Source organism: Mycobacterium sp., from assembly GCF_004298145.1.
Classification (GTDB): domain Bacteria; phylum Actinomycetota; class Actinomycetes; order Mycobacteriales; family Mycobacteriaceae; genus Mycobacterium.
On sequence record NZ_SCRH01000046.1, the window covers coordinates 55939 to 112977 of the forward strand.

Sequence of the window (57039 nt, forward strand, 5' to 3'; positions counted from 1 at the left end):
TCCCAGCGGCGTGATCCTGCTGCGGGCCGACGCATAATGAGCACCGCACAGCCGCGACCGAGGCTCGTCATCGTGGACGGCGTGCCGATGTCGGCGGTTGTCGCCGAACCCGAGAACCCCGACGATCCCAAAGCCGTCATCGTGGCCATCCACGGCGGAGGCACCACCGCCGTCTATTTCGATTGCCCGGGCCACCCGTCGTCCTCACTGTTACGCACCGGCGCCGCAGCGGGATTCACCGTCATCGCGCTCGACCGGCCGGGCTATGGCAGTTCGGCTCCCTATCCGGAGGCGATGGCCGAGCCCGAGCAGCGAGTCAATCTCGCGTACGGGGCGGTGGATCGCATCCTCGGGCAGAAGCCACGCGGTGCCGGGCTGTTTCTGATGGGCCATTCGGGCGGCTGTGAACTCGTCATGCGGATGGCGGCCGACGAGCGCGGCGCGGATCTGCTGGGCATCGAATTGGCGGGGACCGGCCGGCACTATCACCCGGCGGCCCGCGACATCCTGAAGGCGGCGACGCGCGAGCATCGTCCCACCGGATTGCGTGAGCTGTTGTGGCAACCGGAAAGCCTGTATCCGCCCGAGGTTCTCAACGGCGCGACGGTCTCCCCGACCGCCCCGTCCTACGAGGACCAGATGGTGTCGAACTGGGCGCGTCAAGATTTCCCGGCGCTTGCCCCTGCCGTGCGGGTGCCGGTGCAGTTCAGCATCGCCGAACACGAAAAGGTCTGGCAGAACGACACTTCGGCGATGGGTGAGATCGCGGCGCTGTTCTCCGGAACCCCGCGGTTCACCGTTCATCGACAGCCCGACGCGGGACATAACATCAGCCTCGGTCACACGGCGCCCGCCTACCACGCCAAGGTTCTGTCGTTCGCGGACGATTGTGTGGGCGCCCGCTCGCAGTCGCCCGACTCGTCGAACGTGACGGCACAGTCACTTTCGGACCCGAACGTGACCGTGGTGTCACGCTCGCCGGCTGACGACACCGATTTGGAGGCCGGTTGATGCGCGTCGGATTCATCGGGTTGGGCAGTCAGGGCGGGCCCATGGCCCGGCGGATCGTCGAGGGTGGCTACCCCACCACGCTGTGGGCCCGCAGGCCCGCGGCCCTCGAGGCGTTCGCCGACACCCCGGCGAAGATCGCCGGTTCGCCGGCCGAACTCGCCGCGGCCAGTGACCTGGTCTGCCTCTGCGTCGTCGGCGACGCCGACATCGACGAACTCACCGGCGGCGAAAACGGACTGCTGTCGGCGATGAAGCCCGGCGGCGTCATCGCGGTGCACAGCACGGTGCACCCCGACACGTGCCGAGAACTCGCGAAGCGGGCTGGGGCCGTCGGTGTTTCGATCGTCGATGCGCCGGTGAGCGGGGGCGGCGGCGCGGCGGCGGAAGGCCGCCTGCTGGTGATGGTCGGCGGCGACACCGACGCCGTCGAACGCTGCCGCCCTGTCTTCGAAACGTATGCCGATCCGGTGGTTCATCTCGGCGAGCTCGGCACCGGGCAGACCACCAAGCTGCTCAACAACTTGCTGTTCACCGCCAACCTCGCCACGGCGGCCACTGCCCTGTCACTGGCGGATGCGCTCGGCATCACCCCGGAGCGTCTCACCGAGGTCGTGTCACGCAGCAGTGGAAATAGCTTTGCGCTCAATGCCCTTGGCGGTATCGGCGGGCTGGATCGGCTTGCCGGTGTCGCCGGGGGGCTGCTGCAGAAGGACGTCCGGCTGGTAGTCGACCTCGCCGACCAGGCCGGGGCCGACGGCGGCGCCGTGCTCGAGGCGGCCGACGCGGCACTGGCCCTCATGGGCAATCCTCGATGAGGCTCAGGTGAGGGTCGGGTTCGTCGGCGCGGGGCGGATGGGCCGCCCCATGGTGAGTCGTCTGGTCGCGGACGGTCACGACGTCCAAGTCTTGGGCCGCACCGCCGAAAAGGCCCGCGAACTCAAGAAACTGGGCGCGCGGGTCGTCGACGAAGCGGCGGACGCCAGCACGCACGCCGACGCGGTGGTGCTCTGTGTGTTCACCGACGAGCAGGTGCGCCAGGTATGCCTGGACGACGGTTTGCTGACGAGCATGTCGTCGGGTTCGGTGCTGGTGGTGCACACCACCGCGAGTCCGAACACCATCGAGGCCATCGCCGCGCGCGCCCGCCACGTCGACGTCGTCGACGCCGCGGTCAGCGGGGGCCCGCACGACATCGCGGCCGGCCGGCTCACGCTGTTCGTGGGCGGTGCCGAGGCGGCGGTTGACCGGGTGCGGCCGCTGCTGGGCTGCTACGCCGATCCGGTCCTGTACGTCGGGCCCACCGGTGCCGGCCAGAAGGTGAAGCTGGTCAACAATGCCCTCTTCGCGGGACAGATCGGACTGCTCGCGGAGGCAATCCGGCTGGGCGAGCGGCTCGGCGTGCCCGAATCGACGTTGCTGAGCGCACTCGGACACGGCAGCGCGGCCAGCCGCGTGCTGAACCTCGTCGCGGCAGGCGGGTCCGTCGCGTCGTTCATCGAGGTCGCCGGCGACTTCGTCGGCAAAGACGTGGCCGTCGTCCGCGATATCGCCGCGGAACTGGGCAGCGGCCTGGGCGCGCTGGGCGACGTCATCAAGACCTTCGAGTCTGAGCCGGCTGTCGCGAAGTTGGTTTGAAATGCCAGCGTTTTGGTCTTTCCGGTTCGTCACGAAGGTATTACCGTTAGCGTTACAGTCAGGGACTCCGCTGTAAAGGTTTCAGCCCAACCTCGCCGCTGAGGAGGATTCAGTGACAAAACCGAAAGTCGTCTTCGATCCGTACTCCGAGGACTACTTCAACAACCCGTTCGACATCTACCGGCAGATGCGCGAGGAAGCACCGCTGTATTACGACGAAAAAGAGGATTTCTACGCGCTGACCCGCCATGACGACGTCTCGGCCGCGTTCAAGGACTTCGAGACGTATTCCTCGGCGCGCGGTTGCGACCTGGCCATGGTGCGCCGGGGCATTGCCCCCGAGCAGAAGTCGATCATCTTCATGGATCCGCCGGAGCACCGCCACATGCGCAGCCTGCTCAACAAGGCGTTCACACCCCGGGCGATTCAATCGCAGCGCGAGACCGTCATCGAGGTGATCGACAAGTACCTGGGCGCCGTCGACTCCGACAACTTCGACGTCGTACAGGACTTCTCCGGGCCGTTCCCGGTGGAAGTCATCACCCGGATGGCCGGGGTCCCGGAGGAATACCGCCAGCAGGTCCGCCACTGGATCGACACCAGCCTGCATCACGAACCCGGGCAGATCGAGGTCAGCGAAGCCGGCATGCAGGCCAACATCGACACGGCGATGTATTACTTCGGACTGGTCCAGGAGCGGCGCGCGGAGCCGCAGGACGACATGATCAGCAGGCTGATCGCGGCCGAAATCCCGGGCGAAGACGGTCAACTGCGCAAGCTCGACGACATCGAAATCTGCGGGTTCGCCACCCTTTTGGGCGGGGCGGGCGCCGAGACCGTCACCAAGCTGATGGGCAACGCGGCGGTGATCTTCGCCCGTCATCCCGACCAGTGGCAGAAGCTGCAGGACGATCGCGACAAGATCCCCGGGGCGGTGGAAGAGCTGCTGCGCTACGAGGGACCGGTGCAGTACAACGTCCGCTACACCCTCAAGGAGGCACACGTCACGGGTGGCGTGATTCCCGCAGGCAAACCGGTGTTCCTGTGCGGCGCCGCAGCGAACCGCGACCCGGAGGCCTTCACCGACGCCGACACCTTCGACATCGAGCGTGACCAGACCGAGGCACAACACCTCGGTCTCGGGTACGGGATTCACAGCTGCCTCGGTGCCGCACTGGCCCGCATGGAAAGCAGGATCGCGCTGGAGAGGTTGCTCGACTTCATGCCGCGCTACGAGGTGGACTGGGCCGGATGCACACGGGTGAACATGCAAAACGTCGCGGGCTGGAAGAACGTGCCCGTCAAGGTGCTGCGATGAGGGTCGAAGTCGACCTTGGGCTGTGCGAGGCAAACGGGATATGCATGGGAATCAACGCGGAGGTCTTCGATCTCGGCGAAGATGACGTGCTGAGGATTCTCAAGCCGGAAATCACGCCGGAGACCGAGAAGGATGTACGCGAAGCCGTTCGCCAATGCCCCCGTCAGGCGCTGTCGATCAAGGAATAGCGATCAGCTGCTCGCCGAAGGTATTTAGAACCCAGCGATAATGACCGCATTGCAGTCGGCCGCCGCCTGGCGCAGTTTCGCCGCCTTTTGATAGCCCTCGGACTCATACCACGCCCGCGCAGCATCCACCGACTCGAATTCCAGCACGACGGTCTGGTCGCCGTGCCAGGCGCCTTCCATGACTTTGGGTGCCGTGTCCACCGCGAGAACGGTGGCGCCGCTCATCGCTGATCCGGCGGCCTGGGCATAGGCCTTCATGCCCTCCGGGTCTTTGATGGCTTCGGTGAGGATGACATATCCTTTAGCCACTGAAGAATCTCCCTACTCGCCTGAGTGTTTGGTTACTTCTCGCTGATCGCTTGCTCGGGACAGCATTTGATGGCCTCTTGCACAGCGGCCTCCAATTCCGTTGGGACATCGGTGTCTATCGCCACCGAATAACCATCCTCGGTCAGGCTGAACACCTCCGGGCACAGCATCGTACATACGCCGTGACCGCAGCACCGCTCGTCGTCGACCCAGACCTTCATGGCAGCGTGAACTCCAGGTGCAATTCGGTCAGGCCACGCAGGATGTACGTCGGAACGTATTGGTAGCGGCGGTCATTCGCCGGACCGTGCATGTTCTCGTCGATCCTGATGTCGGTCGTGCGGTCGAGCAGCCGCTCGATCGCGACCCGGGTTTCGGCTCGTGCCAGCGGCGCGCCCGGGCAGCTGTGGATGCCCCGCCCGAACGAGATGTGCTGGCGGGCGTTCTTGCGGCCCGGATCAAAGGTGCTGGGGTCCTCGAACCGGCGCGGATCACGGTTGGCCGCCGCCTGCACAATCATCACGGTGGTGCCCGCCGGCAGGTCGACACCGCCGACATTGACGGGCACCCGGTTCATCCGGAAGTCGCCCTTCACCGGACTCTCGTGCCGCAGCGACTCCTCGATGAAGTTGGGAATCAGGCTGCGGTCCTTGCGCAACTGCGCCTGGATGTCGGGGCGCTCCCCCAGGGTCTGCAGCGCGGCACCGAGCAGCCGCACGGTGGTCTCCTGGCCCGCCGAGAAGACGTTGCTGGCGACCCGCGCCACGTCTTCGGCCTCAGGCATGGAGCCGTCGGGGTAGGTGGCGGTGGCCAAACCGGTCAGTACGTCGTCGCGGGGCTCACGGCGACGGTCGGCCACGTAGTCGGAGAAAAGACCGTAGAGGAATTCCAGCGGGCTGTGGGCCAGCGATTCCTTGCCGGTGCCCCCGATGCCACCACCCGAGTGCTCGCGGATGCCTTTGACGAACTTGTCGCGATCTTCCATCGGCACGCCCAGCAGGTCGGCGATCACCAGCAGCGTGAACGGCCCGGCGAAGCCCTTGATCCATTCGCCGTGGCCGGGCGCCAGGAAGTCGTCGAGCGCCTGGTCGGCGAGCGCCCACATGGCGTCCTCGTTCTCCTTGAGGCGCTTCGGGGTGATCAGCCGCATCAGCAGGGAGCGGTGGTTGGTGTGCGTCGGCGGGTCGAGCGTGGGCAGCTGGTCACTGAACGGCAGCTCGTCGCGATACTGCTCGATCAACCCGGTGACATCGTCACCCTCGAGCGGCACCGGAAAGCCGGGGAACGGGCCGGTCACCGAGATGCAGGACGACCACGTCTCCGCGTCGTTGAGCACCGCGCATGCCTCGTCCCACCCGGTGATCATGGTGACGTCGTGGTGGCTTTCCCGCGTGACGGGGCACCGCTGGCGCAGCGCCTCGTAGTAGGGGTACGGGTCGGCGATGAGCTCGCTGCCGCGGAAGAAGTCCAACTCGGAGAATTCGTTCGCCATCTCCTGCTCCTTGAATCTCGGCTAGTGAGAACGTGCCTCTCGCAGATGAGTATTACATTTCCATAGGGCGTGGTCGTCGTCAACGCGGGGTCCCGCCCCGAACGCCGAAACGGGCGGCAAATCGACCGGACGGCATTCGCCGTGCGGCGCGCCTCCGGCCACGCCGGTCAGCTGGCGGGCACCAGATCGGCAGCGACCGACGGCCACGCCAAAAGCCCGCTCCGGAATGTCTCGACGTGGCCCACGGGGATGTGCGGGGCCCCACCGACATTCGAGGCGGCCGCCAGGGCCTGGGCCTTGAACGTCCGCGCGGCCATGCTCAGCTGGTGTTGCACCAGGCCGACGCTGTCATCGAGTTCGGAGGGCCAGTTCTCCCCCCAAAGCGTGACCTCGGTGACGCCGTGATCGAGGGCCTGCAGCACGCCCTGGCGCACCCGCGGATCGCAGCCGAACAGATCGGCCGCGGCCGCCAGCGCCTGCGGACGGGGGCGCGGTTGCGCCGACGTCAGGGCGTCCTCGAGGTCGAGCACTTGGGCGCCGACGATCTGCAGGGGCCGGTCATCGGGGTGGTCCGCGACAAGCACGGTGACGTCCCACCCCGCCATCGACCGGTCGAAGATCCAGCCGCCGGCGAATCTCACCACGTCGATGACGGTGGCGGCGACGACGTCGAGTCGGTATCTCATGTCGTCCCGGGTCTCTTCGGGGGCGCGAAGTCCCGCGCCAGTGTCTCGGCGTACTGCTTGAACACCGCGGGTAGCGGTATCGAAGGATCGAGCAACCATGTGGTTTCCATTCCGTGGACGAAGGCGAGGATTTCTACTGCCTTGACGGCGGGGTCTATGTCTTCGCGGTACCGGCCGTCGGCCTGACCGCGCCGGATCAGATCGGCGACGATGTCGGTCGCGGCGCGATGCCTGGCCAGCATGCGGTCGTGCAGCGGAGCCTCGGGAAGGATGCTCTCGACCAGCAGGACCGTGAACGTGCCCACCAGTTCGGGGGCCCGGTGAAATCGGTCGGCAACCTGGGTGATCTGGTCGATAAGGTCGCCGGTCCGGTCGGCATGGGTGTCGTCATCGAGGTCGCGGGCATCGAGCACGGCGTGCAGCAGCTGGTCCTTCGATTCGAAGTGATGCAGCAGCCCCGCGGGCGTGACCCCGGCTTCACCGGCGATCTGGGCGAGCGTCGTGCTGCGCCAGCCATTGCGGGTGAGGAGTCGTTGGGCGACTTCGAGGATCCGCTGCTTGCGGTCCTCACCCTTGGCGAGAAGCGTGTCGTAACGCCGTGCGACGGCCACCGGACTCCTTTGGTGCGATTGGCGGGCTGAACCAACCTAGTGAACACACAGTAGGTTAGTTTGACCGGTGTGACAAGGGTCACCCGGCGGTGGTTTTTTCCAGGGGCAGCGCTGCTAGCCGACGAGCTCGACCAGCGTCGCGTTGGCGGTGCCGCCGCCCTCGCACATGGTCTGCAACCCGTAACGAATCCCGTTGTCGCGCATGTGATGCACCATGCGGGTCATCAGCACGGCGCCCGAGGCGCCCAGCGGGTGTCCCAGCGCGATGGCGCCGCCCAGCGGATTCATCCGAGCGGGGTGCGCCCCGGTCTCCGCCAGCCACGCCAACGGCACCGGCGCGAAGGCCTCGTTGACCTCGAACACCCCCACGTCGGAAAGCGGGACGCCCGCCTTGTTCAGCACCTTCTCGGTGGCCGGGATGGGGCCGGTGAGCATGAGCACCGGATCGGCCCCGGTGACAGCGCCCGCCAGGTACCGCACGATCGGGGTCAGGCCCAGCTCGACCGCCATCTCGGCGGTGGTCACCAGTAACGCGGCGGCACCGTCGGAGATCTGCGAGGAATTACCGGCATGGATCACGCCGTCCTCGGCGAAGGCCGGCTTGAGCGCGGCCAGCTTTTCCACGCTGCTTCCGCGCCGCACGCCCTCGTCGGCGGCCACGACGCTGTTCTCGGCTCCGTCGACGAACACCGGCACGATCTGGTCGATGAATGCGCCGCCGTCCTGGGCCGCGGCGGCCCGCTCGTGGGACTCGACGCTGTATTCGTCGAGCCGGGTGCGGGAGAGGCCCCACTTCTTGGCGATCATCTCCGCCGACAGGCCCTGGTTGAAGGAGAAATCACCATAGCGCGCAAGCACTTTCGGGCCATACGGCATGCCGGAGGCGCGCGCCGAACCGAGTGGAACGCGACTCATGACCTCGACACCGCCGGCCACGACGACATCCTGCTGACCTGACATCACCGCCTGCACGGCGAAGTCCAGCGCCTGCTGACTGGAACCGCAGGCGCGGTTGACGGTGGTCCCGGGGATGCTTTCCGGCCAACCGGCGGCCAACACCGCGTAGCGGCCGATGTTGCTGGACTGGTCGCCCACCTGGGAGACACAGCCCCACACCACGTCGTCGACGATCTCGGGGCTGATACCGGTGCGTTCCACGAGCTCGTTGAGGACGACCGCGGACAGGTCGGCGGCATGCATGCCGGAAAGCGCGCCGTTGCGCTTCCCCACTGCGGTGCGCACGGCCTCGACGATGACTGTTTCACGCATATCTCTACTCCGATTCTTACGCCCAACTGTCCCATCATCACCGAGCGCGTACTGAAAGCGAAAAAATCGCCGTGAATTCGCCGTGACTACACGTTCGGCGTTGGGCCTAGTAGCTCCTCGGCAGCTTCAGGACGTTGGCTCCCAGGAAGTTCAGGATCATCTCCTGGCTGACCGGCGCGATCTTCATCAGCCGGGCCTCACGGAAGTAGCGCGTGATGTGGTACTCCTCCGCATAACCCATGCCGCCGTGGGTTTGCAACGCCCGATCCGCGGCGGTGAAGCCCGCGTCGGCACACAGGTACTTCGCGGTATTCGCTTCGCGCCCACAGGGTTTGCCGTTGTCGTACAGCCACGTGGCCTTGCGCAGCATCAGCTCGGCGGCGTCGAGGCGGGCCAGCGAGTCGGCGAGCGGGAACTGCAGGCCCTGGTTCATGCCGATGGGCCGGCCGAAGACCTCACGCTCGTTGCCGTACTTCACCGCCTTGTCCAGCGCCACCCGGCCGATGCCGAGCGCCTCGGCGGCGATCAGCATCCGTTCGGGGTTCAGGCCGTCGAGGATGTACTGGAATCCCCTGCCCTCCTCGCCAACTCGGTCCTCGACCGGCACCTCGAGGTTGTCGATGAACAGTTCGTTGGAGCTGACGGCGTTGCGGCCCATCTTGCGGATCGGGCGGATGTCGACCCGGCTACGGTCGAGATCGGTGAGGAACAGCGTCATCCCGTCGGTCTTCTTGGTGACCTCGTCATAGCTTTGCGTCCGGGTCAGCAACAGGATCTTGTCGGATTCCATCGCTTTGGAGATCCACACCTTGCGACCGTTGACGATGTAGCGATCGCCGTCGCGCTTGGCGAAGGTACTGATGCGTGAAGTATCAAGCCCGGCACCGGGTTCGGTCACCCCGAAGCAGACATGCACCTCGCCGGTCGCGACCGGGGGCAAGGTGCGGGCCTTGAGGTCATCGGAGCCATGCACCACAACGGGTTGCATGCCGAAGATGGACAAGTGAATTGCGCTGGCGGCGTTCATGGCGCCGCCGGATTTGGCGACCTCCTCGAGGAGAATCGTCGCTTCGGTGATTCCGAGGCCATGGCCACCGTATTCGGTGGGGATGGTCATACCCAACCAACCGCCATCGGCGATGGCGCGGTAGAACTCGGTCGGGAATTCGTGGGCCTGGTCTTTTTCCATCCAGTACTGGTCGTCGAAATTCCGCGCCAACTCCGCGACCGACCGACGGATCAGTTCCTGGTCGTCGGTCAGCTCAAAGTTCATTCCAGCGCCGGGCACTGCTCATTCTCCTTCGATCGAAATGCACCGGCGCACATGCATTCCGGCGTCGGATTTTTCAGTCCTTATTGCCGGTAAGCGCTTTGGCGTTGGCCGCGAAATCCGCGAAGGACGAGCCGCCACGGCTGTCCTTTTCGTGGCCCTGTGCCTTGATGGACACGTCGTGCCCCTCGGCCGCTTTGCGCAGCGCACCGACGGTCGCCTGTTCGCGCGAAATGTGCGTGAATGGGTCGAACGAGTACCAGCGCATGGCGTTCTCGTAGGTCATCTTGTTAATTTCGTCGTCGGGAACGTTGTTGATCGACAAGACATCCCAGAGCTCTTCGGGCGCACCCGGCCACATCGAGTCGCTGTGCGGATAGTCGGCTTCCCAGCAGATGTTGTCGATGCCGATCATGTTGCGCAGCGCCACGCCGACCTTGTCGCTGATGAAGCAGGTCAGGAAGTGGTCGCGGAACACCTCGCTGGGCAGCTTGCCCTTGAAGTCCTGGTGCGTCCAGGCGGAGTGCATCTCGAAGGTCCGGTCCGCGCGCTCCAGGAAGTAGGGAATCCAGCCGGTCCCGCCCTCGGACAGGGCGACCTTGAGGTCCGGGTACTGCTTGATCGGCTTGGACCACAACAGGTCCGCGGCGGCCTGCACGATGTTCATCGGTTGCAGCGTGATCATCACGTCCATCGGCGCATCCGGTGCGGTGATGGCCAGCCGGCCCGACGATCCGATGTGCACGTTCATCACGGTGTCGGTGTCGCACAACGCCTTCCACAGCGGGGTCCAATAGTCGTCGTGGAAACTGGGGTAGCCCATCGCGGCCGGGTTCTCGGTGAAGGTCAGCGCGTGCACACCCTTCTTGGACACCCGGTGCACCTCGGCGGCGCACGCCTCGGCATCCCAGATCACCGGTATCGCCATCGGGATGAACCGCGCCGGGTAGGCGCCGCACCATTCGTCGATGTGCCAGTCGTTGTAGGCCTGCACCAGCGCGATCGAGAAGTCGTTGTCGTCGGTGGCGAACAGGCGCCCCGCAAAGCCGGGGAACGACGGGAAGCAGATCGAGGCCAGGATTCCGCCGGCGTTCATGTCTTTGACGCGTTCGTCGACGTTGTAGCAGCCCGGCCGGATCTCGTCGAGCCCCGTCGGCTCGATGCCGTACTCCTCCTTCGGCCGTCCGGCCACCGCGTTGAGCGCCACGTTGGGGATGACGGTGTCGCGGAACTTCCACATGTCGGAACCGTCGGAGTTGTGCACCAGCCGGGGCGCGTCGTCCTGATATTTCTTCGACAGATGCTTCTTGAACATGTCGGGTGGCTCGACGGTGTGGTCGTCGACGCTGATCAGGATCATGTCTTCTTTGTTCATGGCCGCCCTTCCGTCGGTTCCACCGAATCGATCACAGCCTCGGCGAATCGCTGTCCCGTGCCAAGATCACTAAAATGAAAACTATCTTCTCGTCAAGCGAGAATCAACATCCAGCGGTTGCCGAGACGGGCTGCACCTCCCTGACCAGCGGTCGGACGCACGGGCGAATCGCCCTGCGTCCGGACGACGATGCGGCGAGGTAGATCCCGGCGGGGTAGATGGGCACGGTGCCGCTCCCGCGTCCTCGGTGAAATACCGCCCTCCCGAGGGCCGGGGGAGCCAGGCTGGGTGCGGTTTCGCGCCCGAGTCACGCGCCGGCATTGACCAGTCGCGCGTTTCGTGCCAGTCTGTTAGTTGCAAATGAGAATACGATTCTCTTTCACCGAGAGGACACTGCCGATGCGGTTGCAGCCGCTCCCCGCCGACCAGTGGGACGAGGCTACCCAGCAGGCGCTCTCGGCCATGCGTGAAGCGGACACCAACAACGCGCTTTCCACGCTGGCTCACCACCCGGCGCTGGCCAAGGCGTTTCTCCGATTCAATGTCCACCTGTTGATGTCGTCCACGCTGCCGGCCCGCATCCGCGAACTGGCCATCCTGCGGGTGGCGCATCGCCGCGAGTGCGCGTACGAGTGGTCGCACCACGTCCGCATGGCCAAGGACGAAGGGATCACCGACGACCAGATCGCGGCGGTCCGGCGATTCGGCGATGGCAGCGCCGACAACTTCGACGCCTTCGATCGAGCGGTGCTCACCGGGGTCGACGAACTCGACGGGAATTCGGAGTTGTCCGACCAGACCTGGGCGGTGCTGGGCGAGCGTCTCAACGACCAGCAACGCATGGATTTCGTCTTCACGGTCGGCTGCTACGCGCTGCTGGCCATGGCCTTCAACACTTTCGGCATACAGCTCGAGCACGCCGCCGACGGCGGCTAAGCCCAATCAAGAGAGGTAAGAACGTTGGCCCACTTCCCCAAGCCAGCCGCTGGTAGCTGGACAGAAAACTATCCCGAATTAGGCACCGGGCCAGTCGATTACAGCGATTCGACCGACCAGTCATTCTTCGAAGCCGAGCGCGAGGCGGTCTTCAGGCGCATGTGGCTCAACGTCGGCAGAGTCGACCGGCTGCCACGCACCGGCAGCTACTTCACCAGGGAACTGCCCTCGGCGGGTCCCGGCACGTCGGTGATCATCGTCAAGACCAAGGACGGGTCCGTCAAGGCCTACCACAACGTCTGCCGGCACCGCGGAAACAAGCTGGTGTGGAACGACTTTCCGAACGAGGAGACCTCCGGCACCTGCCGGCAGTTCACCTGCAAGTACCACGCCTGGCGCTACAGCCTCGACGGCGAGCTGACCTTCATCCAGCAGGAGGACGAGTTCTTCGACGTCGATAAGAGCGACTACGGCCTGGTGTCGGTGCGCTGCGAGGTGTGGGAAGGCTTCGTCTTCATCAACTTCGACGACCACGCGAAGCCGCTCGCCGACTACCTCGGGCCGCTGGCCAAGGGCGTCGAGGGCTACCCGTTCGACGCGATGACGGAGACCTATTCCTACCGGGCCGAGGTCGGCAGCAACTGGAAGCTGTTCATCGACGCGTTCATCGAGTTCTACCACGCGCCGATACTGCATCAGGGGCAATACACCAAGGAAGAAGCCGCCAAGATCCAAAAATTCGGCTATGAGGCGCTGCACTACGAGATGGCCAGCCCGCACAGCCTGCAGTCGACCTGGGGTGGCCAGTCGCCTCCGGAGGACATGTCGATGGTCAAGCCGATCGACCGGGTGCTGCGCAGCGGGCTGTTCGGCCCGTGGGACAAGCCGGAGATCATCGAAGGGCTCGAGCTGCCCCCGGGCGTCAACCCGAAGAGGGTGCCGCAGTGGGGAATCGACTCATTCCACTTCTACCCGAACTTCATGCTGCTGATCTGGGAGCCCGGCTGGTACCTCACGTATCACTACTGGCCGACCGCCGTCGACAAGCACATCTTCGAGTGCACGCTGTATTTCGTCCCGCCGCGCAACGCGCGGGAGCGGTTGGCCCAGGAGCTGGCCGCTGTCACGTTCAAGGAATACTCGCTGCAAGACGCCAACACGCTGGAGGCGACCCAGACCATGATCGGCACCCGGGCCGTCAAAGAGTTCCTGCTGTGCGATCAGGAGGTCCTGATCCGCCACTTGCACAAGGTGACCAAAGACTACGTAAAGGAGTATGCCAACAATGGCGCTTCCCACTGAATTCGTTGACCTGGAGCCCTATTTGGAGTGGGACCTCGCGACCGAACCCGAGCGATACGCCAAGCGGCTGGCCTCGACGATGCCCGAGTTGCAGGCGTTCTATGACGTGGCGTTTCCCCGTCTGAACGACGTGATCGCCTACTGTGACAAATACCCACTGGACGATCTGCCAGAGGACGCGAGGACTCTCATGCACATCATGCAGTCGTTGGTCATGGTGTCGTTTCCGATCGAAGCATGGAAGCAGCCCCGGGTTCCCGATAGCGGGGCAGCCTGGGTGGAACTGACCAGAGAACCGGTGATCTGACAGGTGCAGACGCTCAAGGCCGCCGGACTGCTCGACGTCGACGCTGGTGAGATCGTTCGGCCCGGCATCCTGAAGATCGAGGGAGACCGGATCGTCGGTGTCGGCGGCGAGCCAGAAGGCGAGCTCATCGATCTCGGCGAGGCGATCCTGCTGCCCGGGTTGATGGACATGGAGGTCAACCTGCTCATGGGCGGTCGCGGGGAGAAGCCCGGCCTGTCCCAGGTGCAGGACGACCCGCCGACGCGAATGTTGCGGGCGGTCGGCAACGCGCGCCGCACGCTGCGCGCCGGGTTCACCACGGTGCGCAACCTCGGCCTGTTCGTCAAGACCGGCGGATACCTGCTGGATGTCGCGCTGGGCAAGGCGATTGACGCGGGCTGGATCGACGGTCCACGGGTGGTGCCGGCCGGGCACGCCATCACCCCGACCGGTGGGCACCTGGATCCGACGATGTTCGCGGCGTTCGCACCGCACGTGTTGGATCTGACCATCGAGGAAGGTATCGCGAATGGGATCGACGAGATCCGGAAAGCGGTGCGCTACCAGATCAAGCACGGCGCCGAGCTGATCAAAGTCTGCTGTTCGGGCGGGGTGATGTCATTGACGGGACCTCCTGGCGCACAGCACTACTCGGACGAGGAGCTGTGCGCGATCGTCGACGAGGCGCACCGGCGCGGGATGCGCGTCGCCGCCCACACCCACGGCGCGGAAGCGGTCAGGCACGCCGTCGCCGCCGGTATCGATTGCATCGAGCACGGGTTCCTGATCGACGACGAGGCGATCGCCACCATGGTCGAGAACGGCACATTCCTGGTGAGCACTCGGCGGCTGGCCGAGGGGATGGATGTTTCGCACGCGCCGCCCGAGCTGCAGGCCAAGGCCGCCGAGATGTTCCCGAAGTCACGCACGTCGATCTTGGCCGCGCACAAGGCCGGTGTGAAGATCGCCCTCGGCACCGACGCCCCGGCGATCCCCCACGGGCGCAACGCCGACGAGCTCGTCACACTGGTCGAATGGGGCCTACCACCACTGGCCGTGCTGCGGGCGGCCACCGTCACCGCGGCCGAGCTCATCAACTCGGACGACCGCGGCCGGCTGGCTCAAGGCCAGCTCGCCGATATCATCGCGGTGCCGGGAAACCCGTTGGAAGACATCACGGTTACCCAGCACGTCAGCTTCGTCATGAAAGGCGGCAAAGTCTATGTCGACAAATCAGCCAACGAGAACTGACGACCTGGTCGAGATCCAGCAGTTGCTGGGCCGCTACGCGGTGACCATCACCCAGCAAGACATCGAGGGTCTCGTCGCCGTCTTCACACCGGACGGGACCTACAGCGCGTTCGGCGAAACCTACAGCCTGAACCGGTTCCCGGAATTGGTGGCCGCCGCCCCAAAGGGCTTGTTTCTCACCGGGACCGCGGTGGTCGACCTTGACGGCGATGCGGCCAGCGGGACCCAACCGCTGTGCTTCATCGACCACTCCAGCCACGACATGCGGATCGGTTACTACCGCGACACCTATGTGCGAACCGCCGACGGGTGGCGGCTCAAGACCCGCGCCATGACGTTCATCCGCCGCAGCGGCGTGCACGATTCCGGGCGCCCGCACGCCATCGGGCGTCCCGCCGGGGACTCGGCGGCGCAGGCAGCGACCTAAGGAGCCGACCAATCGACAGTGCGGTGAATGTCGAGCAGTTCCGAGCCGACCTGCGCGCGTGGCTCGACGACAACGACCTGACTCCCGGGCCCGACCAGTCGCTGCAGGGCCATATGCAGCAGTTCGCCCGGGTCAGCCGCGCGCTCTACGACGCCGATTGGATGCGCTACGGCTGGGCGAAAGAGGTCGGCGGGTTGGGTGGTCCCGCGGTGCTGCGGGCGGTCGTCGGCGAAGAAGTGGTGGGCCGTCGCCTGGCCGAACCCGGCCCGTACTCGATGCTCGAGGTGCTCGCACCCACCATGATCGATTACGCCCCCGCGGGGCTGGCCGCGGAAATGGTGCCGCGGCTGCTGAGCGGCGAAGAGCAATGGTGTCAGGGCTTTTCCGAGCCTGGATCCGGCAGCGACCTGGCTTCGCTGACCACTCGCGCGACGCAGCAAGGCGACAACTGGATCGTCAACGGGCAAAAGGTGTGGACCAGCTTCGCGCAGTTCTCGACGCGGTGCGTCCTGCTCACCCGCACCGCGCCCGGCCACGACGGGATCACCGCCTTCTTCGTCGACCTCGACACCCCGGGCATCACCATCCGGCCGCTGCGCACGATGCACGGCGTCGACGAATTCTGCGAGGTGTACTACGACGACGTGGTGATTCCGGCGAGCCGGATGCTCGGCCAACCCGGAGACGGCTGGCAACTCGCCATGGACCTGCTGCCCTATGAGCGTTCCTCCTGCTTCTGGCAGCGAATCGCCTACCTGTACTCCCGGTTCGACGATCTGATCGCTGAGGCATCCGAACTCGGTACACCCGACGAATCCGCGCTTGGCGGAGCCTATCTGGCCCTGCATACCTTGCGCTGCCGGTCCCGCAGCACTCAGCACCGGATGGGCGACGGAGCCCGCCTGGGCCCTGACACCTCCATCGACAAGGTGCTGCTGGCCGCCGCCGAGCAGCGGCTCTACGACACCGTCCGCGACCTGTTGCCGGCGCGGCTCGAACTCGAAGACACACCGTGGCGTTCGGAATACCTGTACTCACGCGCGGCGACGATCTATGGCGGTACCGCCGAGATTCAGCGCAATATCATTGCCCGCCGGCTGCTCGACCTCGGGAAGGAGTGAACCGTGACCCCTTCGCCGGAGACCGAGTCAGATACCGAGTCGCTGCGCCTGCTGGCCGACTCGTTGCGGACGACGATGAGCGCCGCGTCGGGAGCCAAGCTCGATGCCGCGCTGACCGATCTGGGCTGGCGCGATATGCTCGACGAAATGCCAGGAATCACAATACCTTTGGTGTTCAAGCTGCTCGGCGAAACCGGTGCGCACGCACCAGTGCTCAACGATGTGGTGGCGCGCGCGGCGGGGGATGCGCCCGGAGGCGCGTTGCCGCTGCCGTTCGCCGGCGGAACCTGGGTGCTGTGGGACCGCCGCGACCAGCCCGGCTCGGCGATCGACGAACTTCTTCCCATACACACTGTGCCGCAAGGCGATCCATTGCCGTCGGCCGCACTGCATGCGGGATGGCGGGCCCTGGGCTGGTGGCTGGTCGGCACCAGCCGCGCCATGCTGTCGCTGGCCCGTCAGCACGCCGTGGATCGCGTTCAATTCGGTCGGCACATCAGCTCGTTCCAGGCGATCCGACACCGACTGGCCGAGACACTGGTGGCCATCGAGGGCGCCGAGGCGACGCTGCAGGCCGCCACCGAGTGCGACGATCCCGAGGGACTGGCCTCCCTACTCGCGAAGGCCGCGGCCGGCCAGGCGGCGCTGACCGCCGCACGCCACTGCCAGCAGGTACTCGGCGGTATCGGATTCACCGCTGAACATCCGCTGCACCACCACATCAAGCGGTCGCTCATCCTCGACGGACTGCTCGGCAGCACACGAGAACTCACGCGCAAGGCCGGAAGCGCGCTGGTGTCAACGGGATCCGCGCCACGACTTGCCCAGCTGTAACAAGCTTTTTCCCAGCGCCGACCGTCCCAGGAGGCTCGTCGCCCCAGGAGCCACACGGGATGCCACCCGCCGACCATGACACACTTCCCCAATGCGATAGCTCATGTGCTCGCTGTTTCGAGGGGTATTTGGCGGTTGGTGCCCGCGGGCACACGACCGCGCAACCGTCCAGATGCTTGCCCCTTGGCCAAAGCTCGGGTCAAACTGGGCGCGGACAACAACCCGGCGCCGGCCGTCGGCCCGAGGAGGATGCGACGCAATGAGTCACCCCGACGCACCGCGAAACGAGGTCGGCGTCGCCGCGGTGCTCCTGGGCCTGGTCGGACTCCTCACGTGCTGGCTGATGCTGGGGGTGGTGTTCGGTATCGCGGCGGTGGTGACGGGCGATATCGCCCGGCGACGAGTGGCCCGCGGGGAGGCGGACAATCCCCGAACCGCGATGGCCGCAATCGCTTTAGGGGCGATCGCGATACTCGCGGGTCTGGTCGCTATCAGCTTCTACGCCCGGCTCGGCGCCCAGAACCGCTGATGCGCGGATCAATTCCGCGGTAGCCCCAGGACGCGTTCGGCGATGATGTTGCGCTGAATCTCCGACGTGCCGCCGGCGATGGTCGCGGCGAAGGTGCGCGTATACCGGTCGAACCAGCTGCCGTAGTGGCTGTCCAGATTGAGCGGGGCGAACGGGGCGGTAACTCCCCGCAACGCCAGGCCGTCGCCGTCCTTGGCGTTGAGGACGTCCTCGCAGGCGCGTTGCATCGCCTCCGAGCCCAGCAATTTGAGCACCGACTGAGCCGGCACGTCCTCCTCACCACGCGCAGCTTTGGCCAGCGTCGCCGACCCCAGCAGCCGCATCGCGTAAAAATCCATCACCAGCGTCGCGTAGCGATCCCGCTGCAGGGACCCCGAGGGGCTGGACTCGACGGTCAGCGCGTGCAGCATGTCCGCGTAATCCAGCCACAGCATCGCGCGTTCGTGCCCGAGCGAACCGGTCGCTACGCGCCAGCCTGCGTTGAGCTCCCCCACCAAGTTCTCGGCCGGCACCCGCGCGTCGGTGAGGAAGACCTCGTTGAAGTCGACGTCTTCGATGTCGCCCACCGAGGCGAACGGACGGCGGACCACCCCGGGGGTATCGGTCGGAATCAGTAAAGCGCTGATGCCCTTGTGCTTTGGCGCGTCCGGATCGGTGCGCACGAATGTCAACAGCACATCGGCGTGATGGGCGCCCGATGTCCACACCTTTTGCCCGTTGACGACGAAGTGGTCACCGTCGAGCACCGCGCGGGTCTTCAGCGACGCCAGATCCGAGCCCGCGCCGGGTTCGCTCATACCCAGCGACGCGGTCATCTCCGCGCGCAGGATCGGCACCGCCCACCGCTGCTTCTGTTCGGGCGTTCCGAACGACAGCAATGACGCCGCGATGATGCCCACACCCTGAGGATTGAAACTCTGGTAGATCCGCCGTCGCGACAACTCTTCCTGGTACACGTATTGCTGCAGCAGCGTCGCGTTGCGCCCGCCGAATTCCGGCGGGTTGCCCGGCAGTAGCCACCCGCTGTCGAACAGCAGGCGCTGCCACTGACGGGCCCACTCGGGGATATCCGAACTCGACTGCGGCCGCTCGAACGCCGCAGCCTCGGCGGGCAGATGTGCATCGAGGAAAGCAACGAATTCGGCCCGGAACGCCTCCACGTCGGCGTCAAACGTCAGCTGCACGGCACTTCCCGAAAATGGTCCTGAGCAGACTCGCGCCGTCGGTAGATTACGCTTTCCGCCGACGGTGGGGTTCACTCTTGCGATTACGCTTCCCTACACACGCCTGAGAGAATAGTATTCTCGTGGCAAGAAAGTTACAATCTCCGACACGTGATCCGTGAGGGGGTCGAGCGCAGCGATGTCACGGCGTTCTCCGGTACAGTCCAACCATGTTCTCCCCGCGCGGCAATCACCTGAGTCGGCCGTGACCAGTCCCAGCGAAGAGCCGGCCTGGAAGCAGCGTGCCGTCGAGCGGTCCATCAAGACGGCGAAATTGCGGGCGGCACAACGTGTCCAGCGCTTCCTCGATGCGGCGCAGGCCATCATCATCGAAAAGGGCAGCACCGACTTTACGGTGCAGGAGGTCGTGGACCGCTCCCGCCAGTCGCTGCGCAGCTTCTACCTGCAATTCGACGGCAAGCATGAGCTTTTGCTGGCGCTCTTCGAAGATGCGCTGAGTCGATCCGCCGACCAGATTCGTGCCGCCACGGAAAGCCACACCGATCCGCTGGAGCGGCTGCAGGTCTCCGTTCAACTGTTGTACGAGGCCTCGCGGCCGGACCCGATGGCCAAGCGGCCGCTGTTCACCGACTTTGCTCCTCGACTACTGGTGACGCATCCAGCCGAGGTCAAGATTGCGCACGCTCCGTTGTTGGCGTTGCTGACGGAGTTGATGGACGCGGCCCACGATGCCGGCAAGCTGCGCACCACCATCAACCCCAAGCGCGTGGCCGCCATGACCATGCAGACGGTGATGTTCATCGCGCAATCCAGCGGCGGACCCGACGACGCGACGACCCACCCCATCAGCGCCGAAGAGGTGTGGGACTTCTGCTCACACGGCTTCGTCGCCACGTAGCACGCCCCGAGCGCGGCGTCACGGCCGCGATCTTCCTCACATTCGAGCTGAGCAGATAACGCACGCCGATTGCCGGTGAGAATGAGATTCTCTAATATCTAGAACCACAAATAGCCAAAACGGATTCGTCATTGACACCCGTGATGGCCGAATGACAGAGTTCAAAAGCGGCAAGACCCGCGATCCGGGGACGCGATTGTTCTCCGCAGGCTTGCCGATCAGATCAAGTCAGGAGTTGAGGTAGCCATGACCGGACGTGTTGAGGGCAAAGTCGCCTTGGTCACCGGAGCGGCGCGCGGTCAGGGCCGCAGCCATGCGGTGCGGTTGGCACAGGAGGGTGCCGACATCATCGCCATCGACATCTGCAAGCCCATCCGCGAGGGTGTGGTGGACACCGCGATCCCGGCATCGACTCCCGAGGACCTGGCCGAGACGGCCGATCTGGTCAAGGGACACAACCGCAGGATCTTCACGGCCGAAGTCGATGTGCGCGACTACGACGCACTCAAGGCGGCGGTGGACAGCGGCGTCGAACAATTCGGCCGGCTCGACATCATCGTCGCCAACGCCGGAATCGGCAACGGCGGCGAGACTTTGGACAAGACCAGCGAAGAAGACTGGACCGAGATGATCGACATCAACCTGGCCGGGGTGTGGAAAACCGTGAAAGCCGGTGTGCCCCATCTTCTGGCCGGCGGTCGCGGCGGATCCATCATCCTGACCAGCTCGGTCGGTGGGCTCAAGGCCTACCCTCACACCGGCCACTACGTCGCGGCCAAGCACGGTGTCGTCGGGCTGATGCGTGCCTTCGGAGTTGAATTGGGGCAGCACATGATTCGCGTCAACTCCGTGCACCCCACTCACGTCAAAACCCCCATGCTGCACAACGAAGGCACCTTCAAGATGTTCCGCCCGGATCTGGAGAACCCGGGCCCCGACGACATGGCGCCGATCTGTCAGCTGTTCCACACGCTGCCGATCCCCTGGGTTGAGCCGATCGACATCAGCAACGCGGTGCTGTTCTTCGCCTCGGACGAAGCCCGCTACATCACCGGTGTGACCCTGCCGGTCGATGCGGGTAGCTGCCTGAAATAGAGTTCCGTCCTATGGACGGATTCCTGTCGAGCTTCGACGGCCGCGGGGCCGTGGTCACCGGCGGCGCCAGCGGCATCGGCTTGGCCACCGCCACCGAATTCGCCCGCCGGGGTGCCCGCCTGGTGCTCTCCGACGTCGATCAGCCCGCCCTCGATCGGGCGGTAAATCGGCTGCGCGGCGAGGGCTTCGACGCGCATGGCGTGGTGTGCGATGTGCGGAACCTCGACGAGATGGTTCACCTCGCCGATGAGGCCTTCCGGTTGCTCGGCAGCGTCGACGTCGTTTTCAGCAATGCCGGCATCGTTGTCGCCGGCCCGATCGGCCAGATGAACCACGACGACTGGCGCTGGGTGATCGACATCGATTTATGGGGCTCGATCCATGCCGTCGAGGCATTCGTGCCCAGGTTGCTCGAACAGGGGACGGGCGGGCACGTCGCCTTCACCGCGTCCTTCGCCGGGTTGGTGCCCAACGCCGGCCTCGGGACGTACGGCGTTGCCAAATACGGTGTCGTCGGGCTGGCCGAAACGCTGGCGCGTGAGCTCAAAGGCAACGGCATTGGCGTATCGGTGTTGTGCCCGATGGTCGTGGAAACCAAGCTGGTTTCCAACTCGGAACGCATTCGCGGCGCGGACTACGGGCTGTCAGCGAGCCCCGAGGGGGCCTTCGGAACCCTGCCCACCCAGGACGAGAGCGTCAGCGCCGACGATGTCGCGCGGTTGACGGCCGACGCGATTCTGGCCAACCGGTTGTACGTCCTGCCGCATGCGGCCGCGCGGGCGTCCATCCGCCGCAGGTTCGAGCGCATTGACCAGACCTTCGACGAACAAGCCGCCGAGGGCTGGACACACTAGCTACTGTGCAGGGCCCAGCCGGTAGTCGCCGGTCTGCGGGTCGTGATACCACCCGCTGGAGGCCTGGGTGCCGCCGTCGATGTGCAGCGTCTGCCCGGTCAGATAGGCCGCCATATCCGAGGCTAGAAATACTGCGGCACCGGCGATTTCGTCGACATGGCCGGGACGTCCCATCGGAACCATGTCGCGCATTGCGCTCGTCGCTGCCTCGCCGCCGAGCTGTGCCAGTCCTTCGGTGAGCGTGATGTCGGGTGCTATCGCGTTGACCCGGATCCCGTGGGGGGCCAATTCCAGCGCCGCGGTCTTGGTGTAGTTGATGACACCGGCCTTGGCGGCTGCATAGGCGGCGTAACCCGGCGCCGCCCGGACGCCTTCGATCGAGGTCAGCGAGATGATGCTGCCGGGCAGGCCCTCCGACACCATCTTTCGGGCGATCCGCTGGCTGCACAGCAGTACGTGGCGCAGGTTGGCGCGGTAGAGCGCATCCCAACCGTTCTCGCTGGTTTCCAGCAGCGGCGAGGAGAACACGCCGCCGGCGTTGTTCACCAGAATTGTCGGCGTGCCGAGTTCTGCGATGGTGCGCTCCAGCGCGGCATCCACCTGGCCGCTATCTCGGACATCGGTGACGATCCCCAGGCCGCCAACGGATTCGGCTGCCTGCGCGCAGGTTTGCGGGTCACGCTCCCAGATCGCCACCCCGGCCCCAAACGCGGCCATCCCGGCCGCGATGCCGCGGCCGATGCCCGCTCCCCCGCCGGTCACCACCGCTACGCGGCCGGTCAGCAGGATGTTCGAGGGGTCGATCGCCATCGTCGATCAGCTCGCCGTGTGCATCGCCGGCGCGCTACCGATAACACCGTCGGCTTCCAGGCCGGCGATCTCCGTGTCGCTCAATCCCAACTCGGCCAGCAACTCGTGGTTGTGCTGCCCCAGCAGCGGCGCATGCTCGGTGTGAAACTTGTTGGGCCCGGCGGAAAATCTCATCGGCACGGTGCTCAGCCTAGCCGGGCCGTTCACCGGGTGGTCGACCTCTTCGAAAAAGCCCCGGAACGCCAACTGCTCCAGCTCGGTTTGCCGATGCGGTTGCATGACCTTGGCCACCGGCACGCCGGCGTCCCACAGGGTTGCGACGATTTCGTCGCGGCTGCGGTGCTCGCACCAGGCAGCGAGTCGCTCGTCGATCAAATCCTGGCGCTCGCGCCGGCCGGCTCGCGTCGACAGCGCCGGATCGGTTGCCCAGGAAGGCGATCCGAGCGCCCGGCACAGTTTCACCCACTGATCGTCGGTGGCCACGGCGATGGCGACCCAGCTGTCGAGCCGGCCGAATTCGTCGACATCCGCGCTGAGGTAGAGGTTCTGTGGTGCGGCGGTTGGCCCTCTGTTGCCGGCGCGGTCGAGCACCGCCCCGTACGCCGAGTATTCGATGACCTGCTCGGCGGAGATGCTCAGCGCCGCATCGACCATCGCCGCTTCGACGAACACGCCCTCACCGGTGCGGCGGCGATGCTCCAGTGCCAGCAGTATCGCGTTGACCGCGTGCACACCGGCATTGGGGTCACCGATCGAGTACGGGTCATAGGGTGTGCGGTCCGGGTAGCCGGTGAGCCAGCTGACGCCGGAGGCGGCTTCGATGACGTAAGCGAAGGCCGGGTTGTCGCGCCATGGCCCCTCGAGACCGAAGCCGGGCATCCGCACCAGCACCGTGTCCGGCCGGATCGATTGAACCGTGGCGAAATCCAGCCCGATCTGGTCCAGCACCCGCGGCGTGAAGTTTTCCACCACCACGTCGCAGGTTGCGATGAGCTCACGCAGTAGCTCTCGGCCGCGCGGGCTCTGCAGGTCGAGTGTCAGGCCCTTCTTGTTGGTGTTCAGCGCCTCGAAGATAGGCGACTTTTCCCACCACTGGTCCTCGGTGATCGGCACGCCGGCGATCAGCCGAGTGCCATCCGGGCGGCGGGTTGATTCGATGTGGATGACCTCGGCGCCGAGCATGGCCAGAAAATGGGTACCGCACGGCCCCGCCCAGAACGTCGTCATGTCCAGGACCCGAAGGCCGTTGAACGGCAACGGTTTCGCCATACCCGTCGGTCCGGGCCGTGCGGACAGATCCGCGGCCCGGTATTGCTCGGTGTGCTCCCCCAGCCGCGGCGCCGGATGCGGTCCGCACAACCGCGCCGGCCGCATCCGGTACGGGTGACTCGGCTGCTCGAACCCATCGCGCGGATTGCGGACGAATGAACCGCGTTCCACGAACTGGTCGAACGATGTGACATTGGCACCGTTGGCGACGGGCGCGTTGGGGATGCGGAATGCCATGGCCAGTTCCCGGATTTCGTCGACCGGGGTGCGGGACATCCAGGCGAAGATCTCTTCGGCGTGGATGTTGGCTTGCTCGGTGATCGACAGCGGCGATTCCTCATCGATCCACTCGGGGTGACCCACCATCGCGCACAGGTCGAACCACTGCTGCGCGGTTCCGCAGCCGAGATCCACCAGGCCGTCTTTTGCCTGAGCCACTCCCGGAATCGTCGGCCGCCGCATGTCTCTCCACGGTCGACCGAGCACCTCGAAGTAGGTGACCGGGTAATAGGTCAGGCACAGGATCTGGGTCTCGAGCATCGACAGGTCCAGCAGTTCTCCTGCCCCGCCGTCGATCCGGCGGCACCGCGACGACAGGGTGGCCGCGCTCGCGTAAGCGCCGGCCAAATATTCGCCGACCTGACCGCCCACGAAGACAGGCGGGCGCTCCTGCTCGCCGCGGCCGAGGCCGACGATTCCCCCTGACCACGCCTGCAGCGTGAATTCGGTTGCGGCGCGGTCCCGCCAAGGACCTTCCAGCCCGAACGGCGTGATCGCGGTGACGGTGAGGTGCGGGTGGCGGTGATGGATGGCCTGCGGCGTGAAGTCCGAATGCCCGGCCACCGTGGAACCGGCGGACCAGATCACCGCATCCGCCGAGGCCAGCAGTCGGTCCACCAGTCCGACGTCGCCATCTTCGGCGGGATCGGTGACGACGCTGTGCTTTGCACCGGCCAGGAAGCTGAACAACGCGCCGTCGCCGCCGGCCGGGATGGACGCACCCGACGCCGACCACGCGCGCAACGGATCGCCCTCTGGTGGCTCGACTTTCACGACGTCAGCACCACCGTCGGCGAGCAACTTGGTGCAGTAGGCACCCGCGATGCCGGTGGACAGATCGATCACCGTGTAGCCGGCCAGTGGCGCTTCGACCCGCGTCACTGGTTCTTTCTCTTCGCTTTGGCGCCCTTGGCGGTGGGCGGCTTCTCGCGCGCATTCTTGCGGGCTTTCTTGCGCGCATCTTTGCTCAAACGCCACTCTGCGGGGAACTTGCTGTCGTTGTCCTTGACCGCATCGCCCAGACCCTGTTGCATGGCGTCAGCGAGCATCAGTTCATCGCCGACATCCGGGCGGACGCTGCCGCCCATCGACTCGAAGACACCGCTGAGCATGCTGCCCAGATATTCACCCTGGAACTGCTTCATGATCTCGAAGAAGACCTTCTGCATGAAGACCGTGTCGGTGGGGCGATTGCGGGCGCAGGCCAAGGCGTATTTCTCCACCTCCGCCTCGAGTTGATCCCTGGGCACCACGCTGTTGAGGAAATTGCAGTCGTACATCTCCGCGGCGGTGAAAGCCCTTCCCGTGAACACCATCTCCTGGAACTTGCGGATACCCATGGTCTGCGCCCACCACCACATGCGGGGACCCCAGCCGCAATACCGGAACGACGGATGCCCGAACAGCGCGTCGTCGCTGGAGATCACCAGGTCCGCGTCGGCGGCCTGGTAGAAGTGCCAGCCGTAACAGTAGCCCTTGGCTTCGAGGATGCTGATCTTCTTGAAGTCCTGCAGACCGCGGATGCCGGAGTTCGGATTGGCATACCACTGACCGAGGGTGGCGCCGTTGCGAAACGAGCCCGGGGGCGGGTGCCGGACTTCATCGGCGCCGATCCGGTACTCGGCGAGCCGCGGGCCCTGATCCGCCGCGTCGCGGACCCGCATCACCTCGGTCAGGTCCGCACCCGAACCAAGGTCGTCGCCGGCGCCCCGAATCACCAGGACCTTGACATCGTCGTCGATGTTGGCCCGGTGCAACAAATCTGCGTAGCGTACCCGGGCCGCGATCGTCGGCGCGTTGAGGTAGTCGGGCCGGTCGAACGTGATCGTGGCGATCCGCGTCTTGGCGTCCTTGTCGTACCGGATGATCTCCTCCGCCGGCGGCTCTGCGGGATCGGGCATGGCTAGGGCTGCCAGAACGGGCTCGCGGTGAGCACTTCGGGGCCATCCGCGGTAATCAGGACCGCTTCTCGCCCGAATACCGCGCCTACTCCTTCTTCCCACACATAACCCGTCACGGCCAGCACCATCCCCGGTTCCAGACGTTCGCCGGCCGCGGTTGCGGGTAGCTGCCTGGAGACGACGGGTGGGTCGAACCCCATGCCCAGACCGCGGGCCACCGGCATCGGCGGGTCCGGCTCCCCCGCGGCTTGATAGGCGGACATCAGGTCGGCGGCGCCCGCGCCGGGCCGGCAAGAATCGATCAGCTTGTCCCACAGGATTTCCCAGCGCCGATACAGGGCCGGGGCACCGTCGGGCACCTGGTCCCTGGCGGCGGGCCAGGTCCGTCCCACTTCGCCGACGTAGCCGCCCGCCAGGACCCCGGCGGACAATGCCACCAGATCGCCGTCCTGGATGCGGCCGTCACCGTCGGCGCGGCGCCACGGGTGCGTGCGCGAGGTCACCCATGCGACGTCTTGATTCGACGGGGTGCACACGCCGCCGGCCGCCGAGGCCTCCAACACGACACCGGCCAGCGCTTGTTCGGTTACCCCCGGCCGCAACTCGGCGACCCCGGCCGCCAGGGCCGACTCGGCCACCGCGACGGATTCCCGCAACGCGGCGATCTCCTCGGCCGTCTTGACACGGCGGGCGGCCCGCATCGCGAGCTCTCCGTCCACCAGCTGTGCGTTGGGGAACGCGGTCGGCAGCAGCTGCGCGAAAACCGGTGAGAGCGCATCGGTTCCGACGCGCCGGGCGGTCGCCGCGCCATCGATGCGTTGCAGCACCGACATGGTGTTCATCGGGTTCCACGAGATGCCGTAGAGGTTCTCGTGGGGAATGTCGTCGGGCACGCCCTCGTCCCACGTGCTGAGGAGGTGCACGGCACCGGTCTCACGCACCACCACACAGGTCGGGCCGAACGGCCGGGTGCCCGCGACCCACAGCTGCGGCGCGCCGGTGACGTAACGGACATTGGCTTGCCGGCCGAGGACCAGCACATCGAGATCGTGTGCCGCCATCTGTTCCAGCGCCCGGCGGCGACGCCCTGAGCGCAGCGTGCGCTCGTCGGGCAGGACTTCAGTTCCCATAGGGGTCATAGGGGTAGTCGGTCAAACGGATCCAGCCTTCCTCGGTAATCACCAGGACCTCTTCGCTGCGGTAGCCACCGGTGCCGTCCTCCCACACCACGGGCTCCAGCACCAGCACCATCCCGGATTTAAGGACGAAATTCTCGTCGAACTCCTGGCCGAGATCGGTTCCGATCATTGGCATTTCGGCCGCATTGACGCCGATGCCATGGCCCAGGTAGAAGTGCGGCAGCCACGGCTTGGTGCCGCCGTTGGCCTTGATCGCGGCCCGCCCCAGATCCGCGGCGGTGGCGCCGGCCTTGGCGACACCCAGTACTGCGCTCATGATCTCGAACCATTTATCGAACTGCGCCTGCTGACGCGGCGACGGATCCCGGCCGACGATCCAGGTGCGCCCGAAGTCGGAACAGTAGCCCTGGTAGGTGATGCTGACGTCGGTCCACAGCACGTCCCCTTCGGCCAGCTCACGCTCGGTGCTCAGCAGCGGCAGCGCCAGGTCACCGTGCGTGGTCCACACGCCCTCGGCCTTGCTCGGCGGCATCACCTGCCAGATCGGCTCGAGCATGCTGGCCGTGGCCCCCAGCTCGAAGGCTCGGCGCAAAAAGCTTGCCGACAAATCGATCTGACGGATTCCGGGGGCCAACCGCTTCTGAACCTCGACCATTGCCTCGTCGGTGATCCGGATGGCGTTGCGCATGCAGGACAATTCATCCGGGGTCTTGACCAGCTTGGCCGCACTGACGATGGCCGCGGCGTCAACGGGGGCGCCGTTGCAGAACAAGGCATCGCCGGCACGCGACATCGCGCCTGTCAATTCGTCGACCGCAACGACCGCGGTGGCCGGAAGGATGTCGGCCAACTGACGCGCGAAATGCCGCACACCCTCATCGAATTCGAGATATACGGGCCCGTGCAGGTGGTCGGCGGGCAGGTCCGATTCCTGCGAGGCTCCCTCGCGGAATGGCAGGAACAGGTGCGGCCACTCGTCGTCGGCGAGCACCACGGCCACCGGACGCTCGACGTAGGACAGCCCGGCGTCGCCGAGTGGCCAACTCGCGCCCGTGGCGTAGACGACGGCGTTGTTGCCGAGCAGCACCATCGCGTCGACGCCACGTTCGGCCATCGCCGACCGCAGCCGGGCCCCCGTCTCGCGGCGCAGGCGAGGAAGATCGGGTGTTTCGGGAATCACCAGTCCGTTACCGGCGTTGGTGTCCCGTTGCGCGAACGTCGTCACTACAGACCCAGGAACTTCGTGACGTTGTCGCTGACAATCTTCGCCGCGTTCGCCGGGCCCACCGCGTCGACGACGGCTTTCAGTGACTTCTCGGAATAGCCGTACGTGCTTTCGTTGTGCGGATAGTCGCTGGACCACATGACCTTGTCCACGCCGATCTGGTCGATCAGCTGCAAACCCAGGGGGTCGACCATGAACGACGCGCTCATGTGGGTGTCCCAGTAGTAGCGCACGTCGTGCTGCAGGGGACGGTTGAACATGTGCTGGTAGGACGCGACCAGATGCTCGGCGTCCTGCAGCGCCCACGGAACCCAGGAGATGCCGCCTTCGAACCAGCCGACCCGCAGCCCCGGGTGGTCGTCGAGGATGCCGCCAAAGATGTACTTGGAGAAGGTCTCCCGGAATCCGTCGATATTGATCATCATGCCGACCACGACGCTGTTGAACTCAGTCGGGCTTTTCGGCGGGGTTTCCCCGATGTGGTGTGTGATGGGGAGACCGGCGGCCTCGATCTCGTCCCACACCGGCCGCATGGCGGTGCTGGAGTAGTCGATCGGGTTGCCGTCGTCACCCTTGCCCGGGTTCAACGGCATCAGGAACGTCTTGAGCCCCAGAGACTTCAACTCCTCGATCGTCTTGCGCGTGCCCTGCGGGTCCCACCAGTTGATCAGGCCGGCGCCGTAGAAGTGGCCGCCCGAGCGCTCCTGCAGCTCGGCGATGTATTCGTTGTAGATGCGAAAGGCCAGCTCGCGAAGTTGCTTGTCCGGGTAGTGGAACAGCGCCAGCACCGCGTTGGGAAACGCCAGCTCCTTCTCGACCCCGTCGTCGTGCAATTCTTGAATCCGGGCCTCGATGTTGGTGCTCGCGGCGCCGGGCAGGTCGTCGTACTGCATCAGCACGGCGCTGAAGTCACCCGGCAGGAACGACTGTCCCTTGCGGCCGACCTGGTAGGCCCCGTCCTCGTACCAGATCCGTGGCGCCTTGTCCTTCAGGTCATCCGGGAAGCGTTGGTAGAAAATGTCATCGGCCAGCGAGATGTGGTTGTCGGCCGAGAAGACGACGGTCCCCTTCGGCAGGCCCACGTCGCTGCCGGCGGCGTGGCCGCGTCGATCCTTCGGAGCGCCAAAACCTCCGGGCGGATAGAGCGTGCTTGTTCGAGTCGTCATCCTTGACCCTCCATTCGGATCCGCAATTTTCAAAGTAGCGAGCTGGGCTACCAGGTCACCGGCAGTTCGTAGACGCCGTAGGCGAGGCGGTCGTCCTTGAGCGGCACGTCCTCGATCGGAATGGCCAGTTTCAGCGTGGGAATGCGCCGGGCCAGCGTGTGGAACACGATCTGCATCTCGGCGCGGGCAAGCTGCTGCCCGACACATTGATGCCGGCCGTAGCCGAATGCGACGTGGCGGTCGGCTCCCGAGCGGTGCAGATAAAGCCGGTCCGGTTCGGAGAACGCGCGCGGATCCCAGTTTGCCGGGGCCAGGTCGATGATGATGCCCTCACCGGCACGGATCGTCTCGCCGGCGATGTGGATGTCTTCTAGTGCGACGCGGCGCTGGCCGTTCTGAATGATGCTGAGGTAGCGCATCAACTCCTCGACCGCGCTGGCGATGATTTTGGGGTCTTCCGCGTCTCGGATGACGGCCAGCTGGTCGGGCTTTTCCAGCAGGGCGAGCACGCCGAGCCCGATCATGTTCGAGGTCGTCTCATGCCCGGCGATCAGCAAACCGGTGGCCAGCTGGGCGGCCTCTTTCACGCTGAGTTCGCCGGCCTTGACCCGTTCGGCGAGGTCGGATACCGCGTCTGGCGTGGAATCCGGGGCCGGACTTTCCATCTTCGCTTCGACCAGCTGGGCGAGGTATTTGTGCAGACTCATCGCGCCTTTGACGGTGTCTTCAGCGGTGGCGTAACGCGCGACACCGACGGTGGCGTGGTGCTGGAACATCTCGGCGTCCTCATAGGGGACCCCGAGCAGCTGGCTGATCACCAGCGAGGGCACCGGCAGCGCCAGCGCGCTGACGATATCGGCGGGCTGCGGTCCGGCGAGGATCGCGTCGATGTGGTCGTCGGTGATCTGCTGGATGGTCGGGCGCAAACCTTCAACGCGCTTGAACGTGAAGGGCTTCGACAGCATGCGCCGGAACCGGGTGTGTTCCTCACCGTCGGCGGTGAAGACCGAACGCGGACGCTTGTGCACCGTGGACAGCATGCCCTCGTTCCAGTGCGGGAACCCGGACAGCCGGTCATCGACGCTGACCCGCGAATCCGAAAACAGCTCGCGCACTTGCTCATACCCCGTGATCAGCCACGGTGTGCTGCCGTCCCAGATCCGGACTCGGGACAGTGGCCTGACTTCGGCCAGTGCCATCACATCCGGTGGTGGCGCGAACGGGCAGCGCGCCTGCCTGGCCATCGGGTAATCCGGAATGTCGGCGGTCCGCTCGGTTGTGGTGCTTGTCAGCGTGTCTGACATCTTTCTCATTCCTCGCCGTATGTCATTCTTCGATGTGGATGGCCTGTGCGGGGCAGGCGGCCGCCGCCCGCCGCGCGCCCTCGGCCTGTTCGGACGTTGGATGGGGATTGAGCAAGACGACGACGCCGTCTTCGTCGCGCTGGTCGAACACTTCGGGCGCGTTCATGACGCAGTTGCCCGAGGAGGCGCAAACATCTTGGTCGACAGTCACTTTCATCTCTCAACCCCTTACTCGTGCGCCGTCACGGACGCCAGCCACAGGCCCACGATCGCGTCGATGAGGCCGGACGCCGCAGCCCGCCAGGAACGATGGGACGTCAACGCACTTGCGGCCAGCGCGCGTTCACGGTCGGCACAGGTGTGCATCAACAGGTTTCGAGCCATGATGTTGCGTTCGAAATGCACCTCGGCCGGCAATTCGGGCAGGCACCGGTTGACGCCCTCGACGACCTGCACCAGCGACGGCGAGCTGAGCGCGCCCTTGACGATGATGTTGTAGTACGCGGGATCGGTCATCGCCTGCGCCGCGAACCGCGCGTACCACGTCGGATTTCCGAGCTCCTCGAGGTGATCGGTGAGCGGCCGCACCAGACACGCCACCCAGTTGCGCAGTTCGGCGTCCCGGCCAGCGGCGGTGCCCGATTCCAGCAATTCGTCGACCATCTGCTCGCGTAGCTGCTCGACGGGTCCGCGGTGCTTGCGCTCGATGGCGCGCACCAGGTCGGCCTTGGTGCCGAAGTGGTAGCCGACCGCGGCGTTGTTGCCCTGACCGGCGGCCTCACTGACCTGCCGGTTGGACACCGCGAACATGCCGTGCTCGGCGTACAGCCGTTCGGCGGCCACCAAGATCGCCTCTTGGGTGGAGCTGGCCCGCTCGGTGCGCACAGTCCGGCTGACGGTGGTCATTGCGCCAGTCAACCGCGCGCCGAGCTTTAAGTCAAGCGATTGATTTAAATGAGAATCCTTGGTTGCGGGGCCTCGGCGTGGACGCCGGCGCCCGAACGTGAGCGCATCGTCACGCTCGGGATCCTGAGGCGCCTTGTCAGCCCTGCCGCTTGGGCCGAACGACCTTGCCCGCCACCGTCCCACCGTCGACCGGCAGCACGGTCCCGGTGACGTAGCGCGACCGGTCGGTGGCGAAATACAGCGCCGCCTCGGCGACGTCGTCGGGCGTGCCCTCGCGCTTCAGCGGCCGGTCATCGCGCATCCCCTGGCGAATCCGCGCCTCGAATTGCTTCAGCTGTTCGGGGTCCATGCCGGCCGCCGACTTCCCCAAAATCGGCGTGGGTATGCTGCCCGGCGCGATGGCGTTGACTCGAATCTCGTGGTATGCCAACTCAATTGCGGCGGCCTTGGTGAACTGGATGACCGCCGCTTTGGACGCACGGTAGATCATCACACCGCCGCCGGCCTGGATCCCGCCGATCGAGGTGATGTTGATGATCGACCCGCCGCCGTGTTCGGCCATGTGCCGCGCGGCATCTCGGGTACCCGCCATCACGCCCAGCACATTGACGCCCATCACGCGGTGGAAATCGGCGAGGTCGTCGTCGAGCAGTTTTCGCAGGGGGCTCGAAATCCCGGCGTTGTTCACCATGACGTGCAGACCGCCGAACTTCTCGACGGCCCCGGCTACCAAGGCGCCCACCTGTTCGGGGTCGGCAACGTCCGTCTGCCGGAAGGCGGCGTTGGTGCCGAGCGATATCGCCAGTGCCTCGCCTCGGTCGGTCTCGACGTCGGCGATGACGACGCGCGCGCCCTCCGCCACAAAGCGCTCCACGAGGCCTCGACCGATGCCGGACGCACCGCCGGTGACGATGGCGACCTTGCCCTCGAGTTCGTTAACCACCCGATGAGTTAATCGGGGTCGCGAGCGTTAAGTCAAACAGTTGATTTAAGACGCTGCGGGGCGCGATGCTCGATCGTCTGGCGTCAAACGCCCGCTTGGCCCGTTGAGTTCGGCATGACTTCGGGCTTTCCAGGGTTCCCACCCGCCAGTGCACGGGCCATGCTGAAGAGGCCAGTTCATCGGGAAGCTTGAAAGGCGAGATCATGAAGGTTTTGGTAATCGGTGGCAGCGGCCTGATCGGATCGCAGGTTGTCGCCCTGCTCACCGAGCAGGGGCACGAAGCGGTCCCGGCGTCACCGAGCACCGGCGTCAACGCCGTGACCGGCGAGGGTCTCGCCGCGGCCGTCGCCGGTGTCCACACGGTGGTGGACGTCTCCAACTCGCCGTCCTGGACCGATGACGAGGTGCTGAATTTCTTCACCACCTCCACCCGCAACCTCCTCGAGGCGGAGCGGGCCGCCGGCGTGCAGCATCACGTCGCGCTCTCGATCGTGGGGGCCGACCGGGCGGCCGCGAGTGGCTACATGCGGGCCAAGATCGCCCAGGAAAAGGTGATCGTGGAATCGGGAGCTCCGTTTACGATCGTGCGGGCTACGCAGTTCTTCGAATTCATTGGGGGCATTGCCGATTCGATGACCGACGGTGACACGGTCCGCGCGCCGCATGCGGCGTTTCAGCCCATCGCGGCCGCGGATGTGGCCACGGCCGTCGCCCGCGCTGCGATCGGTGACCCGGTCAATCGGGTGATCAACATCGCCGGCCCGGAGAAGCGGGGTATGGACGACTTCATCCGGACCCGGTTCGCCGCGACTAGCGATGCCCGCCGGGTGGTGACCGACCCGGATGCGCAGTATTTCGGTGCGGTGCTCGACGAGCGCATGATCGTTCCCGTCGAGGGCGAAGAAGTGACCCTGTACCCCACCACGTTCGGCGATTGGCTGGCTTCGCAGGTGCGCAGCACCGCCAAGTAAAAGCCGGGGGCGCGCACAGCGCACCCGACCCGCAATTCCAGCCGAGCGAACTCACCCAGCGCGTGGGCACCGCCACGATGTTCACCGCCACAACGCCTATCACCAGGTCGCCGGGATGGAGACGCGCCTGGACTACGTCTTCTAACAATCACACCGTGCTCAGAAAATCCATCAGCAACTGGTTGACCGCCGCCGACTGCTCGATCTGGGGGCAGTGCCCGGACCTGTCGATCACCACCGAACGGGCACCGTCGATCTGCTTGGCGATCTGGGCCGCCCAGCCGCCGGGAAGGAGCTTGTCGTCTCCGCCTTCGACGACAAGCGTTGGCGCGCCGATGCGTTCGTAGGCGCGCGTACTCGACGGGGCCGAGGACGGCGTGGCCCCGGGGCGACGGAACCTGGCCGCGGCGATCGCCTCCCACGCCCCCGGCGCGGTGCCCGACTCGTGGCGGCGCCGCACGTAGTCGTCGTCGGCGGGGTAGGCGGGGTCGGAAAACAGCGCTTCGACGATGCGGCGCATGGCCGGCAGCGTGGCGTCATAGTTCTGCAGCGCTTCGAAATGCTGATTCTGCTGGATCTCGCCGCCCCCGCAGATGATCACCAGGCTACGGATCGGCAGCAGCGGCGTCTCCGACGTGCTGTCGGTGAGCAGGTTGATGGCTCCCATCGAATTGCCGACGAAGTGGGCCGAGTCGACGCCGAGCAATTCGCAAAACCGCGCGACGTGGCGGATCCGCATCCCGCGGCCGTCGACGAAGTCGATCACCTTGGCCGAACTTCCGTATCCCAGCATATCCGGGGCCAGCACCCGATAGCGTGCAGCGAGCGCGGAAATATTGCGTTCCCAACCAAGTTCGGCACTCGCGCCGAACTCACCGCCGTGCAAGAGCACCACCGGCTCGCCCTCGCCCGCTTCCAGGTAGCCGGTGGAAAGGCCGTCCACCGACATGGTTTTACGCTGAAAGTCCATCATTTGATCGCTATCGGGTTGACCGGGGATCCCACTGCACCAACGACTCTCAGCGGCGGGGCGACGAGCTGGAATTCGTAGACGCCATCGGCGGCGCAGTCCTCGGCCAGCGCGGTGAGATCCCAGTACTCGCCGAACATCATTCCCATGTCGCGCAGGCAGAGCAGATGCAGGGGCAGGAATACGCCCTCTACTCCCGAGACCAGGTCCTCGACCTGCAGGTTGTCGGCAGCGACGGCGGCGACCTCGTGGTCGTGCAGCCACGCGGCGCAGCCCCAGTCCAGTCCGGAGAAGGGCTCGGTCTTGTCCCCGGTCTGGGCGAACCTCGTCCACCAACCGGTCCGGATCAACACGATGTCACCGCGTTCGATCCGCACGCCCTGCGCGCGTGCGGCATCGTCCAACTCTTCGGGTGTGATCGGATTCCCCTGCTCGAGAAAGACTTCCGCATTCCGGTGACGGACCATATCCAGCAGCACGCCTCGCGACGTAATGCCCTTGCCGTCGACCTTGTCGATTCCGCAATGCACGGCGCCCATGCTGGTCACCGAATCCGCTCGGAAGCCGTTGTAGAGCTGCTCGTCGTAGTAGACGTGCGACAGCGCGTCCCACTGACTTGCCGCCTGCAACGGCATGATGATCAAGTCGTCGTTGAAGCGGAACGGATTGTCGTCGCCCATGTAACTGCTGAGCTGTTGGGCTATTGGGTTGCGCGCCCAGCCGGGGCCGTACTGGGCCAGCGTCTTCGCGTCGCCGCCATCGATGGTCATGATATGGACGGGGTTGTGCCGATATTCGAAGGCGCCCTGCGGGCCCGACGCACCGAAGTCCACGCCGAGCGGAAAGACCCTGCCGTGTCGGACCAGGCTCGCCGCCTGGGCGATCTTTTCCGTGGTGATGAAGTTCAGCGTGCCGAGCTCGTCGTCGTCACCCCAGCGGCCCCAATTCGAGACGTCACGCGCCACCCGCCGAAAATCAGTCAAGTCGGCCACGGGGCTCCTTCCTCGAGCTCACGAGCGATCGCGGCACCGACGTTTCCGCCGTCGACCCACACAACTTGGCCCGAAATATAACTGGCCGCACGGCTATTCAGGAAGAGCAGCACCGCCGCCTGCTCCGCGGGTTCGGAAACGCGGCCGAGCGGTTTGGGGATGTCGTCGAGGAAGCCCTGCCCGTATGCCGTGCGCAGCTGGTCCAGGATCGGTGTCTCGGTGACCCCCGGCCCGGTGCAGTTGATGCGGATCCCCCGAGCGCCCAGCGGCGTGGCGCTGCGCATCGTGTAGAGGATGATCGCTTCCTTGGACAGCTGATAGCCATTGCCCAACTCGTCGGGATGGGCGGCACACCACTGGATGCCCTCCCGCATGGACGCGGTGTCGAGCAACGGCGCGACCTCATGCAGATGTTCCCGGTAGGCGACCGCCGCGAGCGAGGACACGCTGACGATGGAGGACCCCGCGGCCATCTTCGGGATGAGCGCCTCGGTGACGTGGCGCAACCCCAAGAAGTTGATCGTGGCAACCAGTGACGGGTTGCCGACCCCGGACGACACGCCGGCGACGTTGAAAAGCGCGTCGACACGCCCGCGGATGGACCCTACGGCACCGTCGATCGACTCCGGGTCGGCGAGGTCCACCTCATGAAACTCATTGACCTCGAACGGCGGTCGGCGCTTGTCCAGCCCGACCACCTCGGCGCCGAGCTCGGTGAGTTGCCGTACCACGTGTTCGCCGATACCCGAGGCGCATCCGGTCACCACCGCCCGGCGGCCGTCGTAGCGCCACAGCTCGTCGATCTCTCCCAAGGCTCGCCCCGAAATCCTGGTAGAACTCAGGCTCTACTTCTGCTGTTCCTTTGCCCGCTGCGCCGCCTGGACGCGGCCCTCGTTGATCTCCGCCATCGCTTCGGGGATCTCGCTGGCGGTGAACTTACCGCCACGACCGGTGGGCAGTCCACCAAACGAGTAATCCTCGTCGAACTGCGGTGCCGTCGATTTCGGTCGACGCGCCTCCACCTTTTCGATCACGGGCGCGAGCCTGGTGGCCTTGTCGGCCACGGCCTTTGCGTCACGCTCGATGAACTCGGGAAGCACCTCTTTGCCCATCAACTCGATGGATTCCATGGTGCCCTCGTGGCTGCGCGGGTTGAGCAGCAGGATGATCTCGTCGACGCCGCTTTCTTCGTAGCCGCGCAGGAATTCCCGCACCGTGGCCGGCGACCCGATGGCGCCCCGCCCCGGCCCGTACGCCAGAGTCGGATCCTTCTCGACCTCTTCGAGATACCGCTTCCACACTCCGGTCCGCCCGGGCGTGTGCACCCCGGTCATGTAGTAGTGCATGATGCCGAACGAGAAGAACCCGCCGCCCTGCCCGAGCCGCTGCAGCGCCTGCTCGTCGGTCTTGGCGACCATCATCGACAGGTCACCGCCGATGGCGAGGATGTTCGGGTTGATGCGCGGGGTCACGGGGACGCCGTTCTCTTCGAATTCCTTGTAGTAGCCGTTGACCCTTTCGGTCAGTGGGCCGGGGCCGGTGTAGGCGAAACTCAAAGCCCCGATGGCTTTTTGGGCGGCCATCTGCACGCTGGCGGGTCGCGTGCAGGCGACCCAGACCGGCGGATGCGGCTTTTGCAGCGGCTTGGGAACGACGTTGCGCGCTGGCATCTGGACGTGTTCGCCGTTGAATCCGCTGAACGGCTCCTCGATCATGCAGCGGATCGAGACTTCGAGGGCCTCCTCCCACTGCGCCCGCTTGTCGGCGGGGTCGATGTTGAATCCGCCGAGCTCACCGACCGACGACGATTCCCCGGTGCCGAACTCGACGCGGCCGTTCGAGAGCAGGTCGAGGGTGGCGATGCGTTCGGCGACCCGGGCGGGGTGGTTGACCACGGGCGGCAGGTGCATGATGCCGAACCCGAGCCGGATGTTCTTGGTCCGCTGGCTGGCCGCGGCCAAGAAGATCTCCGGCGCCGTCGAGTGGCAGTACTCCTCGAGGAAGTGATGCTCGGTCAACCACACGGTGGAGAAGCCCGCTTTGTCGGCGGCCTCGACCTCGTCGAGGCAGTCCTGCATCATGACGTGCTCGTCGTCCGGCGCCCAGGGTCGCGGCAAAGCGAATTCGTAGAACAGCGAGATTTTCATTGTTACCTCCTATGAGTATTAACGGCTCGATTGGGTGCTTGGGCCGCAACGTGTTTCGCCGCGACATAGCCGAAGGTCATGGCTGGGCCGATGGTCGCGCCGGCACCGGCATAGCTGCGGCCCATCACCGGCGCGGACGTGTTGCCCACCGCGTAGAGTCCCGGCACCACGGTGTCATCGGTCCGCAGGACGCGGGCATGTTCATCGGTGCGCAGGCCGCCCGAGGTTCCGAGGTCCCCGAGAACGATTCGGAAGGCGTAATACGGCGGATCACCCAGTGGATACAAGTTCGGGTTGGGCAATGTGTGATCGCCGTAGTAGTTGTCGTACACGCTGTCGCCGCGGTTGAAATCGTCGTCGTGGCCCTTGCGGGCGAGTTCGTTGAAGCGGCCGGCGGTTTCGGCGAGCTGGCCCGGGGGCACGCCGATCTTGCCCGCCATCTCTTCCCATGTCCTGGCGGCCTTCACGACACCCGATTCCAGCCAGGCCGGTGGAATCTTGCGACCGGTGGGCACCGGCGCCAGCGGGATTTTCGGTATCGGCAGGTGTCCCCCGACAACGTAGCGATTGAACGACCTGTGGTCGGTGATCAGCCAGCACGGGATGTGGGTGACGCCGGACCTCTGGCCCTCGATCATGGCGTGGCCGAAATCCATGTACGGGGCCGCCTCGTTGATGAACCGCTTGCCGGCGCCGTTGACGATGAACTGCGCCGGCATCATCCGTTCGTTCAGCATGAATTGCATGCGGCCGTCCGGCCATTGAATCGCCGGGAACCACCAGGCTTCGTCGAGCAGATCTGTCGCGGCGCCGATCTTTTGTGCCGCGCGGATGCCGTCGCCCATCGCCGCCGGATTGCCGAAGCTCCAGTCCTGGTCCACCTCGGGCAGAAGCTCTTTGCGCCAGGCGAGGTCGTGGTCGAACCCCCCGGACGCCAGGATCACGCCCAGCCGTGCGCCGATCCGCTGGGTCTTGCCGCCGGATTCCACCACCGCGCCGGTCACCACTCCGTCGGAGTCGGTGAGCAGCCCGACCATCGGCGAGTCCAGCCACAGCGGGATGCCGCGCTCCCGCAGCGCCAACCTGAGCCTGGCCGCCAGCGACTGTCCGATCGCGGCCATCCGCTCGCCGAACACCCTGGCCCTGACCATCCGGGCGATCAACTTGAGCAGCACGCCTTTGCCGGCCCAGGACTGGCGGATCCGATAGAAGGTCCGCAGCTCCTTGGGGCCCAACCAAATACCTCTGGGCGCCAGCGCCAACGGCTGCAGCAGCTGCTGCTCATCTGCGCCCATCTTGCGCAGGTCGATGGGCGGCACGTTGATGGTGCTGCCGAGCTCCGAGCCGCCGGGTAACTCCGGATAATAGTCGGCATACCCTGGCTTCCAGACGAATTCGAACCAGCCGGACAGTTGCTCCAAGAACTGCAGCATCTGCGGCGCCGTCTCGACGTATTGCCGTATGCGCGCCTCGCTGACCAGGCCGTCGGTGATCTGCCTGAGATATCCCACCACGCCCTCGGGTGAGGGCGCATAGCCCTCCCGGCGCTGCGCGGGCGCGCCGGGTACCCAGATACCGCCTCCGGAGAGCGCGGTGGAACCCCCGAAGTGGGAGGACTTTTCGACCACCAATGCGTCGAGCCCGGCGGCCTGGGCGGTGAGGGCGGCCGTCATGCCGCCACCGCCTGACCCGACGATGAGTACGTCGACAACATGATCGAAATCGTCCACTACGTCGGTCATTTCGGAAGTGCCGTTCTGATGGCGAAACCGGCGATCAGTTCGGGAGCGGGTTTGTAGTAGCGTCCGGTGGTTTCGTAGGGCCCCGCGGCTTCCAGCGCCGCGAATGCCGCCACCCAGGTGCGGATCTCGTGTGCGGAGCTACCGCCCTCGTTGGCCACGAACGAGTTCGACCACTGATCCAATTCGCTGAGCCATCCACCGTCGACGATCTCCAGGAATCGGTGGTCCCATGCCGGGTTGAGTGGTTGTAGGCCACTGTCCCCGGCGGCAAAGCTTTTGGCCGCGTCGATGACGGCCGCCTGCCGGGTCTGGCGCTGCTCCGGTGTCATCGGCCGGCCGTGCACGATCCGTTCCAGCACGGGCGCAGGCGCGGTCGCCAAGGTCGGCACGGGCGGACTGTGCGAGAGCCCGCCTGATCCCAGTAGCAGGACTCGTTTATCCAGGCCGGTCAGATAGGCGCCGGCGGCGGCACCGAGTGCTCGGCACCGATGCATCGGCCCCAACGGGATTCCGATCGCATTGACGAAAATCGGGATCACCGGACGCGAAGTGGCGGCACCGAAAAGCTTTTCGAGCGGCTGGACCGTGCCGTGGTCGACGTCCATGCTGGCCGACACCGCGATGTCGACCCCCGCGTCGAGGACGGCTTTTGCGCAGTCGAGGGCGAGCTCCTCCGGCACGTCCAGCGGGCCGGCATGGGTGCCGTAGTCACCGACTCCGCTGGCGTTCGTGCCGATGCAGAACGGCGGCATCACCTTGTAGAAGAACCCGTTGTAGTGATCCGGGGAAAAGGCGACGACGAGTTCGGGATCGAAGTCTTCGACGAATCTGCGCGCTTCGGCGATTGCGCCTTCGATGTCGTCAAGCAGGTCCTGCGACGGCCCCGGAAGACTCAGGAGCGGGCTGTGCGACATACAGCACAGAGCCAGTGCCACTTTGCAAATCACCCCCTTGCGGCCTCAGGGTCAGCGCGTCAAGGAGCGCGGCGCTCAGGTCAGGAGTGCGCTGAGCGATGCAGGCGCCCGCGATGCATCGATCGGGACGCAGGAATAACACCGATTCGGAATGGGTGTCGAACCACGATTTGAGGTCACCGCGCCGGTCGCCGACGACCACGACGTCGGGATCGTCATGGTCGGTCCAGTGCAATTGTGTCGCCGGCCGCAGCGCAAAGAAGCGGGCACCCAAGGCTTTCCAGTTTGCGAATGCGGCCTCATCGAGGAGTTTGCGGGGGTTGTTGTTCCAGCACAGCACGGCGAACCAGGTGCCGAGCACGTCGTCGAGCAGTACATCCTGCTGGTCTCTGGTGTCGACGCGGGGCTGGATGAACAGCGTTCCCACCGGCGAATCGGCACTGCCGGGTGCAGCGTGCACGACGGCCCCGTGCTCGTAGCGGGGCATGGGCTTGAACCGCATTTCCAACACATATCGTTTGAGCGACGGCACGATTGACGCCGACCGCACGAGCAGGTCACGCGCTCCGGCCACCCGACGATTGGTCGGCGAGATCACGCGGCCCACCATGGTGGACAGGTCGATCATCGCGCGCGCGTGCTTGCGGCGCTCCACGTCATAGGTGTCCAGCAGCTTGTCGTCGGCCCGGCCGCTCAGCACCGCCGCGAGCTTCCAGCCCAGGTTCGCCGCGTCGCGGATCCCGCTGTTGTAGCCCTGCCCCTGCCAGACCGGCATCAGGTGCGCGGCGTCGCCGGCGAGCAGCAGCCGGCCCCGGCGGAACGCGCCGGCGATCCGCGAGTGGTGGGTGTAGACCCGGCGCCGGATCACATCGACCCGGTCGGGGTGCGGCACCATCCGGCCCAGCATCTGGTGCAGGAATGCCGGATCCTCCGCCTGCTCGTCGGTCTCGTCGGCGTGGATCATGAACTCGAAGCGGCGAATACCGTGGGCGATCGAGATCGAGGCGTACGGGCGTTCGGGGTCCGCGCCGACCTCACTGTTCGGGTGCCCGAGCGGGTCGTTGGCGATGTCGACCACCAGCCAGCGCGTCGACGACGTCGTCCCGTCGAACGACACACCCATCACCCGGCGCGTCATGCTGCGGCCGCCGTCGCAGCCGACCACGTAGCGTGCCCGCAGTCGTGATGTGGTGCCGTTGTTCTCGGCGCCGCCACCGAGCTCGACGGTGACCCCGTCGGCGTCCTCCTGGCACCCCGCCATCGGGCTTTCCCACCGCACCTGGACGTGTTCGAATCGGTCCAGACCGGCCAGCAGTTCCGCATCGACGAGCGGTTGCACGAATCCATTTCGCTTCGGCCAGCCGAAACGCGCATCGGGCGGGGCCATTTCGGCGAGCACTCGGCGCTTGGCGTCCATGAAGCGCAGAATCTGGTTGGGCACCGTGTGCGGCAGCACCCGGTCGGCGAGCCCGATCGACTGGAACGTGCGCAAGGCCTCGTCATCGAGTCCCACCCCGCGCGGGTAGTCGATGAGGCTGTCCCGCTCTTCGACCACGACCGTGCGGATGCCTTGCAGGCCAAGGATGTTGGCCAAGGTCAAGCCGACCGGGCCCGCACCGACCACGAGTACGTCGGTGTCGGGTGCCTCTTGCCCCGGTGCGGTCATCAGCGGCCCAGCAGGAAATCGAGGTGCAGGCGATTGAAGGTCTCGGCGTCCTCGTACTGAGGCCAATGGCCGCACCCGGGCATCACTTCGAAGCGCGCATCGGGGATCATCGACGCGATGCGGCGGCCTTCGGTGACATCGGCGGTCGGGTCGTCACTGGTCCAGAGCACCAGCGTCGGTGCGACGATCGCGCCGTATTCGGCCGGACCGAGGATGTTGCGCGCCCGAATCTCCGGATCCTGCAACGCCATGATGTCGCGCATGGCGGAGACGAATCCCGGTTGGCGGTAGACGCGCTGGCGACTGGCAACCAGGTCGTCATAGTCCCGGGACTTGTCGGCCATCAGCCATTTGATCCGCGCTTGAACCGTTTCCCAGGTGGGGTCCTCGGCGGCCGCCATGGAGAGGGTGATAATCCGTTGCATCACAACGGGGTCGGCCTGGGAGCCGCCGGCGGTATTGAGGACCAGGCGGTCGACTACGTCGGGATGGTCGACAGCGGCGCGGGAAGCGACCCAGCCGCCGAGGGATTCGCCGCTGATGCACGCGTGATCGACACCGATGGTGCGCAGCACGGCCATCAGGTGCTCGACGTAGTGGCGGACTTCCAGCGGGTGACCCGGCTTGTCGGTGTAGCCGTGGCCCAGCATGTCGATCGACCACGTCCAGAAATGATCCGCGTGGGCCGCCAGGTTGCGGACGTAGGCCTCGGCGTGACCGCCAGATCCGTGCAACAGAATCAGCACCGGCTTGCCGGGGTCCCCGGCCCGTAGGTAGCGGGTCCGTATTCCTCCGGCGTCGAGGTAGCCCTGTTCAAACGCGACGCTCTGGAGATCGCTCCATACGCTCTCGAACTCCGTCACGGTTCTGTCCGGCCTCCAGATCGGGGAAATCTCGTTCTCGTTTTCGGCTTACTTCGTGTGCTAATATCGCACACTGATGTGCGTTATATATAGAGCTTCGCTCTCGCGGGAAGGTCTGTCAAGGCGGTGACGAGTTCCGGGACCGGGTCGCAAACCCTGGCCAGGGGGCTCACCGCGCTGCAGATGGTGGCCGACTCCCCCACCGGGCTCACGGTGCAACAGCTCGCCGATCAGGTCGGGGTGCATCGCACCATCGCCTACCGATTGCTGACGACGCTGGCCGAGTTTCGGCTGGTGGCCAAGGGAGAAGACGGGCGCTACCGGCCCGCGGCCGGACTCGCCGTGCTCGGCGCATCCTTCGACCGCAACGTGCGCCAACTGAGTCTGCCGACGCTGCGCGCGCTGGCCGACGATCTCGGCACGACGGTGTCGCTGCTCATCGCCGAGGGCGACCAGCAGGTGGCGATCGCGGTCATCGTGCCCAGCCACGTCGCCTACCAGCTTTCCTTTCACGAAGGCAGCCGCTACCCGCTGGACCGCGGCGCCGCCGGAATCGCCTTGCTCGCGTGCATGCCCCCGCGCCCGGGAGAGCGCGAGCTGGTCTCGCGGGCGCGCAAGCGCGGCTGGGTGACGACGTACGGCGAGATCGAACCGAATACCTACGGCCTGGCCGTGGGGGTGCGCCGCCCGGCGCCGTCCCCACCCACGTGCATCAACCTCATCTCGCACCGAGAAGACGTCGTAATGCGCGGGAAAGACGCGGTCGTCAAGGCCGCCAAGCAGTTGGCCGAGCTCCTGAGCTAGCCACTGAGCTGAAGGGATAGCAGTCGATGTCATGGGACCACGAAGTCGATGTCGTCGTGCTCGGCAGTGGCGGCGCCGGCCTCACCGCCGCGCTGGCCGCGGTCGTGGCGGGCGCATCGGTGGAGGTCTACGAAAAGGCCGCGACCGTCGGTGGGACCACCGCCGTGTCGGGCGGCATCGTGTGGATCCCCGCCCATAACCGTTCTCCTGACGGAGATTTGACGCGAGCGGACGCGTTGAGATACCTGCGTGCCCAGTCGCTCGGCTCGATGGACGACGAGTTGGTCGAAACGTTCGTGCGCACCGGTCCGGCGATGCTCGACTTCATCGAGGCACACAGCGGCCTGCGCTTCGAGATCGCCACCGGCTTCCCCGACTATCGGCCCGAGCTGCCCGGAGGACAACCGACGGGTGGGCGATCGCTCAGTGCGGCTCCCTTCGATCTGGCTCAACTGGGCGAATGGGCAACGCAGATAACGTCTTTCCCGCCAGACTGGTCCAACGTCGGTTTCGATGCCGAGACCAGGGCACGCCTGCACGCGGCGATCGACGAACGCACCGGCCATCTGTGCGTCGCCGGCACGGCACTGATCGCGGGACTGCTAAAGGGTCTGCTGGACGCCGCGGTGACACCGCACGTGAACGCGCGCGCCGAAGAACTCATTGCCGAGGGCGGAGAGATCATCGGAGTGCGCGTCGCCCTACCGGAACGCACGATCAGCGTTCGCGCCCGGCGCGGGGTCATCCTGGGTACCGGCGGTTTCGAGTGGGATCCGGCTCTGGCACAGGCCTTTCTGCGCGGCCCCATGCACGGCGCGGTCTCTCCCCCGAACAACACCGGCGACGGGCTGCGCATGGCGATGGCCCAGGGGGCCGACCTGGCCAACATGGGCGAAGCGTGGTGGGTACCGATCGTCCAAATCCCCGGCGACACCATCGAGGGCAAGCCGCGCAGCCGCAGCGTGCGTCTGGAAAGAACGCGACCGCGCAGCATCATCGTCAACTCCGCGGGGCAGCGCTTCGTCAACGAGGCGTGCGACTACAACTCGATGGCCGGCGCCTTCCATTATTTGGATCCTCGCGGCGGGTACGTCAATGATCGCGGATGGATGGTGTTCGATTCGGTTCACCTGCAACGCTATGGATTTCTTGGTATCGAACCGGGACAACCCGTCCCGGACTGGTTCTGCGAATCGGCGGACCTCGCCGAGTTGGCCGCCAAGACGGGCATCGACCCTGACGGTTTGACCCGCACCGTCGAGAACTTCAACCGCCACGTGGCGGCCGGTGAAGACCCCGAGTTCGGGCGGGGTTCCAGCGCCTACGACGGCTACTGGGGCGACGACAGCGCGACCACACAGGCCGGTAAGACGCTCGGCCCCATCGACACCGCCCCGTACTACGCGGTACCGGTGAGCATCGGTGCGATGGGCACCAAGGGCGGCCCGCGCACCGATCACGACGCGCGCGTTCTGCACGTCGGCGGCGAGCCGATACCGGGGCTGTTCGCCGCCGGCAACGCGATGGGCGGGGCGACCGGCCGGGCTTACGGCGGCGCCGGCGGAACCCTCGGTCCGGCAATGGTTTTCGGGTATCGCGCGGGCCACGCGGCCGCCACCGGGAAGTCTGTCGACCTGAAATAGCCGGGGGCGAGCGCCGAGCGTGGGCGATTACGGCGCCGCGTACCCAACCAATAGGTGAGTCTGATGTGTGATCGCGCCGGTGACAGCACAAACGAAACTCACCTCATGCCAGCCAAACTGGTACTCACGTGACTCGTGTGTCCGCCGACGCCGTCGCGGTCGAGCGCGCCGGAGCGGTCAGTTCTTGAGCGACACCTCGAACGGACGCGGGTGCCCACCGGCCGTCAGTCCGTCTGAGGCGTGGACGGTGAGATCAGCCGCTCGGCCGCCGTGTAAGGATCCCACTCGCCGTCGACGACCGCCTCGGCGAGCCGGTCGAGATCCGGCCGGGTCCGCAGCCGGGTTTGAGCCAGCGACAGGATCTGCGCACGGGCGCGGGCCAGCCGGCGGGCGCGGCTGTCGGTGCGGCGGTGGTCCTCGATGGCGGCCATCAGGTCCTCGATGCCCTCGCCCCGGGCGGCGATCAGCGGAACGATCGGGGCGCTGGTTTCGGCCCGGAGATCGCGGACGGTCTGTTTGGCACCGTCCCGGTCCGCCTTGTTGACAGCCACGATGTCGGCGACCTCCAGTACCCCGGCCTTGGCGGCTTGAACCGCGTCGCCCGCACCGGGATTGAGAATGACGACGGTCGGGTCGGCGACGGCGGCGATCTCGATTTCGGACTGTCCCACCCCCACCGTCTCGAGCAGGACGACGTCATAGCCGATCGCCCCCAGCAGGCGGATGGCGGCCGGGACCGCGGCGGCCAGCCCGCCGAGGTGGCCTCGGGTCGCCACCGAGCGAATGAGCACGTCGGAGTCGTTGATGTGCGCGGCCATTCGAATTCGATCCCCCAACAGCGCGCCACCACTGAACGGTGACGACGGGTCCACGGCCAGCACCGCCACCCGGCAGCCACGCGCGCGGTAGGCGCCGACCAGGGCGGCGACCGTCGTCGACTTGCCCGCGCCCGGCGGCCCGGTGATGCCGATGACCGGCCCCACGCGCTCCGGTGCCGGTCCGAGGGCCCCCAGGACCTCGTCGCGCTGCTCACCCTCGACGAGGCTGAGCAGCCGACCCGCCGCGCGGGGAGATCCGTTGCGCGCGCGGTCAATCAGGTCAGCGATCGTCATGTACGCATTATGGAGCCGCGACCTCGATCACCGTCGCCGAACCCATTCCACCGCCCGCGCACATCGCCGCGACCCCGATGCCGCCGCCGCGGCGACGCAATTCGTGCACCAGGGTGACCAGCATCCGGGCTCCGGTCGCCGCGACGGGGTGGCCCAGCGAGCAGCCGCTGCCGCTGACGTTGACCTTGTCGGGGTCAAGGTCGAGAAGCTTGATGGTGGCCACGCACATCGCCGCAAAGGCTTCGTTGATTTCGAAAAGGTCCACGTCGGAGGCCGAAATTCCCGCGCGCCCAAGGGCTTTCGGAATCGCCTCGACCGGCGCCAGGCCGGTGATCGCCGGGTCGACGCCGACCGACGCCCAGGACCGGACGGTGGCCAGCGCGGGCAGCCCGAGCCGGTCGCTGGCGATCGTCAACACCGCAGCGCCGTCGTTGGCGCCGCAGGCATTGCCGGCGGTGATGGAGAAGCCCTCGATTTCCGGGTGCAGCGGCTTGAGTGCGGCCAGCTTCTCCATACTGGTGTCGCGGCGCGGGTGTTCGTCGACCGAGAACAGCCCGTGCGGGGTGTCGATGGGGACGATCTCCTCTTTGAAGCGACCTTCGTCGATCGCGGCGATGGCATTGCGGTGCGAGCGCAGCGCCCAGGCGTCCATCTCCTCGCGGCTCACACCGGCTTTCACGGCGGCGTTCCAGCCGACGGTGATCGACATGTCCATGTTGGGTGCTTCGGGGCGGTCCGGGTGGGTCGGGGGGAACCAGTCGACCCATTCCCCATCCACCTGTATCCGCGACCGCGGCGACGTGGATGCCGAGTTCACTCCGCCGGCGATGACGAGTTGATCCATGCCCGCCCGGACGCTCGCCGCCGCGCTCTGTACGGCCGCCTGGCCCGCCGCGCAGTGGCGATTGTTGGCCAGGCCGGGCACCTGGGTCAGGCCCGCGGTGACGGCCGCGTGGCGGGCCAACACGCCGCCGCCGTAGAGGCCTTCGCCCAGGATCACATCGTCGACCTGCGCCGGGTCCAGGTCCTTCGCCGCCTCGGTGACCACGTGGTGCGCCAGGTCGAGCGCGCTGGTGTCGCGTAAGGTCCCCTTGCGGGCGGTGCCGATGGGGGTGCGCAGGGCGGACACGATGACGGCTTCAGGCACGGGTCTTCTCCAATTCAGCCAGCAGGTACGGGACGGTGAGAGCCATCCACACCTTGACGAGAATCATATTCTCGCATTACGAGAGTATGAGTCGCAACAAGCATGGCTCCGCGAGCCGACGCAGAATCGCACATAGCTGCGCCGGATTGTGCGATTCTGCGTCTGCTCACCGATCAATCAGGAGGCACAGGCAGCTATGCAGGGGACAATCGCGGTCCCGGGTGGCGACGTGTGGTTCAAGCGGACCGGCGGCGGGGCGGGTCTTCCGCTACTCGTCGTCCACGGCGGGCCGGGCTTACCGCACGACTACTTACGGTCACTCGGGCGGTTGGCCGCGCAGCGCGAAGTCATCTTCTGGGATCAGCTTGGCTGCGGAAACTCCAAATGCCCACCAAGCCCCGAGCTTTGGACGATGGATCGCTCGGTGGCCGAGGTCGATGCCGTGGTGCGGGCCCTGGCCCTGGAAAGCTTTCACCTGTTCGGCAACTCCTGGGGCGGGATGTTGGCCCAGCAGTACATGCTCGACGCAAACCCTTCGGGCGCCGCCAGCCTGACCATCTCGAACAGCATCGCGTCCATACCCGAGTTCGCGAACATGGTGGCGCGCTTGAAGTCCGAGCTGGATCCGGCCACGCAGGCAGCCATCGACCGTCATGAAGCTGCCGGCACGACGTCCGCGCCCGAATACCAGGCCGCGATACGAACCTGGAACGAAACCTACCTTTGCCGGGTCCGTCCCTGGCCGCGAGAGCTCGAGGACGCGTTCCGAAACATGGGCGCCGAAGTCTTCGAGACGATGTTCGGCCCCAGCGATTTTCACATCGTCGGAACGATCCGGGACTGGGATGTGCTCGATCGGCTCAACGAAATCGCCTTGCCGACAATGGTGCTCGCGGGACGCTACGACGAATGCGTGCCGGAACACATGTGGGAAATGCACCAGCGCATAGCGGGTTCACGGTTCGAGCTGTTCGAGTCCAGCGCTCACATGCCGTTCATCGAGGAGCCGGACAAGTTCGACGCGGTAATGCGCGACTTCCTGCGCCGCCACGACACCTGAGGCCGCCCGCGCGGCAAGACCCTCAGTTTTTCTTGGCCGCGTTGAATTTCGCGACGTTGGCACGGAAGTCCTCGGTCACGAATGATTGGCTCTCGGCCGACAGCGCGTAGTCCAAACTGGCGAGCACGGCCCGCTCCAGATGAATATTGAGCACGCGCTTGGTGCTTTCGACCGCCTGCTGCGGCAGCTGCAAAATCTTTTTCGCGCAGCTGAGTGCCTCGGCAACGGGATCCTCGACCACATGGTTGGCCAGTCCGAGTTCGACGGCGCGCTGCGCCTTGATGCGGGTTCCGGTCAGCGCGAATTCCTTGGCGAGCAGCAGGCTGATATGCAGCGGCCAGGTCAGCGGCCCGCCATCGGCCGCCACCAGCCCCACCTGCACATGCGGGTCGGCCAGATAGGCATCCTCGGCGATGTACACGATGTCGCTGAGCGCGACCAGGCTGCAGCCCAGCCCAACCGCGGGTCCATTGACGGCCGCTACCACGGGAATTCGGCAGCGCGCCATGCCCAGTACGATCTCGCGACCGTCCCGGATGGTCTTGGCGCGCAGCTCAGCATCGTTCGCCAGCTCCTCCAGATACGTGAAATCGCCGCCGGCCGAGAACGCCCGGCCGGCACCGGTGATCACCGCGGCGCGGGCCGTCGGGTCGTCGGTCAATCGCTGCCACAGCCGCGCGAGCCCGACGTGCAGGTTGTCGTTGACCGAGTTGAGCGAATCCGGCCGGTTGAGGGTGATGATGCGCAGCGCGCCGTCGGCCTGGACGTCGATTTCGGTAGGCATGTCGTACACGTCAGACTCCTTCGATGGTCGTGATCCGCTTCACCCGGGCTTCGCCCGCGTTCGCGATCATTCCTACAATCCCAAGATTCGTGAGGCGATGATGTTCTTCTGAATTTGCGATGTCCCGCCCATGACACTTTGCGCCCGGCTGTACAGGTAGGCGCTCAGTAGATCGGGATCGCGCGTCCCCGCGACAGCAAGAGCCGCATGCCCGACGGATTGTTCCACCCAGGTCATCAGCAGCTTGTCCAGCGAGCCCTCCGAGCCGTGCGACACCCCGTCGAGTTGTTCGGACAGCCGGCGGCGCACGTGATGGGTCAGCATGTCCGACTGGACCGCGGCCCACGCCAGCTCTTCGGGCACTTCACCGTCGTTGCGCGACAACAGCTCTCGCACGATCTTGCCGTAACGGGCGGCATAGCCGAGCGTGGAGGGCTCGCGCTCGTGCCCGACGACCGTCATGGCCACCGCCCAGCCGTCGCCGGGAGCGCCGATCATCCGGTCCGCCGGGACCGTGGCGTCGTCGAAGAACACCTGACCGAATTCGTTGGTCACCCCGTTGATCATCCGCAGCGGACGCTGTTGCACGCCAGGCTGTTTCATCTCCAGGACGAACGCCGACAAGCCGCGGTGGCGCTTGGCCTCGGGGTCGGTGCGCGCCAGCAGCAGACACCAGTCGGCCACATCGGAATAGCTGGTCCAGATCTTGTGCCCGTTCACCACATACTTGTCGCCCTCGAGGCGAGCGGTGGTGGTCAGCGACGCCAGATCCGAGCCGGCACCGGGCTCGCTGAAGCCCTGGCACCAGCGTTCACTGCCGTTGATGATGCCGGGCAGGAAGCGCTTGCGTACCTCGTCGCCGGCGTGCTCGCCGATGCCGTACACCAGATAACCGACGCTCGGGCGCGGCGGCGCGCCGGCACGCACCAGCTCCTCGTCGACGATGACGTCGTAGACCGCGGCCAGGTCCTGCCCGCCCCAATCGCGCGGCCAGGACAGGCCGAAAAAACCGTTGTCATACAGGGCGCGATGCCAGTCGGCCATCCGCGCCCAATATTCGTCTCCCGAGCCGGAAAACTCCTTGGCGTGCGCCGAAAGCCACGCGCGCAGCCGCTCGCGGAAGGCGGCCTCGTCGGGTGAGTCACGAAAGTCCAAGATCGATCTCCTTCAACGCGACCGGCCACAGCTCGGTCGAGGTCAGCGCGCGGCGCAGGTAGACGTGCGCCACGCATTCCCAGGTGTTGCCGATGCCGCCGTGCACCTGAATGGCCGTCTCACAGACGGTTCGGGTGGCGCGCGCGCAGTAGACCTTCGCGATTTGGGCGGCCCGGATGGCTTCGGCGGGGGCCAGCTCGTCGACCGCCCACGCGGCATGCCGCAACACACTCACCGAACCTTCAATCAGCGCAAGGCTTTCGGCCAGCAGGTGCGCGATGGCTTGATAGGATCCGATCTGCTTGCCGTACTGCTCGCGGATCTTGGCGTAGTCGCAGGCCACTGCGTGCGCGCCCCGGGCGATGCCGACCAGGTCCGCCGTCGTCGTGACGAGCGCGAGCGCCCGCCACTGCTCGGCAACCTCAGACGAGACCTCGCCCAAGGTCACCGGCGACCCCACCATCGTCGCGTCCGCCCGCGTCAGATCGACACCATCCGGCAAGGCCTGCACATCGACGGCCAGCACCGCACCATCCGAGAGCGACAGGGCGCGTCGGGCTCCCCGGGCGTCGATCACTCGGTCGTCGACGGCGACGGTCGTTCCCGACGCGTCTTCGCCGATGTGGCGGGCCAGATCGTCGGCCAGCACCGGACCGAGGAACGGTGTGTCAATCAGCCGGCGTCCGAATTCCTCGGCCACGATCGCCACTTCGACGCCCGAGGCGCCGTCGGAACGCAACGACCGCCAGCCGGTGGATCCTATCTGCTTGTCCAGGCGCGTGATTCGGGTCTGGTCGTCGAGGTCCTGCACCGCTGCCGGTCCGAGGTCGTCGGCCAGCTTGGCGGCGGCATCGCGTAATTGCTGTTGTTCAGTTGTCAGACGTACATCCATTTAAAACTCCTCGCGAGGACGCGCGGTGGCGTCGGAGAGGGTCGACTCCCTAGGCCACGGCATCAGCCTGAAAGTTGTCGGTGGTGTTTCGTATGGTTCGGGCATGTGTGTTCCTCGATTTCGTCGATGTTTGGGCGAGTTCATGCCGCCCGATCTGTACGAGCGCTGCCACCTGTACCGGTGGCCAACTCTTAGTGATTGGTCGAGAGGTAGCGACGAGCGCCGACGGGACGCAGTCGTGTGAGGCGCGCTTACAAATTTCGAATGCGCCCAACAGCGCGCCAACACGTCAGATTGGCGGCGTGTTTGGACGCCCATCGCGAGTTGTATAACGCCGCCTTGCAGGAGCGTCGGGATGCTTGGGTACAAGGGCGAACCAGGATCGCGTACGAAGACCAAGCCGCACAACTGACCGAGATACGTGTTGTTCGCTCGGATATAGCGGTGTGGTCCTATTCGAGTCAACAAGCCACATTGCGTCGGCTCAACAAGACGTTTGAACTCTTCTTCCATCGATTGAAAGCTGCTGGTAAGGCTGGATACCCGCGATTCAAAGGCCCCGGTCGATTTGACAGCGTGGAGTGGCCGAAAGACGGTGACGGAGCCCGCTGGCATGCCGATAAGAAGCGCGTCTATTTGCGAGGTATTGGACAGGTCAAGGTCACCGCGCACCGGGAGGTGCTCGGGCGGGTGAAAACGATCCAGATCCGCCGGCAGGGGCGCCGATGGATGCTGGTTCTTTCTTGCGACGACGTCCCTCGCAACCCTTTGCCTCCCACCGGACGGCAGGTCGGTGTCGATCTGGGGATCGCAAACTTCGCCATCACCTCCGACGGCAGCCACGTCAGCAACCCACGGTGGGCGCGCAGTGCAGCACACAAACTCACGGAAGCGCAGCGACGGTTTACTCGTGCTATGCGTGGCTCCAATAACCGGGCTCGCAAAGGCGAGATAGTGGCTGCCCGGCAGCGCAAGATCGCCAATGCTCGGCGCGACTACCACCATAAGACTGCCCTGCAAATCGTAAGGTGTTATGACTTGATCGCTTTGGAGCACTTGGCCATCGCAAACATGATTTGCCGCGCCAAACCTGTGCACGGCTCCGAGCCGCAACGACCATTCTTGCCCAACGGCGGCGCCGCCAAAACGGGGCTCAACAGAAGCATCGTCGATGCCGGCTGGGGACAATTCATCACGATTCTGCGTGCCAAAGCGGAAGACGCTGGGCGCATCTGCATCGTGGTCAACCCCCGCAACACCTCCATCTGCTGCGAAGCCTGCGGGCATACAGCTAAGGAAAACCGCGCCACTCAAGCGGTATTCATCTGCAGAGCATGTGGACACACCACGCAGGCCGACGAACAGGCTGCGCGCAACATCCTTCGGGCCGGACTGGCCCTTCATGCCACGATTGCATGAAAAGAAGCTGGCGGCTTCAGTCGTCAGAGAAGTCACGGCGCTCCTTCAGCACTCGGCGCAGCACCTTGCCCGAGGGCAGGCGGGGAATTTCGGGCACAAACACGACTCGGCTCAGATGTTTATAGGACGCCAACTTCTCGTCCACCAGGGCGGTCAGTTGGGTCGCGTCGACGGGTTCGGCGGCCGCGACCGCGGCGACGATCGCTTCGCCGTTGATTCCGTCGGGAATCCCGAACACCGCGCAGTCTTTGACCGCCGGATGACCGTGCAGCACCGTCTCGATTTCGGCGGGGGCGACCTGGAAACCGCGGACTTTGATCATTTCTTTGAGACGGTCGGTGATCCGCAGCCAGCCTCCGGTGTCGAGCGAGCCGACGTCTCCGGTCCGATACCACCCGTCGCGGATCGCCTCGCCGGTCGCGTCGGCCGGCAGGTAGCCGGCCATGAGCGACGCCGATCGGGCCTGAATCTCACCGACCTCACCCGGGCCGACCGGCTCGCTGGTCTCCAGCGAAACGACCCGCAGGTCCACACCGGGCACCGCCCGTCCGACGGTGTCGAGCCGCGCGTCCTCGATCGGATTACAGGCGATGACGGGCAATTCCGTGGTCCCGTAGGCGGGTATCCAGCGCACGCCGGTACGTCGGGTCACCGTCTGCGCGACGTGGGTATTGACCGGCGTGGCCCCCCACATGATGTAGCGCAGCGACGACAGGTCATAGGACTCGAGGCTCGGGTGTGAGGCGATGGCCAATGCGATCGGCGCGACCGCCATTTCCACTGTGATGCGGTCACTTTCGATGTAATGCAGCACCCGATCGATGTCGAATCGGGGATGCAGCCGCACGCAGGCGCCGGCCTTGAGGGCGGTCAGCAGGTTCAGCAGCCCGAGAATGTGTGACGGTGGCGTGGCAACTTGTATCCGATCGCGCTGCGTCAACCGCAGCGCGTGGCGCCAGTGCCGCACCGCCTCGTCCAGCGAGGCGTGGGTGTGCCGGACGGCCTTGGGCAGGCCGGTGGTGCCGGAACTGAACACCAGCGCCGCGTCGGCCGCAGAGGGCGGCAGAGAACTGGCGGCCGCCTCGGCCGGCGGGACCGGCTCGTCCAGGTGCAGCATCGGCATCAGGCCGGCCAGCACCGGGTGGTCCCCGACGGCGTGCGCGGGCCCCGTCAGCGCGAGCGCGTGGTCGACCTCGTCGCGTTTCCATGCGGGGCTGATGAGCACGGCCGCCGCGGCGAGCCGCCAGATCGCGAGCACGACGGCGAGGAACTCGGGCCGGTTGGAGGACATGACCGCGACCCGCTGACCCGCCGTCACACCGTCTTTTGCCAGGGCCGCGGCCCATCCGTCGGCCAAGGCGTCGAGTTCGGGCACGCTGAATCGCCGTTCCTCGAACACGAGCGCCGCCGGCTCGGTCACGTCCCGTCCTTCCCTGACAGACCGGGCTGACCCGACATCCATACAAGTCTTGAGAAGATGCTATCGCTTCACGAGAATAGTATTCTCTATACTGAAGAATGCAAGTACGGGAAGGGGTGGTCTACGTGACGGTCACCCGGATCATCGAGGAGACCCCGCGGGTGACAGATCCGGCCACAAACGGTTCCGGCACCGGAACGGTGACGATTCATCTCAACCGCAAGAAGGTGTCGGTGCCCAGGGTGCCGGGCGAGACGATCTTGGAGAGCGCGCGCCGGGCCGGGCTGGAGCCGCCGTTCAGTTGCGAGGCAGGAAACTGCGGTACGTGCATGGCCAAGCTTGAAGAGGGCCACGTCACCATGCGGGTCAACGACGCTCTCGAACCGGACGAGGTCGCCGAGGGCTACATTCTGACGTGCCAGGGCGTTCCGGATACGGACGCGGTCACGGTGCGCTACGAGTAGCAGCCAGGAGAGGTTTCCAAGATGGCCAAAGGCATCATCCTCGTCGAGAGCAGGCCCAGCTCGCCCGAGCGGGAAGCGGAGTACAACACCTGGTACGACGAGGTGCACCTGGGTGAGCTGGTGGCGCTGGACGGATTCGTCTCGGCACGCCGGCTGCGACCCGTCGACGGCGACGGCCCCTACATGGCCATCTACGAGATCGAGGGCGACGATCTGCAGGCGATTCTGGACGGCATGGTCGCCAACGCCGGCCAGCTGCACATGTCCGACGCCCTGCAGCTGGACCCGCCACCCATTCCACGACTGCTCGAGACCACCACCCTGTGCAGCGGCTGACCGAGCTCACGTCGCGCACGGCAGAGGAGCGCATTGATGAAGGCCGATGACCTGATCCTGGTAAGCATTGACGACCACGTGGTCGAGCCGCCGGACATGTTCCTGCGCCACGTGCCCGCCAAGTACAAGGACGAGGCGCCAATCGTCGTGACCGATGATAAGGGCGTCGACCAATGGATGTACCAAGGCCGCCCACAGGGCGTGAGCGGGCTGAACGCCGTGGTGTCGTGGCCGGCCGAAGAGTGGGGCCGCGACCCCGCCGGGTTCGCCGAGATGCGTCCGGGCGTCTACGACGTCCACGAGCGAGTCCGGGACATGAACCGCAACGGCATCCTCGCGTCGATGTGTTTCCCGACGTTCACCGGCTTCTCCGCCCGGCACCTGAACATGACGCGCGAGGACATCACCCTGGTGATGGTGTCGGCCTACAACGACTGGCACATCGACGAGTGGGCCGGGTCCTATCCCGACCGGTTCATCCCCATCGCGATCCTGCCGACGTGGACTCCCGAGGGCATGTGCGCCGAGATCCGTCGGGTCGCCGCGAAGGGATGCCGGGCGGTCACCATGCCGGAATTGCCTCATCTGGAAGGACTTCCGAGCTACCACGACGAGGATTACTGGGCACCGGTGTTCCGCACGCTGTCCGAGCAGAACGTGGTGATGTGTCTGCACATCGGCACCGGGTTCGGGGCGATCAGCATGGCCCCCGACGCGCCGATCGACAATCTGATCATCCTGGCCACCCAGGTCTCGGCGATGTGCGCCCAAGATCTGCTGTGGGGTCCGGCGATGCGCAACTACCCCGATCTGAAATTCGCCTTCTCCGAAGGCGGTATCGGCTGGATTCCGTTTTACCTGGACCGCAGCGATCGCCATTACACCAACCAGAAATGGCTGCGCCGTGACTTCGGTGACAAGCTGCCCAGCGATGTCTTTCGCGAACACTCGCTGGCCTGTTACGTCACCGACAAGACCTCACTGAAGCTGCGCCACGAGATCGGCATCGACATCATCGCCTGGGAGTGCGACTATCCGCACTCGGACTGCTTCTGGCCGGACGCGCCCGAGCAGGTGCTGGCCGAACTGAACGCCGCCGGCGCCGACGACGCCGACATCAACAAGATCACCTGGGCGAACGCCTGCCGGTTCTTCGGCTGGGACCCGTTCGCGCGGACCCCTCGCGAGCAAGCAAACGTTAAAGCCCTGCGCGCCAAGGCGACCGACGTGGATGTGTCCATTCGGCCGCGCGCCGAATGGGCGCGGCGCTATCAGGAAAAGCAGCTGGCCAAGGCCCACCCTTAACGTCGAACGTCGACTTGTGGGCCGAAATCGGGGATTTCGACGCAAACCACTCGACGTTCGGTGGCGTAGTCAGCCGGTTGGCGGGTTGACGAACCACACGTTCTCCTCGCGCAGGCTGCGGCTGCGCCAACCGTCGGCGGTGCGCGTCAGCTCGTGGTGGTAATAACCGCCGCAGTAACTCAACTCCGCCATGCCGGGCAACTGCATCGGGTTGTAGAACATGGCCCGCACCGTCGCGAGATCACCGTCGAGCGCAAGGATTTCCACGTTGGTGATGTAGTGCATGGACATCGGAATCGCGCCGAAGCCCTGTTCCAACCACTCGGTCACCTCGTCGCGAGGGCCCGCCGCGGCACCCGCCGACGAGTAGTCGATATGTGCGTCGTCGGTGAAGACCGAGCGGTACAGCT

59 protein-coding genes and 1 pseudogene (2 of these 60 cut by a window edge) are annotated in these 57039 nt (G+C 65.8%); 26 read left to right on the plus strand and 34 right to left on the minus strand.

The genetic code is table 11. From position 1 onward, the window contains the following. The 6 genes from EPN51_RS18955 to EPN51_RS18980 all read left to right on the plus strand — a co-directional run. Window positions 1–37 carry the end of an OB-fold domain-containing protein gene (locus tag EPN51_RS18955; RefSeq protein WP_293045351.1) on the plus strand. 1616 nt of this gene lie to the left of the window's left edge, so only the last 37 of its 1653 coding nucleotides appear in the window; its start codon lies off the left edge, out of view; its stop codon occupies window positions 35–37. Continuing rightward, a complete protein-coding gene (locus EPN51_RS18960) occupies window positions 37–1011 on the plus strand; it encodes an alpha/beta hydrolase (protein ID WP_293045353.1) in 975 nt (324 codons plus the stop codon). The genes EPN51_RS18955 and EPN51_RS18960 overlap by 1 nt, the downstream gene beginning before the upstream one ends. Further along, window positions 1011–1826 (plus strand): NAD(P)-dependent oxidoreductase, encoded by an 816-nt coding sequence (locus tag EPN51_RS18965; RefSeq protein ID WP_293045356.1) that lies wholly within the window; start codon window positions 1011–1013, stop codon window positions 1824–1826. The genes EPN51_RS18960 and EPN51_RS18965 overlap by 1 nt, the downstream gene beginning before the upstream one ends. Window positions 1827–1833: 7 nt before the next feature. Continuing rightward, on the plus strand, window positions 1834–2646 hold the full coding sequence (locus EPN51_RS18970) for an NAD(P)-dependent oxidoreductase (protein WP_293045358.1): 813 nt from the start codon (window positions 1834–1836) through the stop codon (window positions 2644–2646). A 112-nt stretch (window positions 2647–2758) separates the two neighbouring features. Next, complete coding sequence (locus EPN51_RS18975) at window positions 2759–3964, plus strand: cytochrome P450 (RefSeq protein WP_293045360.1); 1206 nt, start codon at window positions 2759–2761, stop codon at window positions 3962–3964. Continuing rightward, entirely contained in the window at window positions 3961–4152 is a 192-nt protein-coding gene (locus EPN51_RS18980) for a ferredoxin (protein WP_293045362.1), read from the plus strand. Before EPN51_RS18975 ends, EPN51_RS18980 begins: the two co-directional genes overlap by 4 nt. Window positions 4153–4176: 24 nt before the next feature. Here the strand turns inward: EPN51_RS18980 and EPN51_RS18985 are convergent, their stop codons facing one another. The 8 genes from EPN51_RS18985 to EPN51_RS19020 all read right to left on the minus strand — a co-directional run bounded on the left by EPN51_RS18985 (window position 4177) and on the right by EPN51_RS19020 (window position 11164). Next, the gene (locus tag EPN51_RS18985; RefSeq protein WP_293045364.1) at window positions 4177–4461 is read right to left on the minus strand and encodes a DUF1330 domain-containing protein; all 285 of its coding nucleotides are present in this window, start codon (window positions 4459–4461) and stop codon (window positions 4177–4179) included. 32 nt (window positions 4462–4493) lie between these two features. Continuing rightward, window positions 4494–4682, minus strand: coding sequence for a ferredoxin (locus EPN51_RS18990; protein ID WP_293045367.1), 189 nt, complete (start codon window positions 4680–4682; stop codon window positions 4494–4496). Beyond that, complete coding sequence (locus EPN51_RS18995; protein ID WP_293045369.1) at window positions 4679–5953, minus strand: cytochrome P450; 1275 nt, start codon at window positions 5951–5953, stop codon at window positions 4679–4681. The genes EPN51_RS18990 and EPN51_RS18995 overlap by 4 nt, the downstream gene beginning before the upstream one ends. A 167-nt stretch (window positions 5954–6120) precedes the next feature. Continuing rightward, entirely contained in the window at window positions 6121–6639 is a 519-nt protein-coding gene (locus EPN51_RS19000; RefSeq protein WP_293045372.1) for a hypothetical protein, read from the minus strand. After that, window positions 6636–7250, minus strand: a complete 615-nt coding sequence (locus tag EPN51_RS19005; RefSeq protein ID WP_293045373.1) for a TetR/AcrR family transcriptional regulator — start codon at window positions 7248–7250, stop codon at window positions 6636–6638. Before EPN51_RS19005 ends, EPN51_RS19000 begins: the two co-directional genes overlap by 4 nt. 114 nt (window positions 7251–7364) lie before the next feature. Then, on the minus strand, window positions 7365–8519 hold the full coding sequence (locus EPN51_RS19010; RefSeq protein ID WP_293045376.1) for a thiolase family protein: 1155 nt from the start codon (window positions 8517–8519) through the stop codon (window positions 7365–7367). Between the two features lie 106 nt (window positions 8520–8625). Next, window positions 8626–9792, minus strand: a complete 1167-nt coding sequence (locus EPN51_RS19015; protein ID WP_293045748.1) for an acyl-CoA dehydrogenase family protein — start codon at window positions 9790–9792, stop codon at window positions 8626–8628. Window positions 9793–9865: 73 nt separating this feature from the next. After that, on the minus strand, window positions 9866–11164 hold the full coding sequence (locus EPN51_RS19020) for an amidohydrolase family protein (protein WP_293045378.1): 1299 nt from the start codon (window positions 11162–11164) through the stop codon (window positions 9866–9868). Between the two features lie 399 nt (window positions 11165–11563). Between EPN51_RS19020 and EPN51_RS19025 the strand changes: the two genes are divergently transcribed. From EPN51_RS19025 to EPN51_RS19060, 8 genes are all read left to right on the plus strand, one after another. After that, a complete protein-coding gene (locus tag EPN51_RS19025; protein ID WP_293045380.1) occupies window positions 11564–12100 on the plus strand; it encodes a carboxymuconolactone decarboxylase family protein in 537 nt (178 codons plus the stop codon). Window positions 12101–12124: 24 nt separating this feature from the next. Further along, on the plus strand, window positions 12125–13402 hold the full coding sequence (locus tag EPN51_RS19030) for an aromatic ring-hydroxylating dioxygenase subunit alpha (protein ID WP_293045382.1): 1278 nt from the start codon (window positions 12125–12127) through the stop codon (window positions 13400–13402). Continuing rightward, a complete protein-coding gene (locus tag EPN51_RS19035) occupies window positions 13377–13709 on the plus strand; it encodes a hypothetical protein (protein WP_293045384.1) in 333 nt (110 codons plus the stop codon). Before EPN51_RS19030 ends, EPN51_RS19035 begins: the two co-directional genes overlap by 26 nt. A 3-nt stretch (window positions 13710–13712) precedes the next feature. Next, complete coding sequence (locus tag EPN51_RS19040; RefSeq protein WP_293045387.1) at window positions 13713–14939, plus strand: amidohydrolase family protein; 1227 nt, start codon at window positions 13713–13715, stop codon at window positions 14937–14939. Further along, window positions 14911–15366, plus strand: coding sequence for a nuclear transport factor 2 family protein (locus EPN51_RS19045; RefSeq protein WP_293045389.1), 456 nt, complete (start codon window positions 14911–14913; stop codon window positions 15364–15366). Before EPN51_RS19040 ends, EPN51_RS19045 begins: the two co-directional genes overlap by 29 nt. Before the next feature lie 23 nt (window positions 15367–15389). Continuing rightward, window positions 15390–16487, plus strand: a complete 1098-nt coding sequence (locus EPN51_RS19050) for an acyl-CoA dehydrogenase family protein (RefSeq protein ID WP_293045391.1) — start codon at window positions 15390–15392, stop codon at window positions 16485–16487. A 75-nt stretch (window positions 16488–16562) separates the two neighbouring features. Continuing rightward, window positions 16563–17321, plus strand: a complete 759-nt coding sequence (locus EPN51_RS19055) for an acyl-CoA dehydrogenase family protein (RefSeq protein WP_293045751.1) — start codon at window positions 16563–16565, stop codon at window positions 17319–17321. Window positions 17322–17580: 259 nt separating this feature from the next. Beyond that, window positions 17581–17850: a DUF4190 domain-containing protein gene (locus EPN51_RS19060; protein WP_293045394.1), complete on the plus strand. Its 270-nt coding sequence runs from the start codon at window positions 17581–17583 to the stop codon at window positions 17848–17850. Between the two features lie 8 nt (window positions 17851–17858). Here the strand turns inward: EPN51_RS19060 and EPN51_RS19065 are convergent, their stop codons facing one another. Beyond that, on the minus strand, window positions 17859–19034 hold the full coding sequence (locus EPN51_RS19065) for an acyl-CoA dehydrogenase family protein (protein WP_293045396.1): 1176 nt from the start codon (window positions 19032–19034) through the stop codon (window positions 17859–17861). Between the two features lie 244 nt (window positions 19035–19278). Between EPN51_RS19065 and EPN51_RS19070 the strand changes: the two genes are divergently transcribed. The 3 genes from EPN51_RS19070 to EPN51_RS19080 all read left to right on the plus strand — a co-directional run bounded on the left by EPN51_RS19070 (window position 19279) and on the right by EPN51_RS19080 (window position 21881). After that, window positions 19279–19932, plus strand: a complete 654-nt coding sequence (locus EPN51_RS19070; protein ID WP_293045399.1) for a TetR/AcrR family transcriptional regulator — start codon at window positions 19279–19281, stop codon at window positions 19930–19932. A 246-nt stretch (window positions 19933–20178) separates the two neighbouring features. Then, a complete protein-coding gene (locus EPN51_RS19075; RefSeq protein ID WP_293045401.1) occupies window positions 20179–21027 on the plus strand; it encodes a mycofactocin-coupled SDR family oxidoreductase in 849 nt (282 codons plus the stop codon). An 11-nt stretch (window positions 21028–21038) separates the two neighbouring features. Next, complete coding sequence (locus tag EPN51_RS19080; protein WP_293045404.1) at window positions 21039–21881, plus strand: SDR family NAD(P)-dependent oxidoreductase; 843 nt, start codon at window positions 21039–21041, stop codon at window positions 21879–21881. On the opposite strand, the gene EPN51_RS19085 is transcribed toward EPN51_RS19080, so the two are convergent. The 10 genes from EPN51_RS19085 to EPN51_RS19130 form a co-directional block, all read right to left on the minus strand. Next, window positions 21882–22691 carry an SDR family oxidoreductase gene (locus EPN51_RS19085; protein ID WP_293045406.1) on the minus strand — a complete coding sequence of 270 codons (810 nt, stop codon included), beginning with the start codon at window positions 22689–22691 and terminating at the stop codon, window positions 21882–21884. A 6-nt stretch (window positions 22692–22697) separates the two neighbouring features. Next, window positions 22698–25121, minus strand: a complete 2424-nt coding sequence (locus EPN51_RS19090; protein ID WP_293045409.1) for a CoA transferase — start codon at window positions 25119–25121, stop codon at window positions 22698–22700. Further along, window positions 25118–26140 carry an enoyl-CoA hydratase/isomerase family protein gene (locus EPN51_RS19095; RefSeq protein WP_293045412.1) on the minus strand — a complete coding sequence of 341 codons (1023 nt, stop codon included), beginning with the start codon at window positions 26138–26140 and terminating at the stop codon, window positions 25118–25120. Before EPN51_RS19095 ends, EPN51_RS19090 begins: the two co-directional genes overlap by 4 nt. A gap of 2 nt (window positions 26141–26142) precedes the next feature. Further along, complete coding sequence (locus EPN51_RS19100) at window positions 26143–27270, minus strand: M24 family metallopeptidase (protein ID WP_293045415.1); 1128 nt, start codon at window positions 27268–27270, stop codon at window positions 26143–26145. After that, the gene (locus EPN51_RS19105) at window positions 27260–28504 is read right to left on the minus strand and encodes a Xaa-Pro peptidase family protein (RefSeq protein WP_293045418.1); all 1245 of its coding nucleotides are present in this window, start codon (window positions 28502–28504) and stop codon (window positions 27260–27262) included. Before EPN51_RS19105 ends, EPN51_RS19100 begins: the two co-directional genes overlap by 11 nt. Next, window positions 28504–29670, minus strand: a complete 1167-nt coding sequence (locus EPN51_RS19110) for an amidohydrolase family protein (RefSeq protein WP_293045421.1) — start codon at window positions 29668–29670, stop codon at window positions 28504–28506. Before EPN51_RS19110 ends, EPN51_RS19105 begins: the two co-directional genes overlap by 1 nt. Window positions 29671–29717: 47 nt before the next feature. Continuing rightward, a complete protein-coding gene (locus tag EPN51_RS19115) occupies window positions 29718–30974 on the minus strand; it encodes a cytochrome P450 (protein WP_293045423.1) in 1257 nt (418 codons plus the stop codon). Window positions 30975–30996: 22 nt separating this feature from the next. Continuing rightward, window positions 30997–31191 (minus strand): ferredoxin, encoded by a 195-nt coding sequence (locus EPN51_RS19120; RefSeq protein ID WP_293045425.1) that lies wholly within the window; start codon window positions 31189–31191, stop codon window positions 30997–30999. A gap of 11 nt (window positions 31192–31202) precedes the next feature. Next, a complete protein-coding gene (locus EPN51_RS19125) occupies window positions 31203–31880 on the minus strand; it encodes a TetR family transcriptional regulator (protein WP_293045427.1) in 678 nt (225 codons plus the stop codon). 136 nt (window positions 31881–32016) lie between these two features. Next, window positions 32017–32823: an SDR family oxidoreductase gene (locus EPN51_RS19130; RefSeq protein ID WP_293045429.1), complete on the minus strand. Its 807-nt coding sequence runs from the start codon at window positions 32821–32823 to the stop codon at window positions 32017–32019. A gap of 203 nt (window positions 32824–33026) precedes the next feature. Between EPN51_RS19130 and EPN51_RS19135 the strand changes: the two genes are divergently transcribed. Together EPN51_RS19135 and EPN51_RS19140 are read left to right on the plus strand one after the other, a co-directional pair. Continuing rightward, the gene (locus EPN51_RS19135; protein WP_293045431.1) at window positions 33027–33794 is read left to right on the plus strand and encodes an SDR family oxidoreductase; all 768 of its coding nucleotides are present in this window, start codon (window positions 33027–33029) and stop codon (window positions 33792–33794) included. Further along, window positions 33785–33889 (plus strand): annotated as a pseudogene (locus tag EPN51_RS19140) (hypothetical protein); the annotation flags it as partial. The gene EPN51_RS19135 and the pseudogene EPN51_RS19140, both read left to right, overlap by 10 nt. Before the next feature lie 53 nt (window positions 33890–33942). On the opposite strand, the gene EPN51_RS19145 reads toward EPN51_RS19140, so the two are convergent. From EPN51_RS19145 to EPN51_RS19180, 8 genes are read right to left on the minus strand one after another with little or no spacing between them, the layout of a single operon-like run. Further along, window positions 33943–34764: an alpha/beta fold hydrolase gene (locus EPN51_RS19145; protein ID WP_293045432.1), complete on the minus strand. Its 822-nt coding sequence runs from the start codon at window positions 34762–34764 to the stop codon at window positions 33943–33945. Next, window positions 34764–35756 (minus strand): cyclase family protein, encoded by a 993-nt coding sequence (locus tag EPN51_RS19150; protein ID WP_293045434.1) that lies wholly within the window; start codon window positions 35754–35756, stop codon window positions 34764–34766. Before EPN51_RS19150 ends, EPN51_RS19145 begins: the two co-directional genes overlap by 1 nt. Next, window positions 35744–36568 carry a coniferyl-alcohol dehydrogenase gene (locus EPN51_RS19155; protein ID WP_293045437.1) on the minus strand — a complete coding sequence of 275 codons (825 nt, stop codon included), beginning with the start codon at window positions 36566–36568 and terminating at the stop codon, window positions 35744–35746. The genes EPN51_RS19150 and EPN51_RS19155 overlap by 13 nt, the downstream gene beginning before the upstream one ends. A gap of 33 nt (window positions 36569–36601) precedes the next feature. Next, a complete protein-coding gene (locus tag EPN51_RS19160; protein WP_293045440.1) occupies window positions 36602–37903 on the minus strand; it encodes an LLM class flavin-dependent oxidoreductase in 1302 nt (433 codons plus the stop codon). Between the two features lie 2 nt (window positions 37904–37905). Further along, on the minus strand, window positions 37906–39633 hold the full coding sequence (locus EPN51_RS19165; RefSeq protein WP_293045754.1) for an FAD-binding protein: 1728 nt from the start codon (window positions 39631–39633) through the stop codon (window positions 37906–37908). Window positions 39634–39641: 8 nt separating this feature from the next. Next, window positions 39642–40559: a 3-carboxyethylcatechol 2,3-dioxygenase gene (locus tag EPN51_RS19170; RefSeq protein WP_293045443.1), complete on the minus strand. Its 918-nt coding sequence runs from the start codon at window positions 40557–40559 to the stop codon at window positions 39642–39644. Further along, window positions 40507–42225, minus strand: coding sequence for a bifunctional 3-(3-hydroxy-phenyl)propionate/3-hydroxycinnamic acid hydroxylase (locus EPN51_RS19175; RefSeq protein WP_293045446.1), 1719 nt, complete (start codon window positions 42223–42225; stop codon window positions 40507–40509). The genes EPN51_RS19170 and EPN51_RS19175 overlap by 53 nt, the downstream gene beginning before the upstream one ends. Next, window positions 42225–43088, minus strand: a complete 864-nt coding sequence (locus EPN51_RS19180; protein WP_293045449.1) for an alpha/beta hydrolase — start codon at window positions 43086–43088, stop codon at window positions 42225–42227. The genes EPN51_RS19175 and EPN51_RS19180 overlap by 1 nt, the downstream gene beginning before the upstream one ends. Window positions 43089–43214: 126 nt before the next feature. Here EPN51_RS19180 and EPN51_RS19185 point away from each other — a divergent pair, with 126 nt between their 5' ends. Together EPN51_RS19185 and EPN51_RS19190 are read left to right on the plus strand one after the other, a co-directional pair. Then, window positions 43215–43892, plus strand: a complete 678-nt coding sequence (locus EPN51_RS19185) for a helix-turn-helix domain-containing protein (RefSeq protein ID WP_293045452.1) — start codon at window positions 43215–43217, stop codon at window positions 43890–43892. A gap of 26 nt (window positions 43893–43918) precedes the next feature. After that, window positions 43919–45535 (plus strand): FAD-dependent oxidoreductase, encoded by a 1617-nt coding sequence (locus EPN51_RS19190; protein WP_293045455.1) that lies wholly within the window; start codon window positions 43919–43921, stop codon window positions 45533–45535. A gap of 224 nt (window positions 45536–45759) precedes the next feature. Here EPN51_RS19190 and meaB read toward each other — a convergent pair whose 3' ends face one another. Together meaB and EPN51_RS19200 are read right to left on the minus strand one after the other, a co-directional pair. Then, window positions 45760–46647 carry a methylmalonyl Co-A mutase-associated GTPase MeaB gene (gene meaB / locus EPN51_RS19195; protein ID WP_293045458.1) on the minus strand — a complete coding sequence of 296 codons (888 nt, stop codon included), beginning with the start codon at window positions 46645–46647 and terminating at the stop codon, window positions 45760–45762. A 7-nt stretch (window positions 46648–46654) separates the two neighbouring features. Further along, window positions 46655–47794 carry a thiolase family protein gene (locus EPN51_RS19200; RefSeq protein ID WP_293045461.1) on the minus strand — a complete coding sequence of 380 codons (1140 nt, stop codon included), beginning with the start codon at window positions 47792–47794 and terminating at the stop codon, window positions 46655–46657. Between the two features lie 196 nt (window positions 47795–47990). On the opposite strand from EPN51_RS19200, the gene EPN51_RS19205 reads away from it, so the two are divergent. Continuing rightward, window positions 47991–48854 (plus strand): proline iminopeptidase-family hydrolase, encoded by an 864-nt coding sequence (locus EPN51_RS19205; RefSeq protein WP_293045464.1) that lies wholly within the window; start codon window positions 47991–47993, stop codon window positions 48852–48854. A gap of 22 nt (window positions 48855–48876) precedes the next feature. On the opposite strand, the gene EPN51_RS19210 is transcribed toward EPN51_RS19205, so the two are convergent. From EPN51_RS19210 to EPN51_RS19220, 3 genes are all read right to left on the minus strand, one after another. Further along, window positions 48877–49647 carry an enoyl-CoA hydratase/isomerase family protein gene (locus EPN51_RS19210; protein WP_293045467.1) on the minus strand — a complete coding sequence of 257 codons (771 nt, stop codon included), beginning with the start codon at window positions 49645–49647 and terminating at the stop codon, window positions 48877–48879. 63 nt (window positions 49648–49710) lie between these two features. Next, window positions 49711–50793, minus strand: a complete 1083-nt coding sequence (locus tag EPN51_RS19215; RefSeq protein ID WP_293045470.1) for an acyl-CoA dehydrogenase family protein — start codon at window positions 50791–50793, stop codon at window positions 49711–49713. Continuing rightward, window positions 50780–51685, minus strand: coding sequence for an acyl-CoA dehydrogenase family protein (locus tag EPN51_RS19220; RefSeq protein ID WP_293045473.1), 906 nt, complete (start codon window positions 51683–51685; stop codon window positions 50780–50782). Before EPN51_RS19220 ends, EPN51_RS19215 begins: the two co-directional genes overlap by 14 nt. A 240-nt stretch (window positions 51686–51925) precedes the next feature. Between EPN51_RS19220 and EPN51_RS19225 the strand changes: the two genes are divergently transcribed. After that, a complete protein-coding gene (locus tag EPN51_RS19225; RefSeq protein ID WP_293045476.1) occupies window positions 51926–53104 on the plus strand; it encodes a transposase in 1179 nt (392 codons plus the stop codon). A gap of 16 nt (window positions 53105–53120) precedes the next feature. Here the strand turns inward: EPN51_RS19225 and EPN51_RS19230 are convergent, their stop codons facing one another. After that, window positions 53121–54524, minus strand: coding sequence for an AMP-binding protein (locus EPN51_RS19230; RefSeq protein WP_293045478.1), 1404 nt, complete (start codon window positions 54522–54524; stop codon window positions 53121–53123). 125 nt (window positions 54525–54649) lie between these two features. Between EPN51_RS19230 and EPN51_RS19235 the strand changes: the two genes are divergently transcribed. From EPN51_RS19235 to EPN51_RS19245, 3 genes are read left to right on the plus strand one after another with little or no spacing between them, the layout of a single operon-like run. Further along, a complete protein-coding gene (locus tag EPN51_RS19235; protein ID WP_293045755.1) occupies window positions 54650–54988 on the plus strand; it encodes a 2Fe-2S iron-sulfur cluster-binding protein in 339 nt (112 codons plus the stop codon). A gap of 21 nt (window positions 54989–55009) precedes the next feature. Next, on the plus strand, window positions 55010–55324 hold the full coding sequence (locus EPN51_RS19240; RefSeq protein WP_293045481.1) for a DUF4286 family protein: 315 nt from the start codon (window positions 55010–55012) through the stop codon (window positions 55322–55324). Window positions 55325–55360: 36 nt separating this feature from the next. Then, complete coding sequence (locus EPN51_RS19245; RefSeq protein WP_293045484.1) at window positions 55361–56629, plus strand: amidohydrolase family protein; 1269 nt, start codon at window positions 55361–55363, stop codon at window positions 56627–56629. A gap of 69 nt (window positions 56630–56698) precedes the next feature. Here the strand turns inward: EPN51_RS19245 and EPN51_RS19250 are convergent, their stop codons facing one another. Beyond that, window positions 56699–57039: the 3' portion of a nuclear transport factor 2 family protein gene (locus tag EPN51_RS19250; RefSeq protein WP_293045486.1), read on the minus strand. It continues 85 nt past the right edge of the window; the window shows 341 of its 426 coding nt (coding positions 86–426); its start codon lies off the right edge, out of view; it ends in the stop codon at window positions 56699–56701.

Bases quoted from the DNA above. Each gene is read 5' to 3' on its own strand.
- EPN51_RS18960 (WP_293045353.1), top strand. From the start codon at position 37: ATGAGCACCGCACAGCCGCGACCGAGGCTCGTCATCGTGGACGGCGTG.
- EPN51_RS18965 (WP_293045356.1), top strand. From the start codon at position 1,011: ATGCGCGTCGGATTCATCGGGTTGGGCAGTCAGGGCGGGCCCATGGCC.
- EPN51_RS18980 (WP_293045362.1), top strand. From the start codon at position 3,961: ATGAGGGTCGAAGTCGACCTTGGGCTGTGCGAGGCAAACGGGATATGC.
- EPN51_RS18990 (WP_293045367.1), bottom strand. From the start codon at position 4,682: ATGAAGGTCTGGGTCGACGACGAGCGGTGCTGCGGTCACGGCGTATGT.
- EPN51_RS18995 (WP_293045369.1), bottom strand. From the start codon at position 5,953: ATGGCGAACGAATTCTCCGAGTTGGACTTCTTCCGCGGCAGCGAGCTC.
- EPN51_RS19000 (WP_293045372.1), bottom strand. From the start codon at position 6,639: ATGAGATACCGACTCGACGTCGTCGCCGCCACCGTCATCGACGTGGTG.
- EPN51_RS19010 (WP_293045376.1), bottom strand. From the start codon at position 8,519: ATGCGTGAAACAGTCATCGTCGAGGCCGTGCGCACCGCAGTGGGGAAG.
- EPN51_RS19015 (WP_293045748.1), bottom strand. From the start codon at position 9,792: ATGAACTTTGAGCTGACCGACGACCAGGAACTGATCCGTCGGTCGGTC.
- EPN51_RS19020 (WP_293045378.1), bottom strand. From the start codon at position 11,164: ATGAACAAAGAAGACATGATCCTGATCAGCGTCGACGACCACACCGTC.
- EPN51_RS19025 (WP_293045380.1), top strand. From the start codon at position 11,564: ATGCGGTTGCAGCCGCTCCCCGCCGACCAGTGGGACGAGGCTACCCAG.
- EPN51_RS19035 (WP_293045384.1), top strand. From the start codon at position 13,377: ATGCCAACAATGGCGCTTCCCACTGAATTCGTTGACCTGGAGCCCTAT.
- EPN51_RS19045 (WP_293045389.1), top strand. From the start codon at position 14,911: ATGTCGACAAATCAGCCAACGAGAACTGACGACCTGGTCGAGATCCAG.
- EPN51_RS19055 (WP_293045751.1), top strand. From the start codon at position 16,563: ATGAGCGCCGCGTCGGGAGCCAAGCTCGATGCCGCGCTGACCGATCTG.
- EPN51_RS19060 (WP_293045394.1), top strand. From the start codon at position 17,581: ATGAGTCACCCCGACGCACCGCGAAACGAGGTCGGCGTCGCCGCGGTG.
- EPN51_RS19075 (WP_293045401.1), top strand. From the start codon at position 20,179: ATGACCGGACGTGTTGAGGGCAAAGTCGCCTTGGTCACCGGAGCGGCG.
- EPN51_RS19080 (WP_293045404.1), top strand. From the start codon at position 21,039: ATGGACGGATTCCTGTCGAGCTTCGACGGCCGCGGGGCCGTGGTCACC.
- EPN51_RS19085 (WP_293045406.1), bottom strand. From the start codon at position 22,691: ATGGCGATCGACCCCTCGAACATCCTGCTGACCGGCCGCGTAGCGGTG.
- EPN51_RS19095 (WP_293045412.1), bottom strand. From the start codon at position 26,140: ATGCCCGATCCCGCAGAGCCGCCGGCGGAGGAGATCATCCGGTACGAC.
- EPN51_RS19100 (WP_293045415.1), bottom strand. From the start codon at position 27,270: ATGGGAACTGAAGTCCTGCCCGACGAGCGCACGCTGCGCTCAGGGCGT.
- EPN51_RS19110 (WP_293045421.1), bottom strand. From the start codon at position 29,670: ATGACGACTCGAACAAGCACGCTCTATCCGCCCGGAGGTTTTGGCGCT.
- EPN51_RS19115 (WP_293045423.1), bottom strand. From the start codon at position 30,974: ATGTCAGACACGCTGACAAGCACCACAACCGAGCGGACCGCCGACATT.
- EPN51_RS19120 (WP_293045425.1), bottom strand. From the start codon at position 31,191: ATGAAAGTGACTGTCGACCAAGATGTTTGCGCCTCCTCGGGCAACTGC.
- EPN51_RS19125 (WP_293045427.1), bottom strand. From the start codon at position 31,880: ATGACCACCGTCAGCCGGACTGTGCGCACCGAGCGGGCCAGCTCCACC.
- EPN51_RS19135 (WP_293045431.1), top strand. From the start codon at position 33,027: ATGAAGGTTTTGGTAATCGGTGGCAGCGGCCTGATCGGATCGCAGGTT.
- EPN51_RS19145 (WP_293045432.1), bottom strand. From the start codon at position 34,764: ATGGACTTTCAGCGTAAAACCATGTCGGTGGACGGCCTTTCCACCGGC.
- EPN51_RS19160 (WP_293045440.1), bottom strand. From the start codon at position 37,903: ATGAAAATCTCGCTGTTCTACGAATTCGCTTTGCCGCGACCCTGGGCG.
- EPN51_RS19170 (WP_293045443.1), bottom strand. From the start codon at position 40,559: ATGTCGCACAGCCCGCTCCTGAGTCTTCCGGGGCCGTCGCAGGACCTG.
- EPN51_RS19175 (WP_293045446.1), bottom strand. From the start codon at position 42,225: ATGACCGCACCGGGGCAAGAGGCACCCGACACCGACGTACTCGTGGTC.
- EPN51_RS19190 (WP_293045455.1), top strand. From the start codon at position 43,919: ATGTCATGGGACCACGAAGTCGATGTCGTCGTGCTCGGCAGTGGCGGC.
- meaB (WP_293045458.1), bottom strand. From the start codon at position 46,647: ATGACGATCGCTGACCTGATTGACCGCGCGCGCAACGGATCTCCCCGC.
- EPN51_RS19205 (WP_293045464.1), top strand. From the start codon at position 47,991: ATGCAGGGGACAATCGCGGTCCCGGGTGGCGACGTGTGGTTCAAGCGG.
- EPN51_RS19220 (WP_293045473.1), bottom strand. From the start codon at position 51,685: ATGGATGTACGTCTGACAACTGAACAACAGCAATTACGCGATGCCGCC.
- EPN51_RS19240 (WP_293045481.1), top strand. From the start codon at position 55,010: ATGGCCAAAGGCATCATCCTCGTCGAGAGCAGGCCCAGCTCGCCCGAG.
- EPN51_RS19245 (WP_293045484.1), top strand. From the start codon at position 55,361: ATGAAGGCCGATGACCTGATCCTGGTAAGCATTGACGACCACGTGGTC.